Raw genomic sequence first — 57671 nt, 5'->3', positions numbered from 1 at the left:
TTGCGCACATCATCGTCTGTCAAAGGTTCTTTAGATTCTTTTTGCTGCATTTGATACATTTTCTTAATTCCCGCAATATTCAGACCATCATTCAAATAATCTTTTATCTCTAGCAAAACATCAATGTCTTGAAGTGAATACAAACGGTGATTTCCTTGATTTCGTGCCGGATGGATTAATCCTTGGTCTTCATAGTAGCGAATTTGTCTAGCGGTGAGATCAGTTAGCTTCATCACAGGCCCAATTGGAAACAGCGGCATCGATCTCCGGATTTCCTTTTCACTCACGACAATTCCCCCTCAAAACATAATTATTTTTTGATGATAGTAGCATTATAATGTACGTCAGATGTTTTGTCAAATTTATGTAAGATAATCTAACATTATCGTTAAAGCGTTGTATACCAATGTATTCCGCATAAAAAAACCGCGATTAAAACCATCGCGGTAAAAATTAAAAATATTTTTTTGCAAATAAATGTTACTTTTTTATACTATTTTTTGGATTGCTCGAGTAACTGCAATTTTGATGTGTTCATAGGTCAAACCGCCTTGAACATAGAGTTGATAAGGTTCTCTAATAGGTCCATCTGCTGTTAGTTCCAAACTAGCGCCTTGTATAAATGTCCCAGCTGCCATTATCACGTCATCTTCATAACCTGGCATATATGCACCGATTGGCAAAACATGCGCATTAACCGGCGAGGCTGCTTGAATAGCTTGCGCAAATGCAACCATCTTCTCTTTGTTATGGAAGGAAACGCTTTGAATTAAATCAGTTCTTGGCGCATCCCAAACTGGGTCAGCTTCTACACCAAACTCCGCAAGCATGGCGGCTGTGAATCGTGCTCCTTTAATTGCCTGAGCTGTCACATGAGGAGCTAAAAAGAAACCTTGATACATTTCTAATAAACTATAGAGTGATGCACCTGCTTCTCTGCCAATTCCAGGTGTAGTTAAGCGATAACCACATAAATCTACTAATGCTTCTTTTCCTGCAATATAACCGCCTGTTTTCGCTAAGCCACCACCAGGATTTTTGATTAATGAACCCGCGATAATATCTGCTCCAACTTCTGGCGGCTCCTGATATTCCACGAATTCTCCGTAACAGTTATCTACAAAAACAATTACTTCCGGATTGATATTTTTTACAAATACAATCATTTCTTTAATCTTTTCTATTGTAAAAGAAGGTCTATCCGCATAACCTCGTGAACGCTGAATTCCAATCATCTTTGTTTTTGGCGTCATTTTTTTCGCTATTCTTGGAAAGTCTACATCACCATTTTCCAGAAGCGGCACAGAGCTATAACCAATATGAAAATCTTTTAAAGAGCCCTGTCCTTGCTTTCGTATTCCTACAATTTCTTCTAACGTATCATAGGGTTGACCAGTAATATAAAGTAATTCATCATCCGGGCGAAGGATGCCAAATAATACGGTTGAAATTGCATGGGTTCCTGAAATTATTTGTGGACGAACCAGGGCCGCCTCTGTCTTAAATACAGTCGCATACACACGTTCTAATGTATCTCTACCTTCATCATCATAACCATACCCAGTGGAAGGATGAAAATGAAAATCACTCACTTTATTCTCTTGAAACGCATCTAAAACTTTCGCTTGATTAAATTCAGCAATTTCGTCTGTTTTATTTTGCAAATCATCAATTTGTGTTTCCACCTTTTTTCGTATCGCTTGAATATTATTCATTATTTAGCTCCTTTCTCGGTTTGTACCCCTCTAAGTGGTAACTCTGTTTACTTTCAATATATTCTAGTTTCGTTACCCACGCTTGTTGCTTTATTTGCGCTAATTCTTTTCCTTTTTCTTCTGAAAGTTCTAGTGTAAAGAAAGCCCAATTTTTTTCAATTAATTGGATCATTCGCTGTTTAATCGTATCAGGAGCCTCTTGATCTAAAGCTGATATAAGCAAATTTTCTGGTTGATCGGGTACAAACGTGGCTGGTGCTTGATCCATTTTATTGTAAATGACTAGTGTTGGTAGATGGTTCATTTCAAGTTCCTCTAATAAAGAAATTACCGTTGTTTCGTGTTGCAAATAGTCTGGATTTGATGCATCAACTACATGAATTAACACATCTACATTGGCAGTTTCCTCTAAAGTAGAGCGAAAAGCTGCAATTAAAGTCGTTGGCAAATCTTGAATAAAACCAACTGTATCTGTCAAAAGCGCTTGAAATCCACCCGAAAAGCGAATTTTTCGTGTGGTTGGGTCAAGCGTTGCAAATAATTTATCTTCTTGTAATGTTGTTTCATTCGTTAGACGGTTGAAAATAGTTGATTTCCCTGCATTTGTGTAACCAATTAAACCAAACCGAAAAACGGATTGTATATTTCTTCGTTCAATGATTCGCTTGCGGTGTTGTTCAACATGTGTTAATTGCGCTTTGATATCATGCATTTTTTCGCGAATATGGCGTTTGTCCATTTCTAGTTTGGATTCACCAGGCCCTCTTGAACCAATACCTCCTCCAAGTTTTGATAAGGAAACACCTTGTCCGCTAAGTCTTGGTAACAGATATTTATATTGCGCGTATGCGACTTGCAGTTTTCCTTCTTTGGATTTTGCGCGCATGGCAAATATGTCTAAGATTAACTGTGTTCGGTCAATTATTCGCGCATCAACCGCCTTAGAAATATTGCGCACTTGAGTTGCACTAAGTTCACTATTAAATATAACAACGTCCGCCTCATGCATTTCCACTAAAGTAGCAAGCTCTTCCAGTTTACCAGAACCAATGAACGATGCTTGATTTACTCGTTCTAATTTTTGAATTAATTCATCTACTACTTCACCGTTTGCCGTTTTAGCTAAGCTATGTAGTTCATTCATGGAATTCCAGAAAGCTTCTTCTGTTTTATTTGGCAAAATCACGCCTACAAGTATTATTTTTTCTCTTTCCACATGCATTTCTCCCTTTTTCAGACAAGACTAATCGTAGCATATTTTCTGCATAAAAAAAAGACATGAAACATCGCAAAAAAAGCGAGTTCCCTGCCTTTCAAGTAAAGTACTTATTCCGCATCAGGATTTAAAGCGACATTCTTCTGCGGGGAGAAAGTTGAAATTGCGTGTTTAAATACAAGCTGTTGTTTTCCTTCGACATCTAGTAGTACGGTAAAATTGTCAAAACTTACAACACGTCCTCTTAACTGAAAACCATTTGTTAAAAATACAGTTGCAAGAATTTTTTCCTTACGCAATTGATTTAAGTAATAGTCCTGTAACCCTTGTCCACCTTGTTTCATAATTTCCCTCTCCAATCTCTATCTTATACTAAAAATTTCCCAAACCCCAATGAAGTTCCATTGTGCAATTGGTTGGCTAATTTCAAATACCCTTTATTTCTTCTTACCAAACAGAAAAGCGTTATTTAGCTGTTAAAAAGGTTGTTGCTTTATTTAATGCTTCTGATTCTGTACTGCTAACACCCGCCTGAATCCAGTCAATATCCATTCTATTTCTAAACCAGGTTAACTGTCTTTTCGCGAAATGCCTTGAGTTCTTTTGAATTAATTCTTTTGCTTCTTCTAGTGAGCTCTTTCCTTCAAAATAAGGAAATAATTCTTTGTAGCCGATGCCGCGAACTGCTGGAACATCCACTAAATGTTGCTCATATAATTTTTTTGCTTCTGTCACTAAACCTTCTTCAAACATTAAATTCACTCGCTGATTAATTCTTTCGTAAAGTAACGCTCTGTCCAAATCAAGTCCTAGAAAGAGTGGTTGGTATCTATCATTAAGTACATTATTCACTTGATACTCTGAGAAAGGCTTTCCTGTTAGATGCATCACTTCTAATGCTCTAATCACTCGGCGCTTATTGTTTTCGTGTATCTGTGCTGCGCTTTCTGGATCTTTTTGTTCGAGCATTTGCCACAATACAGTTTTGTCTAGTTGTTCTAATTCCGCTCGATAAGCCTTATCTTCGCTTACGTTACCAAAATCATAATCATAGAAAACAGATTGAATATAAAGTCCTGTTCCACCAACAATAATTGGTAGCCTACCAGCTTGATGTATTGTTTCTATACATTTTCTTGTTTCTATTTGGAATTTCGCTGCAGTGAATGGTTCGGAAGGATTCGTCACATCAATAAGATAATGTTTGATTCCATCCATTTCTTCTGGTGTGATTTTTGCTGTACCGATATCTAATCCACGATAAACTTGCATAGAGTCACCACTGATGATTTCTCCGTCCAATTTTTTCGCTAGTTCAATACTTAAACTTGTCTTTCCGACAGCGGTTGGGCCAACGATGACGATGACAGGAATCTTGCTCAAAAAAAAACCTCCTTTTCACCTGTAATCAATGTACCATGAAAAAGGTTTCTTGAAAATAGTGAAAATGATTTTTTCCAGAAAAAAAGCGCAAATCCTTGAAAGATTTACGCTCTTTTCGAATTTTAATTATCTATCGTGCCAATCAGCTGGTTCTCTAGCATCATTAATTTGAATATTTAATTCCTCGATATAGGTTTGTTTTACATCGTCGCTCCAGTGGAATTGTTTAGCCATTTCATCCACAACAGCGTCTTTCCATTCAAGTAAGTATGGCATATCGAAAAGCAAGTAGCCAGTGCGACGTAATAAGAAATCGATTGGCGTTGTCACTGCTTCGTGTTGAATCGAGTAGCGTAGTTCAGCATACAAACTGTTTGGTAAAGTGGTTTCGTTTTGTTCTTTATGTTCCTGTGCATAAGTAAATAATTGATCGATATTACTACCGAAACGTTTAGCCATCTCACGACCTTCTTCTAAAGTCCAGCCGAAACGATTATTACCTTCTTTCGCTTTTTTAGATAGGAAAGCTTCTAATTGTTCTGAGCCACCAATGTCACCACCAGAAATTGGTAAATGTTTTGTTTGAACTGTTTTGTACTTTTTACCAGTTTCTTTCGCTAATGTTTTTGAAACGTCATCTAATAATTTTTCGGCCATTTTTCTGTAACCAGTGAGTTTACCACCTGCCATCGTGATTAAGCCACTTTCAGAAAACCAAACTTCATCTTTACGTGAAATTTCAGATGGATCTTTTCCTTCTTCATAGATAAGTGGACGAACCCCAGCCCAACTTGATTCAATATCTTTTTCGGTAATATGCACATCAGGGAACATATAATTAATCGCCTTAATCACATAATTATGATCAGATTCAAGTGCTTTTGGATTAATTACTGCTTCGTCGTACACTGTATCCGTCGTTCCAACATACACTTTTTTATCGCGCGGAATAGCAAAGACCATCCGGCCATCAGGTGTATCAAAGTATACTGCTTGTTCCATCGGGAATTTTTGTTTATCAATAACCAAATGAATTCCTTTTGTTAAGCGTAAATGTTTGTTGTTTGTTGCATAATCTAATTTTCTTACTTTATCTACCCAAGGACCAGCAGCATTAATAACACGATGTCCTTTAATATCGTATGCTTTGCCCGACAAACGATCTGTTACGGTTACACCAACTACTTGTTTATTGTCATCATATAAGAAATGCTCTGCTTTTGTATAGTTAATAGCATTCGCTCCGAGTTCTACTGCTTTTTTCATAACTTCTATTGTTAAACGCGCATCATCCGTGCGGTATTCCACGTAGTAACCAGAACCTTTTAAACCGTCTTTTTTCACGAATGGATTTTTGGCTAATGTTTCTTTTGCGCTTAAAATTTTACGTCGTTCATTTTTCTTTACCCCTGCTAAATAGTCATATAAACGAATACCAAATGAAGCGGTAGTTTTACCCATATTGCCGCCTTTATGGAATGGGAGCATCATCCATTCAGGAGTCGTTACGTGTGGTCCATTTTCGTAGACTATCGCACGTTCTTTTCCTAAATCTGCTACTTCTTTAATTTCAAATTGTTGTAAATATCTTAATCCACCGTGGACTAATTTTGTTGAACGGCTCGATGTTCCGCTCGCGAAATCACCCATTTCAACAAGTGCGACACTCATACCCCGTGAAGTGGCATCTAAAGCGATTCCTGCCCCTGTAATCCCGCCGCCGACGATGACTAAATCAAATTTTTCCTCTTGAAGATTTCTTTCGATTGTTTCTCTGTCAAACGCTGAAAATAATTGTACCATTTTGTTTGCCCCCTTCAAATTGTTTACCGTCTGAATTATGCCTTCTTGGTTACTTTTCCACTTTTCAATCTAACTGAAACGCTTTAAGTTTAAAAACAAAAAAAGAGACTGCAAAGTAAGACGATTGCGCTCGCCTTTTGCAGTCTCTCCGAATCTCAGACAATAATATTTATTAACTTACTATGATTATATCTTTTAACGATTTATAATGAAAGCGTTTTGCTCATGGAGGTTATTTATTATTTCTTAGTGCCACTGCCTTTTCAGGAAAATCAGTCATCATTCCTTTAACATTGGCATCTATAAAATGCGTGATAGTTTCCTCCTTATTCACCGTCCAATAGCGTGCTGCGATTTGCTTTAAAATCGGGTTTTTCATTGCTTTTACTGGTGGATGCACTGCATCAAGCTGAATTTTTTCATGTAATGGCAATACTTCATCTAAGTTTTCATGTGTAATTAAAGCTAGTCTGGCAGTAGGATCTAAATCTCTCAGCCGAATGAGAGTATCTGGGTTAAAGGAAGAATACATTCGTTTGACTTCGGGAAATTTATCCGCTAATGCTAAAACTTTTTGTTCGATTCCTTCATATTCAAAGACATCCGTTTTCAACTCAATGTTTAGTATCATATCTGTGCCACTCACCAACTTAAAAATTTCTTCCAAAGTTGGCACACGGATTTTACGGAAAAGCCGTTTACCAATCACTAATTTTTTCACTTCTGAAAGTGTGTAATCTTTTAAAAAGCCAGACCCATTTGTAGTCCTATCGACGCGTTCATCGTGCATGACGATTAATTCGCCACTTTTCAAAACATGAATGTCTAACTCGATACCATCCGCACCGGATAAAATCGCTGCTTTCATAGCTGGTAGTGTATTTTCTGGATGCGTCCCACTACTGCCTCGATGGGCAAAAATTTCCGTCAAAATGCTTCCCCCCAAACTATTTACTTATATTTACTATAACAAAAATAAGCAAATATACTCAAATTTTTAAAATCTATCAATTAATTCAGCATTTTAAATTACTTCTTGATTTATGTGTGGTATTATAGTATGGAGCTAAAAACAGATCTCTTTACTATCTCTGTCTAGGTTTACACACACATATTTACTTATCACAAATAGGAGATGTTATTTTGAAAAGGACTACTCGCTACAGTAGAAAATATGTTCCGAGTATTGATGGACTTCGAGCACTCGCAGTTATTGCTGTAATCGCCTACCACTTGAATTTTAGCTGGGCTAAAGGTGGATTCATCGGCGTAGACATATTTTTCGTCTTATCTGGTTACTTAATTACAAATATTTTATTAACACAATGGGAAAAAAATCAATCACTTCAATTAAAGCAATTTTGGATTAGACGTTTTCGGCGACTCATTCCTGCTGTTTATGTAATGATTGTAGTCGTTGTCATCTATGCCGTCTTCTTCCATCCAGAAATTTTAAAAAACTTACGCGGCGATGCAATTGCTTCTTTCTTTTATGTAAGTAACTGGTGGTTTATTTTCCACAATGTTTCTTATTTTGATTCATTTGGACTTCCATCACCACTTAAAAACTTATGGTCACTAGCCATTGAAGAACAATTTTATTTAATATGGCCCGCTTTTTTACTGGTATTTCTCAAATGGGTAAAAAATCCAAAACTATTATTAAAAATCGTCATTGGCCTTGGCCTTCTCTCCGCAGTTTGGATGACGATTTTGTACGTTCCTGGGACAGATCCAAGTCGTGTTTATTACGGTACGGATACGAGAGCATTTGATTTGCTAGCAGGTTGTGCACTTGCATTTGTCTGGCCTTTCAATCGCCTTAGTCCTGTAGTTCCAAGGAAAAGTAAGGCAGTTCTCAATATTGCAGGAACAATCAGTATTTTATGTTTTATTCTATTCACAGCTTTTGTAAGTGAATATCAACCTTTCTTATATCGCGGTGGCTTGTTATTCGTTGCAATTCTCGGCGTTATCATGATTGCAACTATCTCACACCCCGCCTCTTATCTAAGCAAGATTTTCAGTTTTAAACCACTTAGATGGATTGGAACAAGGTCTTACGGTATTTACTTATGGCATTATCCAATTATAACGTTGACAACACCTGTACTAGAAATTACTCAACCTAATATATGGCGAGCTATCCTACAAGTTGCCGCTACTTTTATTATTGCTGAGTTATCGTTCCGCTTTATTGAAACTCCCATTCGAAAAAATGGTTTTATCAATTATTTTAAAGGCTTCAAAGATAAAAACTATTTCATTTGGAAAAATAAACCTGTTGGTAAATGGTTGAGTATCGCTGGTGTTGTTGCTGTTTTAGCAATATTTACACTTGGTATGTCAAACGTTCTTTCCGTCAATACCAATGCAGAAAAACAACAAACGTCTGTTAAAACAACCACCTCTACACCAGACGAGAAGAAAGATGATAAAAAAGACAAAGAAGATAAAGCTACTAAAGAAAAAGAAGACTCCAAAGAAACGGACGCAAATAAAGCTAACGGACAAAACCAAACACAAGTGCCAGACAACAAAAATAAAACAGCCGCCACGCCAAAAACAATGATTACACAAACAGTGGCGATTGGTGATTCAGTCATGCTTGATATTGAACCATACTTGAAAGAAGCCGTTCCTAATATCACAATTGATGGTCTAGTTGGACGTCAATTAAGAGATGCTATTACAACCGCTACTGGCTATAAGAAATTCAACAGCGAAAATAGCTCCGTTATTCTTGAACTTGGTACAAATGGTCCCTTCACAGAAGAGCAATTAAATGATTTATTAGATCAATTTGACAAAGCAACGATTTATTTAGTTAATACGCGGGTTCCTCGTGGTTGGCAGTCTGATGTAAATAAAAGTATTGCCAATGCTTCATCACGACCTAATGTAACTGTTGTTGATTGGTATTCAAGATCTAGTGGTCAATCTCAGTACTTTGCTCCAGATGGTGTTCATTTAACTAAATCTGGTGCTCAAGCTTATGTCGCCATGTTAACTAGCGTCATGAATAAATAACTATCCGCCCTTAATTGGGCGGATAGTTATTTTTATTTTTTCCTAGAAACAAACCAGCTTAAGCTAATTAGTAAAAATCCTACTGTTGCACCTGCTACAGGCAAGGAATCCCCTGTTTTAGGTAAAGCCTCTTTGCTTGTTTCTGCTTTAGCTTTTTTCTCATTTACAGTTAAAGATGGAATTTTGTGACTTGGCACTTCTGGTTTATTGACGTTTGGTTTGATAACCGGATTAGGTGTTGGGCTTGGGTCCGGTGTTGGATCTGGTGTTGGTGTTGGATTTGGCGTCGGATCTGGTGTTGGATTTGGCGTTGGGTCTGGTATTGGTGTTTCTTTTTCAACAATAACCGTCACTTGCACTGGCAAAGCTTTTTGTAAATCATTTTCTGCGTTTAGTGTAACGACATATTTTCCTGGTTTGGAAAGATCAACAACAGTCGCAAAATCACTTGTAATCGCTGTTCCATCATTTGTTTTCGCTTTGATGTCTGCTAAAAATTCTGCTTCTGTTTTAGATGTATCCACCTTATAAGTGATTTTTTCATCTGCCGTAATCGCTGTCTTCTCTTTAATTGTTACGTTTACTTGAACTGGGGCTGCCTTTAATCCAGAATTATTCTCAGATTGTAAAGTAACTGTGTACGTTCCAGGAGTCTTGAAATCTACTTTATCAGCGAAATCACTTGTAACAGTTGATCCGTCATCTGTTTTTGCATGAATATCTGCTAAAAATTCTGCTTCTGTCACTGGTTGATTTTCTATATATGTTTTTCCACTGTCAGCTGAGATGTTTACAGAATGGTCGACAGTGAAGTAATGATCATAGATAGGTACAGATATATTGTACGCCCCACCATTTTTAAACTGATCAGGAATATTATAAGTTTGAGAACTCAAATCGATTTTCGCGTTGTACTCCATTTTTTCAAGATTATCAAAATCTGCTTTACTTACATCACTTACTGTTAAGCCATCACTCGTAATTGTTAGGCGATTGCCATTTACTTGTTTCTCATTCATTGCAAAGTAAGTGTCGCTGCCTGCAGTTGATTTTACGAAATCTGGTACATAGCCATCATAATTAACTGTTCGTTCCGTCATCAAGCTGAATGGGACGTATAATGTTTGCTTTTCTGCATTATAAGTTAATGCACTACCTTTAATATCGGAGTTAATTAGTTTTTTACCCCCTATAGTTTGGGAAAATGCATACAGTTGATTCAATTTAGGGAAATCTTCTATACCTCGATAATCATGTACTCCGTCAAATTGAATATTTAAGCTCTTAAGTTCTGGCAATGTTTTAAGTGGCATGATATCCGTTATTGCACCATTATAACTAAGGTCAATACTATTTACTTTAGGAAGTGTGTTTATTTTAGTTAAAATAGAATCATCATGTGCACTGTGCGAAATATCCAGTAGAGTTAAACTCGTCAGCCCACTTAAATTTGGAATTTTATCGGAAGTAACATCTGTTCCCATAATGCGTAATCGTTCAAGATTACTCAACCCGCTTATTGGATTATAGTTTGTTGCATGAATATTATTTATGGTTAAATCTTTTATATTATGGGCATATTCAATACCTGTCAAATCAGTAACATTTATATTCGCTAAAGTAATATATGTTAATGAATCCATTTGTGCTTCGGTAATATTCGCTGTACTCGATTGTCCTAATAATCCATTTAAGTACGCTTTAAATGTTGAATCTGGAATGTTCACATTATCCTGACTTGCTTTTAATCCAGTTTGCTCTGCAGCAAATACCGGGAATGTTGTTTGCGATACGGGGACAGCGAGTACTGCAAAGCATACCCCAATTTTTACGATATTTGATTTTACTGACATAAGTTATTACCATCTCCACTCTGTTATATTCGCCTAGTAAATTTTAAGAGGTATCCTTAAAAGAAACTTTATGATGTAATTATAGTCTCCTCAGCATATGAGACCAATAGACAAAATGTGTACAAAAATGGTTGAAAAAGCAAAATTTAGTATCTTTTTAGGATTTTTCTATTCACATCTCCTGATTTTATGCGGTTTTTATTTGGCATTTAAACTAGTAAAAAAAAAGGCTATTTTTGTCGAATTTTTGTCGAAATGAAATCATAATTTTTTTATAAGCTATTTTATAGATAAAAAACTATCCACTCGAGAATTTTGAGTAGATAGTTTTTTATTTATTTTTACGAATAATTATAATAACTATGAATCCTACCACTGCGATAGTTGTTGGTACTAATTTTTCTGTTTGCGTTGATTTGACTATACTAGTTTTCAAAACAGAGATGGCTGTATCTCCAGAACATTAGAATCAGATAGACTGATCTGGGCAAATCACAAAAAATACAAGTGATTGCATGGCAAGTCTCCGTTAGTATTCCATACGACATTTAAATTCGTTATTAATTTTGATAAAAATATGTTATTTATAAAAAGCATCTACCGGTATTCCGATAGATGCTTTCATTTTTATTCAGCAAATACATTTTTCCATTCGTCTCGTTTGTCTAAAAATTCTGCTGCAAGCGCTTTTGCACCTTCTAAACTATGGCTTGCTGCCCAACCGCATTGGACTTCATTGCATGCAGGAACTTCTGTCGCAGCTAAAACATCCGTTAGTGTTGTGGCGATGATTTCTAGTGCATCATCATAGTCGCTATGATTAATGAAGGAAACATAAAAGCCAGTTTGGCATCCCATTGGACTAATGTCTACTAATTTGTCAGTATGATTTCTTGCAAGTTCTGCCATCAAATGTTCTAAAGAGTGTAGCGCTGGCATTTCCATATGTTCTTTATTGGGTTGTTTGAAGCGAACATCATATTTGTATATTTCATCTCCATGGACGCCCACTTTCGTTCCCGCCAGTCTCACAAAAGGTGCTTTTACTTTCGTATGGTCCAAATTAAAACTTTCTACATTCATTTTTTCTGCCATGCGTATCCCTCCTCTTATTCTTTGTTATTATATCAAAAAAAAGAATCCTTGCATATTTCTATACAAGAACTCTTTTTCTTCCTTATTCATCTTTTGCATCTGAGGTATCTTTTATTTCGGGTATTGCTAGCCAAATAGAAGTTGGTTCGCCTTCCATTGTTTCATCGAGTACGAAGGATCCGTTAGAATAGCGATCCGTTATTCGTAGATTGGCAACGTCTATTTCAACAATTTGGTCTGTGTTTGTTTCGATAAATAGGTGGTCGTTATTATCAGCAAGAGTTATACCAATGAAGCGATGTGGATTGCTTTTCAGTTCGCGTAACATCAATAAGCCACGTTTCGCTCTTGAGATTGGTTCAAATTCGCTTGCTTTCATTTGTTTGAGTGAGCCACGTTGTGTGGCAAGAAGAATATGTTTTTGTTCGTTCGGCATAAGGACTATACCGCCAATAACTATATCATCTTGTTTTAAGTTAATCGCTTTTACACCCGCTGTTCTTGCACCTGATTCTGGAATTTCAGTAATAGAATAACGAAGGCCGTAACCATTTTTGGTTGCTAAGAAAATATCTTCTGTGCCATCAATCAAATGAACATTTAACAGCTCATCGTCACCTTTTAATTTAATTGCCATCATGGATTTAGAATAGCGTTGTGGTTTGTAATTCGTAATAGCTGATTGCTTGGTCATGCCGTTTTTAGTAACGAATAAAAAGCGTTTTTCTTCCGTAAAGGCTTGAATTGCAATAGCAGAACGGATTTCTTCACCTGCCGATAAATCACTGGCCAAGTGACTTACGTGATCTCCGAGGTTTTTCCAGCGAATATCTGGCAACTCATGTACTGGTCGATAAATGAAATTCCCTTTGCTCGTGAATAACAGGAGCGAATCAAGTGAATTCATTTTTTGGATAAAGACGGCATGGTCTGCTTCTTTCATGGCTAGTTCCGCACCGTTTGATGCTGCATAAGAACGTTGGCTTGTGCGTTTCACATAGCCTTCTTTTGTCACAGAAACAATCACATCTTCATTCGCAACAAGTACTTCTGTATCGATTTTGATTTCTGTAATTTCTGCTTGCACTTCTGTACGGCGAGCAGTTTTATATTTTTTCTTAATTTCCGCTAGCTCTTCTTTTAACACAGCGATAAGCTCTGCTTCATCACCTAGGATTTTTTCAAGAACACTAATTTGTTCTGCTAAGGATTTTGCTTCACTTTGAAGTTCATGTATATCTGTATTTGTTAAACGATAAAGTTGTAAAGATACAATTGCTTCTGCTTGTTTTTCGCTGAAATCATATTTTGTTTGAAGATTTAGTTTTGCATCGCGTTTGTCTTTTGAACCACGAATTAATTTAATGACTTCATCTAAAATAGACAAAGCTTTAATTAAACCTTCTAAAATATGTTGGCGAGCGCGCGCTTTACGAATATCGTATTCAGAGCGCTTCGTAATAATTTCTTTTTGGTGTTCAATATAAGCGTCAAGCATTGGGATAATGCCCATTAGCTCCGGACGTTTTTTATTGATAGCAACCATGTTAAAATTATAGCTTACTTGTAAATCTGTATTTTTAAACAGGTAGTTCAAAACACCTTCAGCATTGGCATCTTTTTTTAGTTCAACAGCAATACGAAGTCCTGTGCGGTCGGTTTCATCACGTACTTCTGAAATACCTTCAATTTTTTTCTCAATTCGAAGTTCATCCATGCGTTTAACTAAATTAGCTTTATTTACTTCATATGGAATTTCATGAATTGTAATTTGTTTTCTACCGCCACGAATATCTTCAATTTCTGTTTTAGAACGAACGACAACGCGTCCTTTTCCAGTTTGATAAGCTTTTCGAATACCATCAATCCCTTGAATAATCCCACCTGTTGGGAAATCTGGACCTTTGACAATTTTCATAATATCATCCGTTGTGGAAAGTGGGTTATCTAATCGTTTAATAACAGCTTCGATGATCTCTGTTAAATTATGCGGCGGAATATCTGTTGCATAACCAGCGGAGATACCGGTAGAACCATTCACTAAAAGGTTTGGAAAACGTGCTGGTAAAACAGTTGGCTCACTAGATGTATCATCAAAGTTAGGAATAAAGTCAACTGTTTCCTTTTCAATATCGCGTAAAAGTTCTGCTGATATAGGAGAAAGGCGAGCTTCTGTATAACGCATTGCTGCAGGCGGATCCCCGTCGACACTACCGTTATTACCATGCATTTCAATCAGCATATTACGTACTTTCCAGTCTTGACTCATCCGTACCATTGCTTCGTAAACTGAAGAGTCACCATGTGGATGGTAGTTACCGATAACGTTTCCGACCGTTTTAGCAGATTTACGGAAACCTTTCTCAGCAGTATTTCCTTCGACATTCATCGCGAATAAAATACGACGTTGTACAGGTTTCAGTCCGTCACGAACATCTGGAAGCGCACGTTCTTGAATAATATATTTACTATATCTACCAAAACGGTCGCCCATAACTTCTTCTAGCGCTAAGTCTTGGATATGTTGTTCTGGATTACTCAAATGTCTTTCGCCTCCTCAACCATCATGTTTTCATTTTCTAAAATATTTTGGCTATCTTCCATAGAAAACTCGACATGCTTTTCAATCCATTGTCGTCTTGGTTCTACTTTGTCGCCCATCAGTGTGGCCACGCGGCGTTCAGCGCGTGCAGAATCATCTACCCGTACACGAATTAACGTGCGCGTATCAGGATTCATCGTTGTTTCCCAAAGTTGGTCAGCATTCATCTCACCAAGACCTTTGTATCGTTGAATCATGTAGCCTTTACCAATTTTTTGGATGGCAGAGTCTAATTCTTCATCTGTCCAAGCATATTCGATTACTTCTTTTTTACCAGAACCACGGCTTACTTTGTAAAGTGGGGGTAAAGCAATAAATACTTTACCTGCTTCCACTAGTGGGCGCATATAACGATAGAAAAAGGTTAATAGTAATACTTGAATGTGCGCGCCATCGGTATCGGCATCGGTCATGATAACTACTTTGTCATAGTTACAATCCTCGACATCAAATTCGGTACCAACGCCTGCACCTACTGTATGGATAATCGTGCTAATTTCTTCATTTTTTAAGATATCTTGTAGTTTGGCTTTTTCTGTATTGATTACTTTTCCTCGAAGTGGCAAAATTGCTTGGAAACGACGGTCACGACCTTGTTTAGCTGATCCTCCCGCCGAGTCACCTTCGACTAGGTAAAGTTCATTTTTATTAGGATTTCGCGATTGTGCCGGTGTTAACTTTCCAGAAAGAAGTGTTTCGGAACGTTTCTTTTTCTTGCCGTTACGTGTTTCTTCGCGCGCTTTTCTGGCAGCTTCTCTTGCTTCGCGGGCTTTAACAGCCTTTTTAACTAGAAGAGAGCTTGTTTCTGGGTTTTCGGCAAGGAAGTAAGCTAAATGTTCTGCTACAACTGCATCAACCGCCTGACGAGCTTCTTGCGTCCCTAGTTTTTCTTTCGTTTGACCTTCGAATTGAAGGATTTTTTCTGGAACACGAATAGAAAGTACAGCTGAAAGACCTTCACGAATATCGCTACCTTCGAGATTTTTATCTTTTTCTTTCAAAAGATTCACTCGACGAGCATAGTCGTTGAAAATCCGCGTCATGGCAGCTTTCATTCCAGATTCATGCGAGCCTGCTCCGCGAGTTCGAACGTTATTAACGAAACTCAAGATATTTTCAGAATAACCATCATTGAATTGGAACGCCATTTCTACTTCAATGGTCGCATTTTCCCCTTCAAAGCTAGCTACAGGATGAAGCACATCTTTACCTTCATTAATATATTCAACAAAGTTTTTCACACCTTCTTCAAAGTGGAAAGCCTCTGCCATGCCAACTCGTTCATCAATTAATTCAATTAACATCCCTTTTAAAAGGAACGCTGATTCTCTTAGACGTTCTGATAAGGTTTCATAGTTAAATGAAGTCGTTGGAAAAATTGCTGGATCTGGCTTAAAGCGAATCGTTGTCCCAGTAGCTTTTGATTTTCCGATTTTTTTCAGTGTTCCATCTGGCTTTCCGCCGTCTTTAAATTTTTGTTGGTAGGTTGCGCCGTCACGATTAATTGTAACTACTAACCATTCAGAGAGCGCATTTACAACGGATGAACCAACACCGTGAAGCCCACCACTTGTTTTATATCCGCCTTCTTGGCCGAACTTACCGCCGGCGTGAAGAACAGTTAAAATAACTTCTACCGTAGACTTACCTGTTTTGTGCATCCCAACAGGCATCCCACGACCTTCATCGCTAACACTAACACTGCCATCCACGTGAAGTGTCACAACAATTTTCTTACCAAAACCTGCAAGGGTCTCATCGACCGAGTTGTCCACTATTTCATATACTAAATGGTGCAGCCCGCGTACATCTGTTGAACCGATATACATCGCTGGGCGTTTCCGGACCGCTTCCAGTCCTTCAAGCACCTGAATAGAATCATCATTATACTCATTCCGATTCATATTTCAAAACTCCCTTCATTCCGTCAATCTACAACTTTCACGTTGTTATTCGCTTAAAACCACCTTATCAGAATAGCATTAACTAGCTGATTAATAAAGTGATAGTTTAGTGACAAATTCCTTTTCATAAAAAAACAGGCTCTGCTATAAGAACCTGCTTCCTTCAAAAATGGTGTTTAATTAATCCATTTCTTGATAAGCAACCTTAATGCAATAATCCATGACAGTAGGATATCCTTTTTCTGTCAAAAAATCAAATGCTTCCTGATTAGCTATGCCAAGCTGTGCCCAAAATACATCTGCATCTATTTGGTCAAAAGCCTCCGCTATTTCAGGTAAAAACTCTGAGCGACGAAAGACATTCACAATATCCACATGTTCCTCGATATCCGTTAAACGCTTGACGGCTTTTTCGCCAAGAATTTCGTCTGCATTAGGGTTCACTGGTATAATTTTGTACCCAGCTTGCTGCATTATTTGACTCACTCGGTAACTTGTGCGGTCTGGTTTATCACTCAAACCAACGACTGCGATTACTTTTGCCTTCTTTAAGATTTGCTGGATTTCTTCTTTTGTTGGATTTTGCATTAGTCTAATCGCCCCCTACTATTCTTTCTAATCATAAGCTATTTTTGCGGTTTTTTCAACTTTTCATCGTGATTTGTCCTAACAATTTAGCCAATCTTCTTCATTTTGTGCTATAATTCTTTATGGAAAACATCATTTCTTCTTGAGGGGTTTAAAAATGACAATTAATTTAATTCTGCTTTCTTTATTAGCCTATGTGATTGGTTCGATACCGTCTGGTTTATGGATTGGCAAAATTTTTTACAAAAAGGATATTCGCGATTTCGGTAGTGGTAATTTAGGCGCGACGAATTCATTCCGGGTTCTCGGAATCAAAGCCGGTAGTATCGTGACAGTGATGGACATTTTAAAAGGGACTGTCGCAACGTTGCTTCCATTTTTCTTTCAATTGAATGTAGACCATCATTTTTGGTTGCTAACTGGAGCATTTGCTATTATTGGGCATAGTTTCCCGCTTTTCGCAGGATTTAGAGGCGGAAAAGCAGTTGCTACTTCGGCAGGTGTCATCCTTGCCTATGCACCATTACTCTTTGTAGCCGCACTTGTAGTCTTCTTAGTTACACTTAAACTTAGCAAATATGTATCGCTCAGCTCGATGATTGGAGCACTTGCAGCGTTAATTATTTCTCTTTTCATGGGAGACTGGATTTTAATTATTCTTGTTGCTTGTATCGCACTCTTTGTCATCTGGCGTCACCGAGCAAATATCACTCGGATTCGTAACGGCGAAGAACCCAAAATAAAATGGATGTAATAAAACCCAGAAGATGCATTTCGCTCTTCTGGGTTTTCGTTTTAACCTACTGTAATTTCATATTCGGAAGCAAAGACAGCTTCTGGCTCTAAATGCTCTATTCCCGCTTTATCTCGCAGTTCAACAGATTCTCCAGCACCATCTGCAATTCCGTACCACGGTTCAATACATAAGAAAGGGGTCCCCGGTTTTGCCGTCCAAGCACCTACAAATGGGAATTCTGGGAAAGATACTTTTACAAAATGAGGTGTTTTATCTGATTTGATGGTCATTTCTTTTTGTTTTAGTGCTTCAAAAATAAGTGCATCATTTTTAAATAAATCATAGCTCAGTGGTAAGTATTGTGCTGGTTTATCGACAACCTTCTTAATTTCGCCACTGCGGTATGGCCCTTCTAAACAAAGTGTTTCTAAATTCTCTTCTGTTCCGAAATCCAAATAATAATCTTCAAATGTCGTCCCGTCTGTTAATGGTAAATTAAAAGCTGGGTGCGCACCAATAGAGAAATAAATTCGCTTGTTATCCGTATTTTCAACTTCGTAGGAAACAGCTACCGTATTTTTTTCTATTGTATAAATAATCGATAGTTTAAATTTGTAGGGATAAACTGCTAATGAATCTTCGTCTGCATCCAACTCAAAACGTACCGATTTTTCTGTTTGCTCGATTACTTGAAAATCACGGTCACGGGCAAACCCGTGTTGCCCTAAGTGGTACGGCTTTCCATCGACTAAGTAAGTATCTTCTACAAGCCTTCCAACTGTTGGAAATAGAACAGGTGAATGACGCCCCCAAAACTTGCTATCAGCATTCCATAAATACTCAAGTCCGGTATCTTTATGGAAGATTCGCGTTAATTCTGCTCCAGCTGTTTTCATTTCTACAAGCAATACTTCATTTTCCAGTTTAATCATTGTTATTTCTCCTCCAAATGAAACCGCTCGATTTGTTCAAAGGCTTTTTCTTTTTTCAGTACAACGAGTTGCATCTCGCCAAACAAATCATAATGCGGAAAGTTTTTTCGACGGTTATCAATCCAATCTGGGGCTAAACCATATTGTTTCCCCCATTGTTGTAGTTTTTTCAAATCTACACATGCAACTTTGGTTACAGTTTTTGATTCAGGAAAGCGATCATCTAGCCAATAATGGGTGATAATTGCAATCTCTCCACGGGCTGCTTTTTCTTTCCATAACTCCATTTCATCACGTTTTACACCAAAAGCCATTTTTTATCACTACCAGTCTTATTTATTCTAAAGCTTTTAGATAGGCTTCATGCCAATTCGGAAATGTTCTTCTTAACGATACAGGGCGGAAATCTTCTTTCGTTACACATACATGCTGTGTTTCTCCTGTAATGGCTACTTCATTCGTATCTTCATAGCAAATTTCATAACCATAAGTAACACGAAGTCCATCATACCCTTTTATCCATGTTTTTACAACTGCCTTCTGTCCGTAACGCAGTGGTTTTCCGTAATGAATATGCACATCTAATACCGGAGAAAGATAACCAGCCTCTTCCATATCAAAATAACGAAAACCTAATTTTTCAATTAATCTTGTTCGGCCGATTTCCATCCATACAAGGTAATTGTTATGATAAACAACGCCCATTTGATCGGTTTCTGCATAGCGTACTTCAATGGTTGTTTCAGCGATTTCCATTCTAAATTCCTCCAGTCACACAAGTTCTACTTTCTTATTTTACCAAAGCAAACCAAAAAAAGCTCTCCCCGAATATTTTCAGAGAAAGCTTTTCTACTTTTTTTAGTTGTTTTTCAATTTTTCTAGTTCTACAAGGAATTTATCATTAAGTACACGGATAAATGTACCTTTCATTCCTAGTGAGCGAGAATCAATAACGCCTGCACTTTCTAATTTACGAAGTGCATTTACGATTACAGAACGTGTAATGCCGACACGGTCCGCGATTTTAGAGGCAACAAGAAGACCTTCTTTACCATTCAACTCATCGAAAATATGCTCAATAGCTTCTAACTCACTGTAAGAAAGAGAGCTAATCGCCATTTGCACAACGGCACGGCTACGAGCTTCTTCTTCAATTTCTTCTGCTTTTTCATGCAAGATTTCCATTCCAACAACTGTTCCACCATATTCCGCTAAAAGTAAATCATCATCAGTGAAATTGCTTTCTAAGCGAGATAGGATAAGTGTTCCAAGACGCTCACCACCACCTACGATAGGTACGATAGTTGTTAAACCTTTTGTGAATAATTCACTGTTTTCGATTGGAAAAGCAGTATATTGGCTTGATACTTCTAAGTTAGAAGAAGTTTCGCCTACATTGAAAAGGCTTTGCGTATATTCTTCTGGAAATTGGCGTTCTGTTAGCATTTGTTTCATACGATCATTTTCGATTGGAAGTGCTTCAGAATAGCCAAGTAATTTACCTTTACGGCTTACGATATATGTGTTTGCTTCAATGACATCTGTAAGTGTATCTGCCATTTCTTTGAAGTTTACTGTTTTTCCTGCAGCATTTTGTAACATAGCATTAATTTTTCTTGTTTTTTCTAATAAAGTCATTATTAGATCCTCCTAGTATTTTATAAAATAAATTGTGTTAAATCTTTATTCTGCATAATTGGTGCAAGTTTTTCATTAACATAGTTTTCTGTTACTTTAATAGATTCCATATTGATTTCTGGTGCTTCAAATAGTAAATCTTCTAGTAATTTTTCTAAAATGGTATGAAGTCTTCTTGCTCCGATATTATCTGAATCTTGATTAACTTGGAATGCAATCTCGGCAATTCTTTCTACGGCTTCTTTGGTGAAAATCAAGTCAATTCCTTCTGTTTTCAGTAAAGCTTTGTATTGTTTAATTAGTGCATTGTCTGGTTCTGTTAAGATTTTGTAGAAATCTTCTTGAGTTAATTTATCCAGCTCAATTCTAATTGGGAACCGGCCTTGAAGCTCTGGAATTAAATCGCTTGGTTTAGACATATGGAAAGCCCCTGCTGCGATAAATAAAATGTACTCCGTGTTGACTGTACCATATTTAGTAGAAATTTGCGACCCCTCCACGATTGGAAGAATGTCTCTTTGGACGCCTTCCCGCGAAACTTGTGCATTTCCGCCGCCTTCTTTACTAGCAATTTTATCAATTTCATCGATAAAAATCATACCCATTTGTTCCGCACGATGAATGCCCTCTGCTGCAAGTTCATCTGCATCAATTAATTTTGATGCTTCATCTTCAAAAAGAATTTTCTTCGCTTCACGTACGGTTACTTTGCGTTTTTTCTTTTTCGCTGGGAACATGCCCGAAAGCGCATCCTGCATACCATTCATTTGGTCCATTCCAGCGCCGCGCATCATATCAAGCATTGGATTTTGCTGTTCTTTTACTTCTACTGTTACTATTTCATCATCAAGCTCGCCGTTTTGAAGACGCCATTCAATTTGGCTACGTTTATTCTTTAATTCTTGATCTACTTCTTCCTCAGGAGATTCATCTGGTTGATTCATGCCGCCGAAAAGCGCTTCTAACGGATTTTGCGATGTTGTTTGTTTTTTCTTTTGGCTTGGCGCTAAAAGTTTAATCAGACGTTTCTCTGCATTTTTTTCTGCTTTAACACGAACTAATTGCATTTTTTCTTCTTTTACTAAACGAACAGATACCTCCACTAAGTCACGAACCATTGATTCTACATCGCGACCGACATAGCCAACTTCCGTGAATTTAGTAGCCTCTACTTTGGAAAAAGGAGCACGAACAATTTTGGCAATTCGACGTGCTATTTCTGTTTTACCAACACCTGTTGGTCCAATCATCAGAATGTTTTTCGGAATAATTTCATCACGGATTGATTCATCCATTAGTTGTCTACGGTAACGATTTCTTAGTGCTACTGCAACTGATTTCTTCGCTCCGGTTTGTCCAATAATATATTGATCCAGTTTTTCAACAATTTGCTTTGGTGTCAACTGGTTCATTAACGTTATATTTGTCAAATTAACCACTCCTTCAAAGCTCTTCTACTGTAATATGATCATTTGTAAACACACAAATTTCAGAAGCGATTTCTAGCGCATGACGAGCGATATCCTTTGCTTCCATTTGACCACCATTATGTCTTTTAAGTGCTCGCCCAGCGGCTAGCGCATAATTACCTCCAGAACCGATAGCTAAAATACCATCGTCTGGTTCAATAACTTCTCCTGTCCCTGAAACTAAAAGTAGTGTATCTTTGTCCATCACGATTAGCATAGCTTCTAATTTTCTTAAAACACTGTCACTGCGCCATTGTTGAGCAAGTTCGACTGATGCTCTTTCTAAGTTACCATTATATTCATTCAATTTCGCTTCAAATTTTTCAAATAAAGTAAAAGCATCTGCGACTGAACCTGCAAATCCAGCAATTACTTTATCATGAAAAAGACGGCGAACTTTTTTGGCGGTATGTTTCATTACGACCGATTCACCAAGCGTCACTTGACCGTCTCCAGCCATCGCTGCTTTTCCGTCATGTTGAACCGCAAATATCGTTGTAGCGTGCAATTCCATTTCTTTAACCTCCTCCAAATTTAAGCCCTAGGATGATGTTTCATATAAGTAGACTTTAAATGCTCTTTTGTCACGTGCGTATAGATCTGGGTGGATGATAAGCTAGCGTGCCCAAGTAACTCTTGTACCGTCCGCATATCCGCCCCGTTATTAAGTAAGTCTGTTGCAAACGTGTGGCGTAACATATGCGGATGAATTTTCCGAGTTAATGAAGCTTTACTAATTATTTTCGACAAGCAATACCTAATGCCCCTGGTCGTCAAAGGATCACCGTAATGATTCACAAGTAAAGCATCATGTGACTTTTTATAGCGAGACATAAGATTGGCACGTTCTGGCAAATAATCTGTAATCGCATCTTCTGCATACACCCCGAATGGCACATATCGTTCTTTATTCCCTTTTCCGCGTATGAGGATGGCTTGATAAGATGTATCTAAGTCAGGCAACAGTATTCCAGCACATTCACTCACCCGAATTCCCGTACCATATAACACCTCTAAAAGCACTCTATCTCGCAATGTAAGCGTTTCATTATCTTCATAGACCACTTGAAACAAAGCTTCCATTTCTTCTGAATAGAAAAATTTGGGAAGCCTTAACTGATTTTTCGCATGTGATACGTAAGTAAACGGATTTTCGTTAATAACATTCTCTCTTAAAAGAAAAGTGTAAAAACTCCGTAAACTTGAAATTTTTCTAGCTACGGTTGTACGAGAAAAAGATTTTTGCTTTAATTCCGTCAAATAAATACGCACATCTAGAAAAGTAACTTGCTGATATGTGGTAATAGCTTGTTCATTTAAAAAGCGGCGAAAATCAAGTAAATCATTTTCATAAGCTGTACTAGTGTTCACTGAATAATTACGTTCTGAGTGAAGATAGTCAAAGAACTGTTGCTCTAACTTCCCCTCTTGTATCATACGTATACACCTCTCAAACACTATCATGTTAACATATCAATATCCACGTTGCAATAATTTTATACATTTTTCGCAACTTTTTGAATTAATCTGCATTTACAATCAATTTAAATAAAACACTTAACTTTTGTGAAAAAACCAACATTTATTAACAAAATCTGTCTAGACCATTTATCGGAAAGAAAAACTGTCTTTCCACCACTATCAACTCTCTTGAAATACCAAAGTAGCCATCGTGATGAAAAGAACAGCAAAGAATAGTCCTCAATTATTATAGTGTTTTTATAGTTCTTCTGCAACCCTTTTTATTGCATTTAGCGCTCTTTCAGCTAATTTTTCATTACGTTCTTGTTTTGCACGAATTTTTGTTTCAAGCTCTGGGAAGAGTCCAAAATTAACATTCATTGGTTGGAACGATTTTTTACTAGCACTCGTAATGTAATGGGCTAGACTACCAATCGCCGTTTCTGCCGGGAAAACCACTAGTTCTTTTTCCTCTACAAAATTGGCCGCATTAATCCCCGCCGCAAGTCCACTAGCCGCGGATTCAACATATCCCTCTACACCTGTCATTTGTCCAGCAAAGAACAAATCATTGCGTGTTTTCAGTTGGTAAGTTGGTTCAAGTACAGTTGGTGAGTTAATAAATGTGTTACGGTGCATTACGCCATAACGTACGATTTCAGCATTTTCAAGTCCTGGAATCATTCCGAAAACACGTTTTTGCTCACCCCATTTAAGGTGCGTTTGGAAACCTACCATGTTGTAAAGTGTTCCCGCTGCGTCATCTTGTCTAAGTTGCAACACAGCATAAGGTCTTTTCCCAGTTTTTGGATCTTCCAAACCAACGGGCTTTAATGGACCAAATAACATCGTTTTAATTCCGCGTTTTGCCATTACTTCGATTGGCATACATCCTTCGAAAAACACTTCTTTTTCAAATTCTTTTAAAGCAGCCGTTTCTGCCGTTACTAATGCTTCATAAAAAGCATTGAATTCTTCTTCTGACATCGGGCAGTTTAAGTAAGCAGCTTCTCCTTTATCATAGCGGGATTTCAAATAAACTTTATCCATATCAATGCTATCTTTTTCAATTATTGGTGCTGCTGCATCATAAAAGTAAAGATACTCTTCCCCTGTTAATTGTTTAATTTCATCAGCAAGCGCAGGACTTGTAAGTGGACCGGTCGCAATAATTGTTGGACCTTCTGGAATAGTAGTTACTTCTTCCGTATGCACTGTTACGAGTGGATGATTTTTCACCTTGTCTGTAATATAACCAGAAAATTCATGTCGATCAACCGCAAGTGCCCCTCCAGCTGGTACAGATGCTTTGTCAGCGGCTTCAATGATAATAGAATCAAGTATCCGCATTTCTTCTTTAATAACTCCTACAGCATTCGTTAGACCGTTAGCTCGCAAGGAATTCGTACATACTAGCTCTGCAAATTTATCTGTATGATGTGCCGGAGTTTGTTTTACCGGTCTCATTTCGTATAAATCCACCTTTACCCCACGTTTTACTAACTGCCATGCTGCTTCACTTCCTGCTAAACCTGCTCCAATTACATTAACACTCTTTTCCATTTGTCCGCCTCCTCGCGCAACAATGGCAACACAAGAACGATCCAAGTGTTGCCATTTTCCGATTATTGTTGGGTTGATTCTTTGTAATCACAATTTGTACATTGTACTTGTACACCTTTTTTCAATTTCTTCTCGACTAATGCTCGTTTCTCACATTTCGGACAAGCCCGTTCGACCGGTTTATCCCATGACACATAGTCACAATCTGGATAACGATCACAACCGTAAAAAATACGCTTTTTCTTACTTTTTCTTTCTATTACATGTCCTTTCTCACATTTCGGACACGTAACGCCGATTTCTTTCACGATTGCTTTCGTATTACGACAATCAGGAAATCTGCTACAAGCTAGGAACTTACCGTATTTACCCATTTTGTAAACCATTGGAGCTCCACAAAGATCACAGTCAATTCCGGCTGGTTCATCTTTAATCTCGATTTTTTCCATTTCTGCATCTGCTTTTATAACATTTGGTTCAAATCGTTTATAAAATTCATCAATGACTTTCACCCATTCGACTTCTCCGTGCTCTACTTCATCGAGCTCACTTTCCATGTTGGCAGTGAATTTGACATCTAAAATTTCTGGGAAATATTCTTCAATCATTTCATTAACGATTTCACCTAATTCAGTTGGAATAAAGCGTTTATTCGTTAAAGAAACATAATTTCTGCGCTGAATTGTGTCGAGTGTCGGCGAATAAGTTGATGGTCGACCAATACCAATTTCTTCGAGCGTTTTTACTAATCTAGCTTCTGTGTAACGTGGAGGTGGCTGTGTGAAATGTTGCCGTTGTTCGAGTGATTCGGACTGTACCTTATCTCCTTTTTTCAAATCTGGTAAGATATTTTCTTTTTCTTCCGTATTATCATCGTTACTTTCTACATAGACTTTCATGAAGCCGTGAAATTTAATTTTAGAGCCATTTGCTCTGAAGTTCACGCCATTGTTGTCTAAGTCAACGCGCATTGTATCAAGAACTGCTGGCGTCATTTGGCTCGCGATAAATCTTTCCCAAATCAAACGATATAAGCGAAGTTGGTCCCGTGTTAAAAATTCTTTTACTTCTTGAGGACTTCTCATTGCACTTGTAGGTCTGATTGCTTCATGGGCATCTTGAGCACCTTTAGCATTTTTATCTGAACGTTTATGATTACGAGAAAATTCGGGTCCATAGGTTTCTTTAATGTAATTGCTTGCTTCTAGTATAGCGGAATCGGCAATACGAGTGGAGTCTGTACGCATATACGTAATTAAGCCGACTGTCCCTTGTTTACCAAGTGTAATTCCTTCATACAATTGTTGGGCAAGCATCATTGTTTTTCTTGTACGATAATTTAGTTTTCGAGCTGCTTCTTGTTGCAAACTTGAAGTAGTGAATGGTGCAGCTGGATTTCTAAGTCTTTCTTTTTTCGTTACATCTGTTACGTCAAATGATTTTCCTTTTATTGCAGACATTACTTCTTTTACATCATCTGCAGTGGAAAGCTTTTTCTTTTTACCATTTACACCATAAAAATTGGCTTGGAATTTTTTCTTCCCTTTAAGGAAGTTACCGTCAATTGTCCAGTATTCTTCAGGTTTGAAATTATTGATTTCTTTTTCTCTATCAATAATGATTCGAAGTGCGATAGACTGAACACGCCCCGCACTCAAACCTTTCTTCACTTTTTTCCATAGAATAGGACTGATATTATATCCAACTAAACGGTCCAAAATTCTGCGTGCTTGTTGCGCATTGACTAAATCCATGTCAATTTTACGTGGTGTTTTGAAAGATTCTTTTACTGCTTCCTTCGTTATTTCGTTAAATACTACACGTAGTTTGTCTGATTGATCTAACTCTAGGCTATTGGCTAAGTGCCATGCAATTGCTTCTCCTTCGCGGTCTGGATCGGCTGCGAGATAGACTTTTTTCGCTTTTTTGGCTGCTTGTTTTAATTCTTTTAAAACAGGGCCTTTTCCGCGAATCGTAATATAACGAGGTTCGTAGTCATGCTCTGTGTCTACACCCATTTGACTCTTAGGTAAGTCACGAACATGTCCCATTGAGGCTTTCACTTTAAATTTCTTACCTAAATACTTTTCAATTGTTTTTGCTTTTGCAGGTGACTCTACAATCACTAAATAATCTGCCATATCTATTATATTCCTCCCTGATTTGGGTCAATACACGGGCTTTACTCGTTGTCTTAATCCTATTACAGTCTTAGCCTCGCGTTCAATAAGTTTTCAATGCTGATTGTTCACATAATTCAGTAGTAAATATTAGCCCTTCCTACTGGGTTTGTCAATGGCTTTTATGAAAAAGTCCATTTTTTGATGTTTTATATCAGCTTTCTTTAGCAAACTTATCTCAAAAAATCAGGAAATGCAAGTCAAATCACTTAAAAAAGATAATTTCAGTATATTTATGGCTTAATTTGAATAAATTCTTCTATTATATTGTTCGAATTCATAACTAACTTGGCACCTTCTTGAATTAAATAGTTCGTCCCCTGCCATGTATCAATAAAAATATTTCCTGGAACAGCAAAAACTTGTCTGTTTTGTTCTAAAGCTATATCAGCAGTAATCAACGAACCGCTTCTTTCGGCAGCTTCTATTATTACTGTTCCTATAGCCAAGCCGCTAATAATTCGATTTCTTTCTGGAAAATGCCATCTTTTCGCTTCTTCATCGGGTAAATACTCACTTAATAACAAACCTTCTTTGACAATTTCTTTCGCTAGAAGTTCATTTTTCTTTGGATAAACTTTGTTGACACCTGAACCTAGTACTGCAATCGTTGCACCTTGTTTATTTAAAGTGGCTCTATGGGCTGTAGAGTCGATTCCGATAGCCATCCCGCTAACTATAGTCAGCTTATTCTCAGCAAGTTCACTAGCAATTTTCATACAAGCTTTCCTACCATATTCACTCATCTGCCTTGTACCAACGATGGCAATTGCTTGTTGTTGTAATAAATCAATATTTCCTTTACAAAATAAAATTGGCGGCGCTTCATAAATTTCTCTTAAAAGCGCTGGATAGGCATCATCTAAAATCCATATTAAGGTAACATCATCAAAAAAGCACGCTTCTGCTGTCTCTAGCTCCATTAGAATCTGTGCGAGTTTATCCACAGGAAAGAAAGATTCTGCAAATGTTTGTGTTGTCATTTCATACTGGTCGAATTCTGTTAATTTTTGCCAAATGCTGGCTCTTTTTTTAGCAGAAATAGACTTACAAGAAGCAATTTTGAGCCATGTATGTCGTTGTTTAAAATCCATCTGTTGCACCTCCCTAATAGTTACTCCCAGTGTACAAACATTGGGCTTTTTTGTAAAATGACCAAAACCTAGAAAACGGCATAAAAAAACGTATTTTCCATGTTGAAAATACGTTTTTCTCTATATGATTTAGTTATTTTAAACTATCAAAATGCAACTTTGCTTCTTTTACAGGCGCAAAACTTATACGATGGATAGGACATATACCAATTGTATCTAAACCAAGTAAATGTTTTTTTGTGCCGTAGCCCATATTGTTTGCAAAATCATACCCGGGATACTTTTCATCGTACATCTGCATTAATCTATCTCTTGTTACCTTTGCGATGATAGACGCTGCAGCAATCGAAATGCTTTTTGTATCCCCTTTGATAAGAGATAGTTCTGCCTCGGTATATCTTAGTGGCATTGCATCTATTAGAACAAAATCAGGTTCTGGTGTTAATTGATCTAACGCTTCACGCATAGCAAGTTTCGTTGCCTCATAAATATTTACTTGATCAATTACATCATGTTCTATAATCCCTACTCCGATAGCAATTGCTTCTTTTTTTATCGTTTCAAACAAAGCATCACGTTTTGCTTCACTCAATTGTTTAGAATCATTTATTCCGACAACAGAAAAATCAGCTGGTAAAATGACGGCTGCTGCTACAACTGGTCCTGCGAGAGGCCCACGTCCCACTTCATCCACTCCAGCGATATACTTGTATCCTTGTTGGAATAAATCTGTTTCATATTGTTTCATTTCTTCAAGCTTGTTCCGTAATTGCGCTTCTTTTTCCCATTTTCTCCTTGTAGTTTCCAGAAGTTTTTCTACACCTTTACGCTCATCTTGCATGCATTTCCGAAAAAAGGGATCATGTTCTGATGTGACTTGGTTTAGTTTTTCTCGGATAACGGATATGGAATCGCTCATTCGACTTCATCTTCCCAATTTGGGAAATCAAACGACATTCTCCCTAACTTTTGCTGACGAATTTCTCGAACTACCGTTTCGGCTGCGCGAGAATAATCTGGATCATTGTATCGATCTAGAAGCCCTCTTTTTTCAGCAATAAAAGCAAGTGTTTCGATAGGATCTTCAGAGACTGTCTCTACTTTCAGCCAGTTTTGAAGTCTGTCGGGATAATGTTTTTCTAAAAAGCGCAAACCGTAACCAGCGATTTCTTCCATTTGTAGTAAATCATCTTTAATTGCACCAGTAAGAGCTAATTTGTAGCCAATTTCTTGATCTTCAAATTTAGGCCAAAGAATCCCTGGTGTATCCAGAAGTTCTAATGTTTTTCCCACTTTAATCCATTGCTGTGCTTTAGTTACACCAGGTTTATTACCTGTCCGTGCAATATTTTTTTTCGCTAGTCGATTGATTAATGTTGATTTACCAACATTCGGAATACCTAAAATCATCGCACGAATTGCTCTTGGCTTCATACCTTTACTTCTTAAACGGTCGAATTTTTCAGCCATTAATTTTTCGGCGGCTTGTTCTATTTTGAATAGTCCTTTACCTTCTTGAGCATTCACAGCAACTGCTGGCAAGCCTTTCTCAGCAAAGTAGTCAATCCATTCTTTTGTTGTTTTTTCATCGGCAGTATCTGCTTTATTTAAAATAATCACTCGTCTTTTTTGGTGGATAATTTCTTCTAGCATGGGATTAGAGGAAGAGAGCGGGATACGCGCATCTACCAATTCAAAAATCACATCTACTAGTTTTAATTTTTCTGTTACCTCACGGCGAGCTTTGGCCATATGACCTGGAAACCACTGAATTGTCATTATATACTCCTAATCTATAAGTTTGGCATCTTCAATCGGCCAGTAACAAATCGGTGTTGTTCCTAACACCTTGCTAAATGGAATTGGCCCAATTATCCGACTGTCTTTGCTTGCTCTTCGATTGTCACCTAAAACAAAATAAGTATCTTTTGGAATTTTGCCACCATCTAGTTGATCTTTCGAACTGTAATCATCTGTTAAATAGCCATCTTTTAACTTTTCTTTGTAAGTATCCAAATATGGTTCATTATACTTTTTACCATTGATGTAAAGTTGGTCTTCTTTGTATTCTACTGTATCACCCGGCAAACCGATCACTCGCTTGATGTATTCTTTTCCATCTGATTCTCGGAAAACAATCACATCGAAACGATCTACATTTCCGAAGCGATTTATAATTACACGGTCATCGCTATGAAGTGTAGGCATCATTGATATCCCATCGACGAGAATAGGGACAAATAAATAAAAACGGATTATAACAGCTATTAACACTGCTAGAACAGCCGCCCAAATCCATGACCATAACCGTTTTAAATTCTTCTCCTTCAAAAAATCGCACCGCCCTATTTTATACTAACAGTCTTATTATAAACGAAAAAACGCTCATTTAATAGAGAAATCCGCGAAAAAGTATCTTCACGGACTTCACATTATTTTCCAAATTGTATCACTGTACCGTTTACCATGGAATCATCAATAAATCCGAAAACGCGACTATCTGAACTCCCGCCGCGATTATCTCCAAGTACAAATAGTTTCCCTTTCGGAACAGTACTTTCGCCTGTCATATCCTCCAGCGTATAATCCGCTATGTATGGTTTTTGCGTTGGATCTGGATTCCAAAGGGTTAATGTTCCTTCTGGCAAGTAATTTTCTACTTTTCGTTTTCCATTTAAATATAATTCACCGTTTTTAAATGCTATTTTATCTCCCGGCAAACCAATCACTCGCTTGATGAAATGCTCTCCTGAACCAATCATTGGAGGTTCATCAAACACGATAATGTCGAAACGATCAGGCTTGGAAATTTTTTCAATGAAAATTCTATCGCCATCTTGATATGTTGGAACCATAGATGTTCCTTCTACTTTTACTGGTGCAACTACAAAGTTACGAATCACAAGTGCAATTGCAAGCGCTGCAACGATAACTAGCACCCAGCTTAATAATTGGTGCGCCCCGCTTTTTTTCTTGGGCTTTTTGTCATATTGATCTGTCATCTATGTCTCCTCCTAGACTTCCTGTAGGGTCACATTAACGTTCTAAGGATTTTCCAAATGAAATTACTTTTCCAAGCACGGTATCCTGTGATATAAAGCCAATGTAGCGACTATCTTTACTTACTTGACGATTATCTCCTAAAACAAAAAGTTCTCCTTTAGGGACAGTGAGAGAGCCGTCAGAGTTTGGAATGTCTGCCATCGTAAAATTAGGATCGCCTTCTGCATCAGTGGTTAAATAACCGTTTTTTAGAGCTTCTTTTTCTGAATCTAAATAAGGTTCATCATATTTTTTTCCATTAATATAAAGTTGATCTTCTTTGTACTCCACTTTATCTCCTGGAAGGCCAATGACGCGTTTAATGTACTCTGCATTTTCCTCATCAGGCGCAGGAAATACAATAATGTCAAAACGCTTCGGATCTGATACCTTGTTAATAAATAAATGTTCCCCATCATGAAGTGTTGGGTCCATTGATTTCCCATTAACAGTAACTGGAGAAATTAAAAAATAGCGAATACCAAAAGCAAGTATAAGCGCGATGAGAATTATTTTTATCCATCCAAATGCCCCAGAAAAAAATTTGTTTTCACTTTTCATGTCTTTTTATCCTCTCCAATTAATATTAATAAAGTATAGCACGAAACAAGTCAGATATTACAGTAAAACAAGCTGGTTTGATAGAAAAAATGCGCGCCAATTACGACGCGCATTCTAATCATGCAGATGTTTTAATTGGAATAATAGAACCATCTTCTAATTGCAGTTGCGGTTCTTCTTCACCACGAGCTGCTTTTTCAGTAATTATACACTTCGTAATGTCATCACGAGAAGGAATTTCGAACATCACTTCAAGCATAATCTGTTCGATAATCGAACGAAGACCACGCGCTCCGGTTTTGCGTTCAATCGCTTCTTTCGCAATTTCAATTAGAGCAGTTGGTTCGAATTCAAGTTCTACATCATCAAGCTCTAACATACGTTTGTATTGTTTTACTAAAGCATTCTTCGGTTCTGTCAAAATGGAAACAAGCGCAGCTTCATCTAATTGTTCAAGCGTTGCTATAACCGGTAAACGGCCGATAAATTCAGGAATTAAACCGAATTTCAGTAAATCTTCTGGAACAACGCGAGATAAATAAGTTTCATCATCTTTTAGTTTCGCATTATCTGTGCCAAAGCCAATGACTTTTTCACCCATTCGATTTTTAACGATTTGTTCGATTCCATCAAAAGCTCCACCAACGATAAATAGAATATTTCCTGTATCAATTTGAATTAACTCTTGATGAGGATGTTTTCTACCGCCTTGAGGAGGAACGCTTGCGACAGTACCTTCCAAAATTTTCAGTAGCGCTTGTTGTACGCCTTCACCGGAAACGTCTCTAGTAATAGATGGGTTTTCGGATTTGCGAGCAACTTTGTCAATTTCGTCAATATAGATAATACCTTTTTCGGCTTTTTCCACATCGTAATCTGCTGATTGAATCAGTTTAAGAAGAATATTTTCTACATCTTCCCCAACGTAACCAGCTTCTGTAAGTGAAGTCGCATCTGCAATAGCAAATGGAACATTGAGAATTCGCGCTAATGTTTGAGCAAGAAGTGTTTTACCACTACCAGTTGGACCAATTAGACAAATGTTACTTTTCGAAAGTTCTACTTCATCTTCTTTCGTTTCATTGGAATTAATACGTTTGTAGTGATTGTAAACTGCTACAGCAAGTGCTTTTTTAGCACGTTCTTGACCAATAACATAGTCACTTAATATATGACGGATTTCTTGAGGTTTTGGGACTTCACCAAAATCAACAAATTCAGAAATACCTAGCTCTTCTTCAATAATTTCATTACAAAGCTCGATACATTCATCACAAATATAAACACCTGGACCGGCCACTAATTTACGTACTTGATCTTGAGTCTTTCCGCAAAAGGAGCATTTAAGTTGGCCTTTTTCGTCGTTAAATTTAAACAAAATATTTCACCCCTTCGCATAGGTATGTTGCTTATAGGCGATTTTTTCATCTCCTATGTGTGTTAATAATATCATTTGTTTATTAGAAATGCCAATCATCTGTATTCATATTTCTACATTCAGAAGGACACGAGTATAACTCATGCCCCCCATTTTTTAATGAAATTATTAAATCAGTCGTAGCTTATTTTTCCACTGCACTATCTAATAAAACGTCGATAGCTTTGCGGATTTTAAGATCAGATTTAAGTTCGCTCATATCGCCAAGTGCAGCACGAACTGCGTCTTTTTCCATACCATATTTTTCAGCTAATGTAGAAATTTCTTCGTCAATAGCTTCTTCCGTTGGCTCAATGTTTTCAGCTTCCGCAATTGCTTCAAGCACTAAGTTCATTTTCACGCGTTTTTCAGCGTCTTTTTCCATTTGTGCGTGCATAGCTTCTTCTGTTTGGCCAGTGAATTGGTAATATAATTCAGGAGTTAGACCTTGTGCTTGTAAATCTTGTGCAAAGTGATTCATTAAATGATCAGCTTCATGGTGAACCATTGCGTGTGGAATGTCCACTTCTGCATTTTCAACAGCTTTCGCAATAACTTCTTCTTGTTTAGCTTGAGCAACAGATTCTTCTTTTGCTTCTTGTAAACGTTTAGAGATTTTTTCTTTTAATTCATCTAAAGTTTCTACTTCTTCGTCGATGTCTTTTGCAAGCTCATCGTCAAGAGCTGGAACTTCTTTTGTTTTGATTTCGTGTAATTTCACTTTGAAAACTACAGGTTGTCCAGCTAAATCTTCCGCATGATATTCTTCCGGGAAAGTTAGCTCGATATCCGCTTCGTCGCCAGCTTTTAAGCCAACTAATTTTTCTTCAAAACCAGGAATGAATTGTCCGCTTCCAAGTTCTAGAGAATGATTTTCAGCTTGTCCACCTTCGAAAGCTACGCCGTCTTTAAATCCTTCAAAATCAAGGATAACAGTGTCACCGTTTTCAGCTGGTGCATCTTCTTTAACAACTAATTCAGCTTGACGCTCTTGTAATTGTTTTAATTCCGCTTCTAATTCTTCTGTTGTAAGTTCTGTTTCACGTTTTTCTACTTCAAGACCTTTGTAATCTCCAAGTTTCACTTCAGGTTTTACAGTAACTTCTGCTGTTAAAACCCAAGTTTCGCCTTTTTCCATAGACTCAATGTTTACTTGAGGAGTATCCACTGGATCAATACCAGCTTCGTCAATTGCTGCAGAATATACTTCTGGAAGCAAGATATCAAGCGCATCTTGGAAAAGAGCTTCTTCACCAAAACGTTGATTGAAAATTTGACGTGGAACTTTCCCTTTACGGAAGCCAGGCACATTAAGAGTTTTACGCACTTTTACGAAAGCTCTATCTAAACCTTCTTTTACTTTTTCTTGTTCAATTTCAAAAGTAAGTTTTCCAACATTACCTTCTTGTTTTTCCCATTTTACTGACATGGTATAATTCCCTCCATCATCTATTTAGTTCAATTTAATTACTCTCATGACAAGTTTCAGCCATACTCACTAATAATAACACAGATATCCCTGACTTGAAAACAAGAAATATCATTATATAAAATAATTTTGCTGCCTAATTTCTAACTCTTCAATAATGGAAATAGCTTCTTCTACTGCTAAGTGATTCACATCATCCGAAATAACACAATAATTACCGTACATTGCATTCGCCCATTTATAGTATGCGTTTATCCAAACATCTACTTCTTGAGGCTCTAATTCAAATGGATAAAGCATAAATAGATGTTGCTGAATAATACCAATCACTTGCTCTAAAAGACTTGGATTACTATGTTCGAGCATCTCAGCGAGTCCAGCAAAAATAGCTTCCGCAAATTTGTTATCAGCAAGCATTGGCACAAGACTTGGATTAAAAATACCGTGCTTATCTATTTTTTGAACTGTAATATCTTCATTTATTTCTTTTTCTTGCATTAATTCGAAAATCATCGACTGAACAAACGGGGAAAAACTATCATCCGCTAGAAAAGCTTTAAAAGCTGGCAAAAATGAATCTATTTCTAAGAAACGAGCTTCTTGTAAAAACTCCAATTGTTCCGTCGTATGCCAAGACGCAAATTCACGAATGTCTCTTCTTGGGACAAACTGTTTGGGAAAAGGAATAACATTGTCAGCTATTTCTTCCGTTGCTTCTTTTTTTTCTTCTTCCATATAATGCCTAACTAATGTGAAGTACGTATCCATATTATCTTCTTTCATAAATGTTACAGATAGCTCTCCAAGAATTTCCTTATCATAGCCATTCATCGTCAAAAAGTTTTGTCCAATTTCTTGCGCTTTCTTCGTTTTATCTGTCTGATTATAAAATTGAATTAATCTATGTACAATTTCCTCGTTGCAAGGCTCTTGATGATACGCATTCTCCAAATAATGTAGCGTACTCATTTTTTCTTCTTCGGACAACGAGGTAATCCCTTTTTCCAGAAATTTTTTAACACTCATTGGAAAAAAAGCACCACTTCCACTCATCGTTTTATCTCCTTTTAGTTGAAAAAGCTTTATTTATACTAACTGGATTTACCCTTATTGTTAAAAATCTAACCATTTCTAGCAAAAATGTTGATTTGGTTTGATTCATTCTACTTGTATAGTTTGGTTCTGTCAAGAGGCTTTTATGGTGTTTTATCACGAAAAACTGTCTAGATTAAACTTCATTTTTTATCAAATTTTTATTTCAAAAAAATTAGACCTCGATTTTTACACCGAGGTCTTACGGGCGTTTAAACTTTTTTATTCACCGAATTCTTCCAAAACTTCTTGATAGACCTCCTGATAAATTTCTTCAATGCTATCTGTTTCTTCCGTTGTTTGCCCTCCATCTAAGAACAATTCTTCTTCAGGTAATTCTTCCACTGGGAATTTACTTATAACTGCATTTGATAGTATATAATTTTCACCATCTGGATTTTTTCCTAAGAAAAGTGTATATTCTTCTCCCTTTTCCATATTTTTATAACCATCAATAGTTAAATCATATTCTTTCCCTTCTACCAAAACATTTTCTACGCTATACTCCAACACTTTAATAGTCATACTCTCGCTCAATTTTCCTGTTGTATCTTTCTCGATAGAATTTATTTGCACATCGCTCATCGTATAAAAATCGGTTGGAAATACATTTTCTTTTGTTTCTTTTGTTACAGTTGTTTTTTCAGATTTTTTGGTTGCTTTAATGATAATTGGGGCATCTTTTTCAAGGGTATCCATATTTTCAGCAAGTTTGAGGTATTTTCCGTGATAAGAGACCACCCCATTGTGCGCCTTTATTGTTTCTGCTCCGTTTTGAGCTGTTGCTGGTTCTTCTGATGTTTTTTCTTTCACATTTTCACTATTAGAACAAGCAGTTAATGTACTAAGACATACTAAACCTAGAATCATTGTTATTCTTTTCTTCATTGTCATTCCTCCTTTTTACTTATATAAAGCTTTGATGCCATTAAAATCGTCTGTTTGAGGTTTTGTTTTATTTATAAATCCTTTGTCTAACATAATTGCATTTTTAGTTTTCACGTGCCCTAAGCCAAAGCCATGACCAAACTCATGCACAATAGTTTCTATTTTATGATTCGTTGAAAGTGAACGAAAGCCTTTATACAAAGTGATCTCATTCTTGGAGATTAATTTATTTGATTTGTAGTAAGTGGTGTTGCAGACCGCCAAAACACTCCCCTTATTTGTACCCGAACTACTAACCGTAAAGTTAGGCTTGACATCATTTCCTATGCTAACCGTATTTAAGTAAGGAGAAGGATTCCAAGCTTTCGCACCGCTTATAATAATATTTTTAAACCCTTTCGCCGAACCGTTAATATAAATTTTAAAATTTTTTGCACTAGCCTTTGTCATCACATATCCAAGTTTTGTATATGCGCTTGCATTAGTTGGCGCTAATAACGCAACTAACACCGTAAAAACAAGAAACACTGCTAACGTTTTTTTCCTCATGATGTTTACTCCTTCGCTCAAATTCCACACATTTTGTGTGCGTTTGTTTTAAATTAAATCCATACATAATTTGTTAAAAAGATATTCTTTTCATCTTACATCTTTCCCCCGTGTCTAGTCTAGTTATTCATAAAAGAATTTCAAATCGCACATTAAAATTTCACTAAGAATAACAGCATTTTTGTGTGATAGTCTAACAGTTCCTTTTTCAATGTTACTGTATCCTGATGTGTACCTATAGCCCATCCGTCGCGCAATGAAAGCTTGGGTGATTCCTCGCTGCAACCGTAATTCTCGAATTTTTGTTGTATTAATTCTTCTGGTGTCTACTGTTTTCATGTCATCTTCTCCTTATCTACACAATTTGAGTTGTTAATACAATTCTAACAACACAATACGACTATGTCAATCAGAAAATAATACGTTATGTGTTAAAATGTAGCTAAACTGAGTAAGATATTGTATAATCAAACAAAAAGGAGTGAAATTATGCCAAATTTAAGTAACAGACTTACTTTATTACGGGAAAAACAAGGTTGGTCAAAAGCAGAAACAGCTAGAAGGCTTGGTTTAAAAGCACCTTCCACTTATGGCAATTGGGAATATGGTATTCGGGAACCAGATTTAGAAATGGTGACTCAAATTGCAACACTTTATGATGTTAGTGTCGATTATTTACTTGGCCAACAAAGCATCCCAACCTATGCTCCTAGTGAACTCCAAAATGAGAAAGATATTGGGAAAAGAATAACTAAAATTAGTGAAGATTTAAAATATGAGGATGATTTAAATTTAGATGGACAACCGCTAAATGAGTCCGCAGCAGCTTTTTTAGCTGATTCGATTAATTTTCTTTATGAACAAGCGAAGAAAATAAACGATTAGTTCCTTTGCTCGTTTAACTTTTAGCGTTTTTGGGAATAATTAATAGAGTCAAAATAAAAAGCTAAAGGGGGAGTTTCATTTGTCAGAATGGTACTTCAAAAAGAACGAACAGAAAATGGGGCCTTTTACAAATGTAGAGATGATTGCTCTATATAGAAAGAAAGAGATTAATAATCTTACATTGGTCCAAAAATCCCCTCATCCAGAGTGGATTGCATTTAAGCAAACAGAATTATATCAACATATTGGAAACCACGGGAATTCAGAATTAAAAATTAGCAACCTTTTCTCTGCTGTTTTCAAAAAGCACTCTAAAGAAGAAGGCGAAAAAGTCTTTATTGCTGGTACTAAGTATACTACTCCAGCAATAAGTGATATCCCTCATTCTTGGCCACATCCTTGGGTATTCTCCCGAGTTTTCTTAGTGTTAATCGTCACGTATTTTTTACTTCTAGCATGTACATATTTGTTTGATAACAGTAATACAATACCGGGCCTTATGGTAATTGGTTCATTTGCAGTTCCGTTTTCTGTTTTATTATTCTTTTTCGAAACGAATGCACCTCGTAACATCAGCGTTTTTGATGTAGTGCGAATGTTCTTTATCGGTGGTGTAGCAGCGCTTGTTGCAACACTTGTTATTTACTCCATTATTCCAGTTGGAAAATTAAATTATTTTAATGCACTTTTGGTTGGTTTTATTGAAGAAACTGGGAAAATGATTATTGTTGCTCTCTTCATTCGTTCATTAAACTCAAAGTACATTTTAAATGGTTTACTTATCGGTGCCGCTGTTGGGGCTGGATTTGCTGCATTTGAATCACTTGGGTACGCGTTTAACTATAGTGTGGATGCTGCCTTTTTATTCAAAGATATTCATATTGCCGGTGAAACGATGCTCAATGTTATCTTTAGCCGTGGTTGGCAGTCTATCGGCGGCCATGTTGCCTGGGCTGCTATTACTGGTGCCGCACTTGTTATCGCTAAAGGTGATCAAAAACTTGGAATGCACCACATTTTCACAGGAACTTTCTGGAAATGGTTTATTATTCCGATTGCTTTACATTTCATTTGGGATTGCCCGTTCAATCCGCTTCCAGCAATTGCATTCAAACAAATTGTTTTAATCATTGTTGTTTGGTTCGTTATCTTACGACTTATTAGTAAAGGTTTGAAACAAGTTTCAGTCATTTCTGCCGCGAGTAAAGCAGCTAAATAAAAAATAAGTCCTAAGAAAATTTCTTAGGACTTATTTTTATACTCAAAATTAAAAATCTGAAGCTCATAAACTTGATTCTAATATGGACATATCTGCATTTTCATGTAAAATAGAAGTATTATCTTATTAGCAGAGGGGTCATAGAAATGCGCGAATCTTTAAAAAATAGTAAGAGATTAGTCATCAAAGTTGGTACAAGTACATTAATGTATGGAAATGGCCATATAAATTTACGTACCATTGAGAAATTAGCGATGGTTTTATCTGATTTACGTAACGAAGGAAAAGAGGTCATTCTTGTTTCTTCTGGGGCAATCGGTGTTGGTTGTCATAAATTACAGCTTTCAGTAAGACCTACAAGTATCCCTGACCTTCAAGCTGTCGCGTCGGTTGGTCAAAGTGAACTAATGCATATTTATAGTAAATTTTTTGGTGAATATGGACAAGTGGTTGGACAGGTGTTGCTTACACGTGATGTAACTGACTTCCCTATTAGCCGCGAAAATGTTATGAATACTTTAGACAGTTTATTAAGCCGTGGTATTATCCCTATCGTAAATGAAAATGATACCGTTGCTGTAGAAGAACTGGAGCATGTAACGAAATACGGGGATAATGATCTTCTTTCAGCCATTGTCGCTAAACTGGTTCAAGCTGATTTGCTTATTATGCTTTCTGATATTGACGGCTTTTATGGTAGTAACCCTGCAACAGATCCAGAGGCTGTTATGTTCTCTGAAATCAACCAAATCACTCCAGAAATTGAAGCCCTTGCTGGAGGACGCGGTTCTAAATTTGGGACTGGTGGTATGTTGACCAAGCTTTCTGCTGCTTCTTATTGTATGGATTCTAACCAAAAAATGATTTTAACAAACGGTAAAAACCCTACCGTCATTTTTAATATTATGCAAGGTGAACAAATTGGTACTTTATTCGCAAGTAAAAAGGAGGAACTTTCACATGACCGAACTCATTAAAAAAGGGAGTGGCGCTAAAGAAGCTTCCCAATTTTTAGCCCAAGCAACAACAAAACACAAAAACGCAGCACTGCTTAATTTAAGTAATGATTTGCTTATCCATACGGCTACACTTTTGCAAGAAAATGAAAAGGACATTCTTCGCGCTCAGCAAAAAGGAACACCTGAAACGATGATTGATCGTCTTCGTCTTACAGAAGAAAGAATCAAAGAGATATCGGAAGCGGTTAAACAAGTGGTCGCGTTAAAAGATCCAATCGGTGAAGTAACAAATATGTGGAAAAATGAAGCCGAGTTAACTATTGGTAAAACAAGAGTTCCACTTGGTGTTATTGGTATTATTTATGAATCTAGGCCCAATGTAACTGTCGATGCTTCTGTTCTTTGTTTTAAAACTGGAAATGCGGTGATTTTGCGAGGTGGTAGTGATGCTATTGATTCCAATAAAGCCTTAATGTCCGTTATTCAGGATTCCCTTGAGGCATCTGGTTTCCCTCGTTCTAGTGTCCAATTAATTGAAGATACATCACGAGAAACTGCTAGAGACATGATGCGGTTAAATCGCTTTTTAGATGTTCTCATTCCTCGTGGCGGCGCAAGGTTAATTCAAACAGTTCTTGAAAATGCAACTGTTCCAGTCATCGAAACAGGTACTGGTAATTGTCATATTTACGTAGATAAAGCGGCAGAAAAACAAATGGCTATAGATATTTTAGTTAATGCTAAATGTTCGCGCCCTTCTGTATGCAATGCTGCAGAAACTTTGCTCATTCATCGAGATGTTGCCGAAGATTATCTTCCAGCGATGGAAACTGCATTAAAAGAATATGATGTCGAACTACGTGCGGATGAACGTGCGAAGGGAATTTTACAAGAGGCAAAAGCTGCGACAGAGTCCGACTGGGAAGATGAATTTTTAGATTTCATTTTAGCTATTAAAGTAGTCGATTCCGCTGAAGAGGCTATTGATCATATTAATAAATATGGCACCAAGCACTCAGAAGCAATTATTTCTAATGATTACGCGACTGGTCAAGCATTCCATCAAAAAGTAGACGCAGCAGCCGTTTATATCAATGCTTCTACTCGATTCACTGATGGTTTTGCCATGGGATTTGGCGCTGAAATTGGCATTAGTACACAAAAACTTCATGCACGTGGACCAATGGGCTTAACAGAACTTACATCGACTAAATATATTATTTTTGGAGACGGTCAAATCCGTAATTAAAAAGAAGGTAGCCTATGATTTTAGGCTACCTTCTTTTTTCATCCAACCAATCAATTACATCTTGAAAAACAGTTTCTTTACATAATTCATTCACCAGTTCATGACGAGCACCTTCATAAATTTTATAGGTAACATCCTCTACCCCTGCATCTTCTAGAGATAAAGCGATTTTCGGCGTATCTTTTCCAAAATGCCCCACTGGATCATCACTCCCAGAAAGCAACAATACCGGCAAATCTTTTGGCACCCTGTCTAATGTTTCTTTGTGCTGACTTACTTTTACTGCTTCAAAAAGGTTATGGAAAAACCCACTTGTTCCAACTACTGGACCGCAAAATGGATCTTGTTCATAGGCTTCATAAATCGCAACATCCCGCGAAAGCCAACTAAAACGATGATTTTCATTAAATGGTTTATTATAACCCCAAAATGCTAATTTATTTAGAAAACCACTTCTTTTTCTATCATCTTTTTTCACTCTTTGTTTTGTAATCATTTGGCCCATTTTTAAAAGAGCTATCGGTTGAAGTCCGCTACCGCTGAGAATTACTCCATCAACTTGGTGTTTTGCCATAAAGGTTCGTATAATAAAACTTCCCATGCTGTGCGCAAAAATGAAGTAAGGTAATTCAGGATAGCTTTCTTTTAAATAAGTTCTCACTACCGCCTCATCTTCTACCATATTTTGAAAACCAGTTTCTCCATCTAAATGACCTAAAGATGCCTCATCTATGGCTGATTTCCCAAAACCACGGTGATCATCGGCTACGACAATATATCCAGCCTGATTCAAACGTTCCGCAAACAAGCCGTATCTTGCCCCGTGTTCTGCCATCCCATGAACAATTTGAACTACACCAACTGGATTTTTCACTTCATCCCAAATATGTAAATGCAAATCGAGTCCATCTGTAGCTTTTAATTTCATTTGTTTGTACATCTGTCTCCCTCCCATTTCATCTTATTATTAGTATACCACCTGATAGTTATTTTCACTATTTCACAGACTTTTTTTAGGACTTTTGTATAACTAGTTAAAAAGTTACAGTTCCAACTATTCATTTCTATATTGAAGATTGTTCACATAATCACAATATGTTATAATAGTCCCATAAGGAGATGACACACATGGATAACTGTTTAGCGCAATTACAAATGTATGATTATTTACTCAAAAAATACCGTAACAAAGAGGTTTTCCCTGATACGAGAATGATTGTCGAGATCGACGGCAAACTTTGGACTGGTGATTTTCTTCAACTGGACGATTGCCATATCATCGAAATTGATTGGGAAGATACTCGGTTCACGCGTATCGAACGTACGAAAGATGCTATCAATGATGAATTTAACGAAAAAGTTACGAACTCTAATGTAAACGTAAGTGAAAATCGTATCGATTCCAAAATTGGTAGTTTAAAAAACATTGAAATATTGTATCAAGAAATTGGCAATTTTGTTCGCCAAGTAGAAAGTTCTACTACAACATTAAAACCGTTACTCTATAACGCTTATTGTTTAGATACACGGGTTAAATTACCATTCTTAGATATCAGTAAAAAAGAGATTACCTTAGTATCTTTAACTAATTAAATAAAATCCCGCGAAACGTAAAAATTTCGCGGGATTTTTTATGTTGTCTGTTCCAAATGTAGAATGTTTTTTCTCGAAAGATTTGCTAGCTCTGTTTCGAGAAATGTTGGTAAAATGGTGATATTTTTCAACTTGTCTATATCGAACCATTTAAAATGCAGTTTATATGCCTCTTCCCCGTATTGACCAAATTCTTCTATTTTTGTAAATGTAGGTTGATTAAGTAAACTGCTCTCTGGTAACAGTTTAACCGCATAATAAAACTCAATACTATCTATTTCTTCGCCGCGATATAAAAAGCGATTTTCCGCAATAATGCTCAATTCTAAAATAGCTACATCTTCCCCGAGTTCTTCTTTCATTTCACGTTTTAATCCTTCTTTTGTTGATTCTTTTTCCACTGCACCGCCCGGAAGTGTCCAGTAATCTTCTTCTTGGTTTGAGTGGAGCAAAATTTTGTTTTGATGCGTGATAATTGCTGCAGTTCTAACGTGTTTCATGGCCACCCCTCCTTCTTTTTTATTTTAGCACAAATAAAGTGGTTGCGCTTTCAAATTATTTATAGTATAGTAATGGCGAACAACTTGTATATACAAGTTAAAAAAGGAGGAAGTTTTATGGTTGACTATACAAAAGATGCAAGCGCTCTTTTAGAGTTAATTGGTGGCAAAGAAAATATTTCATCTGTCACACATTGTGCTACGAGAATGCGTTTTGTTTTGCAAAATCCAGATAATGCCGATGTTGAAGCCATCGAAGACATTCCAGCAGTAAAAGGGACATTTACACAAGCTGGTCAATTTCAAGTAATTATAGGTAATGATGTAGCTATTTTTTATAATGAATTTTCAAAAATTAGTGGTGTGGAAGGTGTCAATAAAGAAGATGCCAAAGTAGATGCGAAGAAAAATATGAGTATTCTTCAGCGTTTACTTGCTGGTTTAGCTGAAATATTCACTCCATTAATTCCAGCAATTGTTGTTGGGGGTCTTATTCTCGGTTTCCGTAACGTAATTGGAGATATTAAGTTTTTAGAAGACGGCACGAAAACGATTGTGGATGTTTATCCATTTTGGGCTGGTGTTTATAGTTTCTTATGGCTTATCGGTGAGGCTGTATTCCACTTCCTACCAGTTGGAATTACATGGTCCATCGCGAAAAAAATGGGAACCACACAAATTCTTGGGATTGTCCTTGGTTTAACGCTTGTTTCCCCGCAATTACTAAATGCTTATAGCGTTGTTGAAACAAAAGCAGGCGATATTCCAGTTTGGGACTTTGGCTTTGCTCAAGTACAGATGATTGGGTATCAAGCGCAAGTTATTCCTGCCATTATGGCCGGATTCTTACTAGCCTATCTCGAAATTTGGTTGCGTAAATTTATTCCAAATGCCATTTCGATGATTTTCGTTCCATTCTTTGCTCTCGTACCTACTGTTCTTGCAGCTCATGTTATTCTTGGACCAATTGGTTGGAAAATTGGCGACGCGATTTCGAACGTCGTTTATGCTGGCTTGACTGGTGGACTAAGTTGGTTATTCGCCGCACTATTTGGCTTCCTATATGCCCCGCTCGTTGTCACGGGACTGCATCATATGACCAACGCCATCGACTTACAATTAATGAGTCAATTTGGTGGAACGAATCTCTGGCCGATGATTGCACTTTCTAACATCGCCCAAGGGTCCGCTGTTCTAGCAATTATTTTCTTACATCGTGGCAATGAAAAAGAAGAACAAGTTTCAATTCCAGCAACTATTTCTTGTTACCTTGGTGTTACGGAACCTGCGATGTTCGGGATTAATTTAAAATACTTATATCCATTTGTAGCTGCCATGATAGGTTCGGCAATTGCGGCTGTGGTTTCTGTATCTAGTGGTGTTATGGCTAACTCAATTGGTGTCGGAGGACTACCTGGAATCTTGTCCATTAACCCTAAATATTACGCCGTTTTTGCAGTATGTATGTTAATAACGATTGTTGTTCCTTTCATTCTAACTGTATTATTCCGCAAATATAATATTTTAAACAAAGTAGATACTGCACCAATTCGTACGTTTGGTAAAAAGGAGTATCGTGAATCTGCAAAAACAACCAACTAAAAAGTGAGGCTTCCCTTTATGACAAAGTTTGCTCAAAAAACAATTTATCAAGTGTATCCGAAATCCTTTTATGATACGACTGGCGATGGTACTGGGGATATTCCCGGTATCACTGCCAAGCTTGATTATTTACAAAAACTCGGAATTGAGATGATTTGGCTGAATCCATTTTATCCTTCTCCGCAAAATGATAACGGCTATGATATCGCTGACTATACCGCGGTTGATCCTTTATTTGGTACGATGGACGATGTGACAACGCTTATCAAGGAAGCGAAAAAAAGAAATATTGGTATTATGATTGACTTAGTATTGAATCATACTTCGACAGAGCATCCTTGGTTTAAAAAAGCGCTTGCTGGTGATCCATTCTATCGTGATTTTTACTATTTCCGCCCAGCAAAAGCCGATGGTTCCCCTCCAACAAATTGGGTTTCCAAATTCGGTGGTAATGCTTGGGAAAAATTGCCTGACTCCTCTGAGTACTATTTGCATTTATACGATGTTACGCAAGCTGATTTAGACTGGGCCAATCCGAATGTACGCGAGGCACTCTTTGATGTCGTGAATTTTTGGATTGATAAAGGCGTGGAAGGTTTTCGTTTAGATGTATTAAATGTGATTGCCAAACCTAAGTTTTTAGAAGATGATTTTGAAGGCGACGGCCGCCGTTTTTATACAGATGGACCAGGAATACATGCTTACTTAAAAGAACTACATGAACGAACTTTTGGCGACAAGCCAATTATAACGGTTGGAGAAATGTCCTCTACAGATATTGACAACTGCATTCGTTATAGTAATCCAGACGAAAAAGAATTATCGATGGTTTTTCATTTCCATCATTTGAAGGTAGATTATCCTGATGGAGAAAAATGGCGTTTAGCGGATGTGAATTTCGAGAACTTAAAATCTATTTTCCATATGTGGCAAGTCGCGATGTCAGAAGAAAATGGATGGGATGCGCTTTTCTGGAACAACCATGACCAACCTCGAGCACTTGGTCGCTTTGCTTCCGACAAACCGGAACATTATTATCATTCGGCAACCCTCCTTGGCGCAACGATTCACTTTATGCGCGGGACACCGTTTGTTTATATGGGGGAAGAAATCGGGATGATGAATCCAAAATTTCCTACGATTGATGATTATGTGGATGTGGAAACGCTCAACCATTTTGATATTTTACAAAAAAACGGACTTAGTGAGCAAGAAGTTATGGCGATTATCAAAGAGCGTTCGCGAGATAATAGTCGGACACCTATGCAATGGGATGATTCGCAAAATGCTGGCTTTACAACTGGTACTCCATGGCTAAAAGTAGCGGATAATGCAAGTGAAATAAATGTTCAAGCAGCCTTATCTAATAAAACGAGCATTTTCTATTTTTACCAAAAGCTTATTGCATTACGGAAAGAATACCCTGTCATTCAGACGGGTGATTATACGCCATATTGGACGGATGAAGATTTGATTATTGCCTATAAGCGTTCAAATGAAATTACTTCGCTTCTTTCCATTCACCATTTTGGCTCGACTACGAAAAAAATTCAACTACCAAATGAGTTTTTAAATGCTAAAGTACTTCTTTCTAATTATGAACGTCAAACAATCAGTTCTGAGCTGGAATTAGCACCTTATGAAACATTAACTTTAATTCGATAAAAAAAGCCTGAGAAAAAATTCTCAGGCTTTTTAGCGTCTTCTTGCAAAATCTATAAAACGGAATTTATCCAGTCGGTGACGCGATTCTGTGTATTGAAAAAGTGTTGTATCTTTTAAAAACACGGTACTTTTTACGACAACTACATGCGTATCACCATGTAATGCTAAGTATTTTTTATCTTCGGCGTTCAGCGGTTCCACGGTTATTTCTTTTTGAGCATAACTGATTTCATAGCCTTTCTCATTTTCTAAGTATTGATACAAAGAGTCTTCTAAAATCTCATTCGCAATTGGTTCAGTTTTGTCTAATAAATAATCGTAATCCAAAATAGTTGCCTCTCCTTCTAAATAGCGCACTCTGAGGATAGCTAAGCAGTTTGAGCCGTGCGGAAGACCAGCAAAATCAGCAATTCGATCTGGTAAAGTGGTTCGTTCATTTCGGATGACTTCCGTTGTCGCATTCATATGTTCGGATTTTTGTAATTCCTTAAAACTAGTTAAACCAGAGACTGGAAAAGAATAGCGTTCTCGGTCAATGACAATCGATCCTTTTCCTTGGAGCTTTTGAATACAGCCGTTTTCAAGCAATAATACAAGTGCTTTTCTAATGGTCTCACGGGATACCGAAAAACGCTTCGCCAGGACATTTTCACTTGGAAGTAGTGTGCCTGCTGGATAAACGCCTGATGTAATGTCTTGCTCTAATTCTAAATAAATGTCAAAAAACTTATTTTTTTTATTCAAATTTACTCACCCAAGGCTATTGTAGCACATTTACCCATAATTGTAACCGAAATTTGCTAGCTCGCTTTATTACCAAAATCACGTGAAATTTGGTACACTATTAGTAGTAAGGTCTGAACATGTGTTTTGATTTAAGAGGAGGTATTTTCTATGACTAAAGTTATTTTAACTATTTTTGCAATTATCGTTCCTGCGTTTCTCGGATTTATACTTGCTTACCAAATCTATAAGAAAAAAACAGCCACTTATATGCCATTAAAAAATGAATTTGTACATTGGGCTAAATAAGCGCACATTAAGGAGGAAAACAAATTGAAAAAAACAGAAAGTGAAAAACCACTTGTCATCAAAATTGTTATTAGTGTTCTTGTAGGTTTATTTCTACTTAATTTAATGCCATTTTTAGCGATTTTCGGCTAATTATTTATACTTAAAAAGGCTTGAAGGTGCTTATTTTTTATGGTATATTGTAAATTGTGTTGAAATGAATAGCAATTTTTTATGGTGAGACAATTAATGACAAAGATGTCAGTTAATGCTTTTTTTATAAAAAGACTCCAGAGTGCCTGTTTAGTGGTATTCTTGGGTCTTTTTTTGCATGGAAAGGAGAAATGGAGATGAACAAAAATAAAACTGGTTGGAACATCGCAAAAATTATCGTGGGGGCGCTTATTTTCTCGCTAGCTGTCAACGTTTTTGCTATCCCGAATAATTTAGGAGAAGGCGGCGTTACTGGGCTAACAATGATGCTTTATTACTTGCTTGGTTGGACTCCAGCAGTCACTACTTTTATATTTAATGGTATTTTACTTATTATTGGTTACAAGTTTCTTGATCGAATGACGATTGTCTGGACAATTGTTGCTATTAGTTTCACTTCGATCTTTTTACATTTTTCTGAGCCGCTTGCTTTCGTGGCAAATCAAACGATTGTCGCAGCCATTTTTGCGGGATTAATGATGGGAATTGGTATGGGACTAATTATGAATGGTGGCGGAACTACTGCTGGTAGCGCTATTTTAGCGAAAATTGCTAATAAATATCTTGGTTGGAATACGAGTTATGCGTTGCTATTCTTTGATTTACTTGTTGTTATTCCTTCTGTTTTTGTAATCGGTTTTGAAAACATGCTATTTACCATCGTTTCGCTTTATATTTCAACCAAAGTACTTGATTTCATTCTTGAAGGTTACAATCCTAAAAAATCTGTCACGATTATATCGGATTATTATGAAGAAATTGCAACTGAAATTGATGCGAATTTAGAGCGTGGTATTACCCTTTTCAACGGTCAAGGTTTCTATATGCGTCAAGATAAAAAAATTCTTTATATCGTAATAAGTCGTGATCAATTACTGCCGCTCACCAAAATCGTCAACAAATATGATGAGAAAGCATTCTTTATTATTAATGATGTACAAAGTGTTGTGGGGGAAGGCTTTACAAAACAAATAACAAGTGAGTGATGTCGTTTCTCTCAACTTATGTTACAATAATGTGGAAATTATTTTTAATGTAAGTGAGGCGTCCTTATGAAAATTTCTAAACCGGCTTATTTGGTTTTACTTGTTGTTGGCTTGGTTTTTGTTTTTCTAGGACTATCTAATATCGGAATCTCTATTTTTGGGGATTTTAGCGACTTAGAGAATTTGATGGTTGGTAGTTTATTAATCATCATCGGGCTCATCACACTTAGGATTCGATATTCATTTAAAAAAAGAGGATAGAAAAGCACTGCAAATATTGATTGCAGTGCTTTTCTACTGTTAAAAAATAACGTTTTCTTGAATAACATCTAATTTTTTAATAATAATATAGCGGTTTTGCATCGTAATGACGCCTTCTTTTTTGAGTTGTTGGAAAATCCGGTTCACACTGCTTGCGGAGTTAATCCCGCAAAAATGACCAATTTCTTCATTACTTACTAGAAAATCAATCAAATACTGATCAGGCGCAATTTCCACTCCAAAAAGCGTATAAAGTTCATAGAGTTGCGTACAAATCGCTCCAAGTTTCCCATTCATTAGCATTTGCTGCATTTTTTTTATGGATTGTAGCAGCCTCGTACGGTAATAATCTTTCACATAAATTTGCAAATCCACATCACGATTCACGTCTTTCCAAAACCTTACCCGGTCAACTTGATATAGTTCTGCTGTGTCTGACTCCACACGAATGTTAAACGGCGCATTGGCAAACTGCGAATACTCATCTTTTAAAAGTGAGATAATGTCCATTTTATTAATGTAGTTTAAATTAAATTCCCTGCCATCCCTTGAAATAATACTCGTTTTAATAATCCCTTTTTTAAGTATGTACACATATGAATCTTCAAGTCCTTCGTAAGTTAAATATTTACGTTTTCCCCTTGTAATAACTGGAAAATCATTTGTGCTCACATAATTATTAAGAATATTTTGCTTCATGTTCTTAACCTCCTTTTTGTCATTCCAGTTAAAGCATATTAATCATACAAAATACTATTCCCTATTTTTTCAACATATGTTATACAAATTTGTATATATCATAAATAATTACCAAATTAAAAAGTATCCTCTCCGAATATCCCCTATAATACTCCTTGTCGCTGAGATAAATTACAAATTATAGGTAGGAAGGGATTTTATTCTATGAAAGAAAAATTATTTAACAAGGGTTTTGTCTTAATAACATTGATTAACTTTGTCGTTTATCTCGTTTATTATTTGCTAATGGTTATTATTGCCGTTATTGCTCAAGAAGAGTTGAACGCGTCTCTTGGTGAAGCCGGATTTGCGTCTGGGATTTATATTATCGGGACGCTCCTCGCACGACTTTACATGGGGAAAAAGCTGGAACTATTTGGTCGTAAGCGGGTTTTAAGATTTGGGATTTTATTTTTCTTAGTAACGACGATGGCTTACTTATACATGCCAACGATTGCCATTATGTTTATTATTCGTTTTTTAAATGGATTCGCATACGGAACAACTTCAACAGCTACCAATGCGATTGTCACAGCTTATATTCCTAATTCTAGAAACGGAGAAGGGATTAATTATTATGGCCTCAGCACAAGTCTCGCAGCTGCGATTGGACCGTTCATCGGAATGATTTTACTTAGCAAAACGAGCTTTTATACGATTATTATTTTCTCCACGGTTATTGTCTTATTAACTGCGCTACTTTGCTTCTATTTACCCGTGAAAAATATTGTTTTAACAACCGAACACCGGAAGGCCTTACAAACTTGGACCGTCAAAAGTTTTATTGAATATAAAGTTATTCCAATAACATTTATTGCCTTCTTAATGGGGATTTCTTATTCGAGTGTACTTACATTCCTTGCTTCCTATGCTAGAGAAATCAATTTAGTGAGTGCTGGAACGTTCTTCTTTGTTGTCTATGCATTAGTTATTACCCTAACTCGCCCAATGTCTGGAAAACTTTTCGATGCAAAAGGCGAAAAATATGTGATGTATCCGAGTTATCTCTTTTTAGCAGTTGGATTAGTGGTCCTTAGTACAGCAACATCAAGTCTCGTGCTACTTATTTCAGGCGGACTCATCGGCTTAGGTTATGGAACGTTTATGTCGAATGGCCAAGCTGTCTGTTTAAAAGTATGTGAACCTCACCGTATTGGGATTGGCCTATCTACCTACTTTATCGGGCTTGATTTAGGACTTGGTATTGGGCCTTATATTATGGGTGAAATTCATCATGTGCTTTCATTCCAAGGTATTTACATTATTGCCGGTGCTATCGCATTTATTTGCGTATTCATCTATATGTTTTTATCCAGAAAAAAAGTGTCTAGTGGTGCACAGGAACAACTAAAAGGGAGTGAAGAAGTATGAATAAATTATTACTCATTACAGCAGCGGGTTATATCGTAGGAGTTAGAAGTATAGAAAAGGAGAACAACCAATCTATTCTACTAAACGATGTCTACATTAATAATCCTTCACAACGATTAATTGATCATTTTGAGAGTCTCGAAATTGCCAAAGAGCAAGTAATCGGTCATAAAAAGTTATCCACTAATGATGCTCAAAATTTAATAAGTCGCTGGGAAGCAAGTTATTTCACGACATCATGATAGTATGGAAGCATTGCGAATAATCGCAATGCTTTTTTTATAAAGATTGATGATTAATATGCAATAATGTGTTCTCATGATATTTTGTTGAAACTTCTATTCTAGCCGGGAACACTGGAGCATGTTTGATTATATAAGGTAAATTGTTCACTACACCTGTATTTTCCGGATTAAGTATCCATTTTCTTTTTTTAAAATCAAGTATTCCTTCATCGGTTGCACGAGGCGTTGGATATACATAATTATCCGGAAGATTGGCCAGAAATAAATGCATACCTCCCAGATTTTCGCCATCCACAAACCATTTCATTTCACCGATATCACGAATTTCGTAGTCATTTGAGGAAATTCCGGTCTCTTCTGTGATTTCCCGTTGGACCGATTCAAGAAGTGTTTCCCCTTGCTCAATTTTGCCACCAACACCATTCCAACTTCCCATCCATGGGGATTTTTGTCTATTTAACAATAGAATTTCATCGGCTCTTTGGATAAAACAAAGGGTATATTTATACATATTTCCACCTATTTTCCAAGTTTTTTATTCAGTATATCATAATTTCAGGCACAAAAAGAGCAGCATCCGCGTTTTTATTGGGAGACGGATGCTGCCAGGTGAGATATTTCATTGAAAAAAAGGTTACTCTTAATATAACGAATAAATGTTAAAAAAGTATGAACAAACTAAGAAAGTTCATTCTTAATTTTTTGAAGTAGAAAATCTCCTTGTTTGGTCATGCTATAGTATTTTTGGTTATCCCCTTTTTCGTCACGAAGAATAAAGCCATGAAATTCAAGCCAGTAAGTGCAGTATAACAACTCATTTCTTGTTGAATTCCCAACGATGTCACCTTGCAGAAAATTAATTGTTAGTGATTTTATATTGTAAAGTGGATTTTTAACAACTTCTAACACCATTAAAATAAGTTGATTATCTGGCCTTTCCATTGTTTGGACCTTCTTTTCTTTAATTTATCGTTTTCTGGCCTCGTTTACTTTCAGGCGTCTACCTTTTACTTTACGAGAGCGCATCATTTCCAGTACTGCCGGACCTTTTCCATTTAAAATTTCAACAAAAGAAACATGGTCTTCAATCGTAATAATTCCGATATCTTCGGCCGTAATTCCTTCTAATTTAGAAATAGTTCCAACAAAATCTACTGCACGAATTTTTTTCTTTTTTCCACCATTAAAATACAGTTTCATAATGTTTTTATTTAATTTTTCCCCACGAGCTTTTTTGATTGTTGGGCGCTTTTGTTGTTTTTTGCGGAAAGCTTCTTCGTTAGCTTTCACTTCTATCACTGTCGGTTTACGTTTTTTTTCGATTGTAACATCGAGCATTTCTTCTATGTCACGCAAAAGTGGATTTTCATTTGTTTTCACGAAACTAATAGCTTTACCACTTTTGCCAGCGCGACCAGTACGACCGATACGATGTACATAATTTTCTTTTTCAATTGGTAAATCGTAGTTAATGACTAACGATACATTATCCACATCTATTCCGCGCCCTGCCACATCTGTCGCAATTAAGAAACGGGATTTGCCACTTTTAAAATCATCCATTGCTCGGAAACGGTCTTCTTGTCTTAAACCCCCATGAATTTTACTAACTTTTACATCAAGTAAATCGGTGAGTTCATCGACTTGATTTTTCGTATTGCAAAATATTATTGCGCTATCCGGATTTTCTGTAATCAAAACATCTTTTAGCGTTTTTTCTTTATTATCTGTTTGCATCTCCACGTGGAAGATAGGGTTTGTTTTTTCCGATGCCATTTCGATTACCATTGGATCATCTTGGTAGCGTTTAATCAAATCTTGCATTTCTTCTGGCATAGTTGCTGAGAAAAATAGATTTTGGCGCTGTTTTGGTAAACGGCTAAGAATATCTTCGACTTGATCAATAAATCCCATGCTTAACATTTCATCTACTTCATCTAAAACTAAATGGGCAACCTTGTCGACATTCAGTGATCCTTTTTCAATATGATCCAGCAGGCGACCAGGCGTCCCAACGACGATATGATTTTTTTGGCTTAGTTCTAATTTTTGTTTCGCAAATGGTGATTGTCCGTATATTGCTGCAGCTTTGACACGTTTAAATCGTCCAATATTCGTACATTCTGTCTTGACTTGCATTGCAAGTTCTCGTGTTGGAACGATGATTAGTGCTTGTGGCTTATTTTCTTCCCATTCAATCTGTTCTGCAATGGGAATAGCAAATGCTGCTGTTTTCCCACTACCAGTTTGTGATTTAGCAACAATATCTTCTCCTGTTAAGGCAACTGGAATTACCGCTTTTTGAACGGGTGTTGCTTCTGTATATCCTAGTTCATTAATCGCTCTTTTAATTTCTTCACTTAATTTTAAATTATTCATGTCAGTCCTCATTTCCTCATATCATCATACCATATTTTTTCACAAATGATGGAACGAATTGTTTGTACTTTATCCCTCCTTCCTTTAGAATGAACTCTAAGCCCCCAAAATAAGGAGGAAAAGATGAATTTAGATGATTTGAAGAATAAAGTTACCGAGTCCCTGCCCCTGGAAAACCTAGGAACACTGACAGAAGAGGCAACAAACAAAGCATCTGAGCTTGGTGAACAAGCAAGTAATGTCACAGAAAATTTACAGAATGAAGCGACGAACCTAACAGAAAATCTACAAGATAAAGCAAGTGGACTTACGGAAAACTTGCAAGATACTGCGAATGAGTTAACTGGTGGATTTTTGGATAAAATAAAGAATTTGTTTCAATGAAGCGAAAAAGCACTCATTAACGAGTGCTTTTTTATTTAGCGCTTTCCATATGCGTTCCATTCTCAAAATCATGATTAATAAAATTAACTAAAGTAAATCTACCATTTTCATATTCAAACTTTAAAATGCAGCAATTTTTCAGTCCTGTTACTTTGCCAATTTTGCTTGTTTTTTCCCAATATCTGGCAAATTGGGCACAGGCAGCTCCGTGAGAAACGGCAAGGATAGTATCATGATTATCTTGGCTCATGATACGTTCCATTGTTGCTACTAAACGATCTCTGAAATCCACTTCTCGCTCTCCCCCATACGCAGCAAAAAAATCTCCATAAGGTAGCGGTGGGTTCAGGTCTTCGCTCTCACCTTCAAAAGTACCAAAATTCCATTCTTTCAATCCTTTCAACCGTTGATAGCTTTTGTCCGTAATTAGTTCTAACGTGTCGGATGCGCGCTCTGATGTGGAACTGTAAGCTTGATCGAATGTTATATTGTTTTCTTTAAAGTAACTACCAGCGATTTTTGCTTGTTTAATCCCGAGATCGGTAAGTGGTGCATCGCAAAAACCTTGAATTTTTTTACGTTGATTAAATAATGTTTGACCGTGGCGCATTAAATACAATGTCTTTTTCATCTAAATTCCTCCGAATCTATATCTTCTCTTTAGTTTATCACCCTGGAGTAACTCCAAGTCAAGTATTTATCTTCTTAATTTTTCCTCTTTCACGCAGTATCTGCTATAATAAAAACACCAAAATGAATAGAACTTTAGCGAATAAAAATCGAGGAGGAATTCAAATGACGTTGAATGTTTACTTGAATTTTAGAACACAATCCAGAGATGCTATCGCGTTTTATGAAGAAATTTTTGGAACAAAGTGTACAGATTTGATGACATATGGGGAAATCGAGTCCAGAGAAGAACCTATAGAAGATTCGCTCAAAGATTTAGTGATGAATGCTAGTTTAGTAATGGACGGAGTAAAGGTTATGTTTTCGGATGTTCCAAAGTCTATGCCCCTCACATTCGGAGATAATATAACACTAGTAATTGATACATCTGACGAAATAAAATTAACCAAACAATTCCATCAGCTTGCAGAAGGTGGCAATATTGTCATGCCACTTGGCAAAACATTCTGGTCGGAAAAATATGGGCAAGTGACGGATAAATTCGGCGTCGGTTGGCAGCTTAATTTATCTTAAATTAAGAGAATCTGGGATAAAACTCAGGTTCTTTCTTTAAGTCCATTTTTAGTAGGCCGACCAAATTTGCAAGGCCTTTCATATTAAGTTAAAATAACACGTATCAAAGAAAAAGTGTGGAAAAGAGGAATTCTTTATGGCAAAAACCGAATTAAATCCTAAAGTAGATGCGTTTCTAAGTAAACCATCCACTTGGCAAGCTGAATTCAAAGCATTAAGAGAAATAGCAATCACGTTTGAACTAGAAGAAGAATTCAAATGGGGGAAACCTTGTTACGCTATTAATGGCAGCAACGTTTTCTTAATTCATGGTTTTAAAAACTACTGTGCACTACTCTTTATGAAAGGCGCACTACTCCGTGATCCGGAAAACATTTTAGTTCAGCAAACAGAAAATGTGCAAGCTGCCAGACAAATCCGCTTCACAAATTTACAGGAAATTCTTGATCAAAAAGAATTTCTAAAGGCGTATATTCAAAATGCAATTGAAGTAGAAAAAGCTGGGTTAGAAGTGGAACTTAAACCAAGGGAAGAAACGCCTATTCCAGAAGAATTACTCGCTAAATTTGAAGAAATGCCTGCGCTACAAACAGCTTTTGAAGCCTTAACTCCTGGTCGTCAAAAAGCTTACTTGCTCTATTTTGCGGCTCCAAAGCAATCAAAAACGCGTGTTTCGCGCATTGAAAAATACGAAGCAACGATTTTAGATGGATTAGGATTAAACGATTAATCGAAAAAAAGCGCACCCTGCGTGAAGGTTGCGCTTTTTTATTTATTTTACTTCTTCAAAATCATCTAATTGCCAACTGCTATCAAAGGCTGGTTCGGTTGGTCCGTAAATACGGAAATACGTGAACCAATTGGCATCTGGAACAGTTTGAATCCATGGAAGCGACTCATCTTCTGGAGGATTTGGCCCAAAGTAAAGTGTTGTATTACCGTCAGCATCTACTTCAAACGTATCTTTGATGGAGTTAAGCGCAGGCATAAATTGCTCTGTGACAATTTCCGAACGAGTATCCATCTCATAAACCGTTACCGACCAGAAAATACTCGTTGGCACTGGTGTTGGCACTTTTAATGTATAACTTTTGCCCCCATCCAGATAGTTTCCTTCTTTATCTTTCACTCCAAGCATATAAACGGAACCAAATCCGACTTTATGCATAAACATCATATGTGTTTCGAGTGTCGCTTGATAGAACCAACGCTCTCTTACCGGAAGATTTAAATACGTTTTTTCATAGAAGTCATTATTCTCACCATAGACAGCCCATTCCCAGTTCTTTCCTGGCCAAACAATAGCAGCTGGATCATCTGTATTAAAGGAATTCACAAACATCATTTTGTCTGCTTTCTCGGCAGCTTCTATTAATAAAGCTTTTTTATCTGGATCAGGATTAAATTCTTTATTTGGAGCTAAACCAATTGCTTTTAGTAAGCCATACATTTGGTAATATTCTGGATCTGTTTCATCATTATCCAGCGCCCATTTAATTACTTCCCAATAGTCAAATTTTCCTTCGACATAATATGGTGTCGAAATCGCTTTTCGATGCGAAAAATCATGGAATGTACTGGTTGGATTATTATCTTTTTCTTCTAATGGATAGAATTTCACTTTTTCCAGGAGTTCAAATGCTTTTTCATAATCACTTGCTTGGTGAACCATCGCTCGTAAACAAATGAGGAAACGATAGCTTGAAGGTTTGCGTACTATGTAGCCTTCTGGGATATCCCCATCATAATTAGGTGGTAAGTACAAATATTTCGCGCCTTTCCCTTGCTCGTCCCCTGTTAATCCCATATTCGTAATAAATTTAAAATTAATATCGTCAGCCACACCAACGATAGCGCCTTGTGGCAACTCGATAACAACTGGACCATTCTCGGTGTTTCCCGTTCCAAGGCAATATGGTGTATCTGAGTTTTGCGTCAATACATTTAAATCAGGCGTTGTGAGTTGAA

The 57671-nt window shown here is 36.9% G+C and carries 59 protein-coding genes (2 of these 59 running past the window's edge); 17 read left to right on the top strand and 42 right to left on the bottom strand.

Annotated features, from left to right (window positions below; translation table 11 throughout):
- The 7 genes from GL301_RS06600 to GL301_RS06570 all read right to left on the bottom strand — a co-directional run.
- On the bottom strand, window positions 1-287 hold the 5' portion of the coding sequence (locus GL301_RS06600) for a MerR family transcriptional regulator (RefSeq protein WP_003719570.1). 82 nt of this gene lie to the left of the window's left edge; 287 of the gene's 369 nt are visible here — the first part of the coding sequence; its start codon is at window positions 285-287; its stop codon lies beyond the left edge, outside the window.
- A gap of 201 nt (window positions 288-488) precedes the next feature.
- Window positions 489-1715: a methionine gamma-lyase family protein gene (locus GL301_RS06595; protein WP_003727505.1), complete on the bottom strand. Its 1227-nt coding sequence runs from the start codon at window positions 1713-1715 to the stop codon at window positions 489-491.
- Window positions 1708-2931, bottom strand: a complete 1224-nt coding sequence (hflX, locus tag GL301_RS06590; protein WP_015084731.1) for a GTPase HflX — start codon at window positions 2929-2931, stop codon at window positions 1708-1710. The genes GL301_RS06595 and hflX overlap by 8 nt, the downstream gene beginning before the upstream one ends.
- Window positions 2932-3041: 110 nt before the next feature.
- The gene (hfq, locus tag GL301_RS06585; RefSeq protein ID WP_003719566.1) at window positions 3042-3275 is read right to left on the bottom strand and encodes an RNA chaperone Hfq; all 234 of its coding nucleotides are present in this window, start codon (window positions 3273-3275) and stop codon (window positions 3042-3044) included.
- A gap of 121 nt (window positions 3276-3396) precedes the next feature.
- Window positions 3397-4314, bottom strand: a complete 918-nt coding sequence (miaA, locus tag GL301_RS06580) for a tRNA (adenosine(37)-N6)-dimethylallyltransferase MiaA (protein ID WP_003726658.1) — start codon at window positions 4312-4314, stop codon at window positions 3397-3399.
- Between the two features lie 126 nt (window positions 4315-4440).
- Window positions 4441-6117, bottom strand: a complete 1677-nt coding sequence (locus tag GL301_RS06575) for a glycerol-3-phosphate dehydrogenase/oxidase (protein ID WP_003723738.1) — start codon at window positions 6115-6117, stop codon at window positions 4441-4443.
- Between the two features lie 232 nt (window positions 6118-6349).
- Complete coding sequence (locus tag GL301_RS06570; protein ID WP_003726657.1) at window positions 6350-7048, bottom strand: glycerophosphodiester phosphodiesterase; 699 nt, start codon at window positions 7046-7048, stop codon at window positions 6350-6352.
- A gap of 212 nt (window positions 7049-7260) precedes the next feature.
- Here GL301_RS06570 and oatA point away from each other — a divergent pair, with 212 nt between their 5' ends.
- Window positions 7261-9147 carry a peptidoglycan O-acetyltransferase OatA gene (gene oatA, locus GL301_RS06565; protein WP_003727507.1) on the top strand — a complete coding sequence of 629 codons (1887 nt, stop codon included), beginning with the start codon at window positions 7261-7263 and terminating at the stop codon, window positions 9145-9147.
- Between the two features lie 32 nt (window positions 9148-9179).
- Here oatA and inlK read toward each other — a convergent pair whose 3' ends face one another.
- From inlK to GL301_RS06540, 5 genes are all read right to left on the bottom strand, one after another.
- Complete coding sequence (gene inlK, locus GL301_RS06560; protein WP_061108588.1) at window positions 9180-11000, bottom strand: class 1 internalin InlK; 1821 nt, start codon at window positions 10998-11000, stop codon at window positions 9180-9182.
- Between the two features lie 627 nt (window positions 11001-11627).
- A complete protein-coding gene (locus tag GL301_RS06555; protein ID WP_060586962.1) occupies window positions 11628-12095 on the bottom strand; it encodes an S-ribosylhomocysteine lyase in 468 nt (155 codons plus the stop codon).
- 82 nt (window positions 12096-12177) lie between these two features.
- On the bottom strand, window positions 12178-14637 hold the full coding sequence (gene parC / locus GL301_RS06550; protein ID WP_010958880.1) for a DNA topoisomerase IV subunit A: 2460 nt from the start codon (window positions 14635-14637) through the stop codon (window positions 12178-12180).
- Window positions 14634-16601: a DNA topoisomerase IV subunit B gene (parE, locus tag GL301_RS06545; protein ID WP_003727510.1), complete on the bottom strand. Its 1968-nt coding sequence runs from the start codon at window positions 16599-16601 to the stop codon at window positions 14634-14636. The genes parC and parE overlap by 4 nt, the downstream gene beginning before the upstream one ends.
- Window positions 16602-16781: 180 nt before the next feature.
- Window positions 16782-17189, bottom strand: coding sequence for a CoA-binding protein (locus GL301_RS06540; RefSeq protein WP_003727511.1), 408 nt, complete (start codon window positions 17187-17189; stop codon window positions 16782-16784).
- Window positions 17190-17346: 157 nt separating this feature from the next.
- Here GL301_RS06540 and plsY point away from each other — a divergent pair, with 157 nt between their 5' ends.
- Window positions 17347-17943, top strand: coding sequence for a glycerol-3-phosphate 1-O-acyltransferase PlsY (gene plsY, locus GL301_RS06535; RefSeq protein WP_003726698.1), 597 nt, complete (start codon window positions 17347-17349; stop codon window positions 17941-17943).
- 41 nt (window positions 17944-17984) lie between these two features.
- On the opposite strand, the gene GL301_RS06530 is transcribed toward plsY, so the two are convergent.
- The 21 genes from GL301_RS06530 to GL301_RS06430 all read right to left on the bottom strand — a co-directional run bounded on the left by GL301_RS06530 (window position 17985) and on the right by GL301_RS06430 (window position 37579).
- Entirely contained in the window at window positions 17985-18857 is an 873-nt protein-coding gene (locus GL301_RS06530; protein WP_274758856.1) for an aldose 1-epimerase family protein, read from the bottom strand.
- Window positions 18858-18859: 2 nt separating this feature from the next.
- The gene (locus tag GL301_RS06525; protein ID WP_003724130.1) at window positions 18860-19171 is read right to left on the bottom strand and encodes a hypothetical protein; all 312 of its coding nucleotides are present in this window, start codon (window positions 19169-19171) and stop codon (window positions 18860-18862) included.
- Window positions 19172-19193: 22 nt separating this feature from the next.
- A complete protein-coding gene (locus GL301_RS06520; RefSeq protein WP_003727513.1) occupies window positions 19194-19613 on the bottom strand; it encodes an acyl-CoA thioesterase in 420 nt (139 codons plus the stop codon).
- A 102-nt stretch (window positions 19614-19715) separates the two neighbouring features.
- A complete protein-coding gene (gene codY, locus GL301_RS06515) occupies window positions 19716-20495 on the bottom strand; it encodes a GTP-sensing pleiotropic transcriptional regulator CodY (protein ID WP_003726695.1) in 780 nt (259 codons plus the stop codon).
- Window positions 20496-20515: 20 nt separating this feature from the next.
- Entirely contained in the window at window positions 20516-21925 is a 1410-nt protein-coding gene (hslU, locus tag GL301_RS06510; protein ID WP_003727514.1) for an ATP-dependent protease ATPase subunit HslU, read from the bottom strand.
- Between the two features lie 13 nt (window positions 21926-21938).
- On the bottom strand, window positions 21939-22478 hold the full coding sequence (gene hslV / locus GL301_RS06505; protein ID WP_003724001.1) for an ATP-dependent protease subunit HslV: 540 nt from the start codon (window positions 22476-22478) through the stop codon (window positions 21939-21941).
- 20 nt (window positions 22479-22498) lie between these two features.
- Window positions 22499-23401, bottom strand: a complete 903-nt coding sequence (xerC, locus tag GL301_RS06500; protein WP_003731303.1) for a tyrosine recombinase XerC — start codon at window positions 23399-23401, stop codon at window positions 22499-22501.
- 282 nt (window positions 23402-23683) lie between these two features.
- Entirely contained in the window at window positions 23684-24988 is a 1305-nt protein-coding gene (gene trmFO / locus GL301_RS06495; RefSeq protein WP_003727516.1) for an FADH(2)-oxidizing methylenetetrahydrofolate--tRNA-(uracil(54)-C(5))-methyltransferase TrmFO, read from the bottom strand.
- A gap of 62 nt (window positions 24989-25050) precedes the next feature.
- A complete protein-coding gene (gene topA, locus GL301_RS06490) occupies window positions 25051-27129 on the bottom strand; it encodes a type I DNA topoisomerase (protein ID WP_003727517.1) in 2079 nt (692 codons plus the stop codon).
- A 272-nt stretch (window positions 27130-27401) separates the two neighbouring features.
- Window positions 27402-28262, bottom strand: a complete 861-nt coding sequence (gene dprA / locus GL301_RS06485) for a DNA-processing protein DprA (protein ID WP_003727518.1) — start codon at window positions 28260-28262, stop codon at window positions 27402-27404.
- A 133-nt stretch (window positions 28263-28395) separates the two neighbouring features.
- Window positions 28396-29181 carry a ribonuclease HII gene (locus GL301_RS06480; RefSeq protein WP_003727519.1) on the bottom strand — a complete coding sequence of 262 codons (786 nt, stop codon included), beginning with the start codon at window positions 29179-29181 and terminating at the stop codon, window positions 28396-28398.
- A complete protein-coding gene (gene ylqF / locus GL301_RS06475) occupies window positions 29178-30041 on the bottom strand; it encodes a ribosome biogenesis GTPase YlqF (RefSeq protein WP_003726396.1) in 864 nt (287 codons plus the stop codon). Before ylqF ends, GL301_RS06480 begins: the two co-directional genes overlap by 4 nt.
- Before the next feature lie 9 nt (window positions 30042-30050).
- Entirely contained in the window at window positions 30051-30593 is a 543-nt protein-coding gene (gene sipZ, locus GL301_RS06470) for a type I signal peptidase SipZ (protein WP_003727520.1), read from the bottom strand.
- 101 nt (window positions 30594-30694) lie between these two features.
- Window positions 30695-31264 (bottom strand): type I signal peptidase SipY, encoded by a 570-nt coding sequence (gene sipY / locus GL301_RS06465; protein ID WP_003726394.1) that lies wholly within the window; start codon window positions 31262-31264, stop codon window positions 30695-30697.
- Between the two features lie 34 nt (window positions 31265-31298).
- Complete coding sequence (gene sipX / locus GL301_RS06460) at window positions 31299-31865, bottom strand: type I signal peptidase SipX (protein WP_003726393.1); 567 nt, start codon at window positions 31863-31865, stop codon at window positions 31299-31301.
- 118 nt (window positions 31866-31983) lie between these two features.
- Window positions 31984-33243, bottom strand: a complete 1260-nt coding sequence (gene clpX, locus GL301_RS06455; protein ID WP_003723886.1) for an ATP-dependent protease ATP-binding subunit ClpX — start codon at window positions 33241-33243, stop codon at window positions 31984-31986.
- A gap of 184 nt (window positions 33244-33427) precedes the next feature.
- The gene (tig, locus tag GL301_RS06450; protein WP_003723884.1) at window positions 33428-34711 is read right to left on the bottom strand and encodes a trigger factor; all 1284 of its coding nucleotides are present in this window, start codon (window positions 34709-34711) and stop codon (window positions 33428-33430) included.
- A 114-nt stretch (window positions 34712-34825) separates the two neighbouring features.
- Window positions 34826-35764 carry a hypothetical protein gene (locus GL301_RS06445; RefSeq protein WP_003727521.1) on the bottom strand — a complete coding sequence of 313 codons (939 nt, stop codon included), beginning with the start codon at window positions 35762-35764 and terminating at the stop codon, window positions 34826-34828.
- Between the two features lie 261 nt (window positions 35765-36025).
- Window positions 36026-36691 carry a hypothetical protein gene (locus GL301_RS06440; RefSeq protein ID WP_010958879.1) on the bottom strand — a complete coding sequence of 222 codons (666 nt, stop codon included), beginning with the start codon at window positions 36689-36691 and terminating at the stop codon, window positions 36026-36028.
- Window positions 36692-36706: 15 nt separating this feature from the next.
- A complete protein-coding gene (locus GL301_RS06435) occupies window positions 36707-37240 on the bottom strand; it encodes a matrixin family metalloprotease (RefSeq protein WP_003727523.1) in 534 nt (177 codons plus the stop codon).
- A 123-nt stretch (window positions 37241-37363) separates the two neighbouring features.
- The gene (locus GL301_RS06430; protein WP_003727524.1) at window positions 37364-37579 is read right to left on the bottom strand and encodes a helix-turn-helix domain-containing protein; all 216 of its coding nucleotides are present in this window, start codon (window positions 37577-37579) and stop codon (window positions 37364-37366) included.
- 150 nt (window positions 37580-37729) lie between these two features.
- Between GL301_RS06430 and GL301_RS06425 the strand changes: the two genes are divergently transcribed.
- The 4 genes from GL301_RS06425 to GL301_RS06410 all read left to right on the top strand — a co-directional run bounded on the left by GL301_RS06425 (window position 37730) and on the right by GL301_RS06410 (window position 41552).
- Entirely contained in the window at window positions 37730-38125 is a 396-nt protein-coding gene (locus GL301_RS06425) for a helix-turn-helix domain-containing protein (protein ID WP_003723563.1), read from the top strand.
- Window positions 38126-38204: 79 nt separating this feature from the next.
- Window positions 38205-39344 (top strand): PrsW family glutamic-type intramembrane protease, encoded by a 1140-nt coding sequence (locus GL301_RS06420; RefSeq protein ID WP_003734523.1) that lies wholly within the window; start codon window positions 38205-38207, stop codon window positions 39342-39344.
- A 146-nt stretch (window positions 39345-39490) separates the two neighbouring features.
- Window positions 39491-40321, top strand: coding sequence for a glutamate 5-kinase (proB, locus tag GL301_RS06415; RefSeq protein WP_003726720.1), 831 nt, complete (start codon window positions 39491-39493; stop codon window positions 40319-40321).
- Window positions 40305-41552 (top strand): glutamate-5-semialdehyde dehydrogenase, encoded by a 1248-nt coding sequence (locus GL301_RS06410; RefSeq protein ID WP_010958878.1) that lies wholly within the window; start codon window positions 40305-40307, stop codon window positions 41550-41552. The genes proB and GL301_RS06410 overlap by 17 nt, the downstream gene beginning before the upstream one ends.
- Window positions 41553-41577: 25 nt before the next feature.
- Here GL301_RS06410 and GL301_RS06405 read toward each other — a convergent pair whose 3' ends face one another.
- Window positions 41578-42492: an alpha/beta fold hydrolase gene (locus GL301_RS06405; RefSeq protein WP_010958877.1), complete on the bottom strand. Its 915-nt coding sequence runs from the start codon at window positions 42490-42492 to the stop codon at window positions 41578-41580.
- Window positions 42493-42680: 188 nt separating this feature from the next.
- Between GL301_RS06405 and GL301_RS06400 the strand changes: the two genes are divergently transcribed.
- Window positions 42681-43145 (top strand): hypothetical protein, encoded by a 465-nt coding sequence (locus tag GL301_RS06400; RefSeq protein ID WP_003726717.1) that lies wholly within the window; start codon window positions 42681-42683, stop codon window positions 43143-43145.
- A 38-nt stretch (window positions 43146-43183) separates the two neighbouring features.
- Here the strand turns inward: GL301_RS06400 and GL301_RS06395 are convergent, their stop codons facing one another.
- Complete coding sequence (locus GL301_RS06395; RefSeq protein ID WP_003727530.1) at window positions 43184-43645, bottom strand: NUDIX hydrolase; 462 nt, start codon at window positions 43643-43645, stop codon at window positions 43184-43186.
- A 117-nt stretch (window positions 43646-43762) separates the two neighbouring features.
- On the opposite strand from GL301_RS06395, the gene treP reads away from it, so the two are divergent.
- Window positions 43763-45247 (top strand): PTS system trehalose-specific EIIBC component, encoded by a 1485-nt coding sequence (gene treP, locus GL301_RS06390; RefSeq protein ID WP_003727531.1) that lies wholly within the window; start codon window positions 43763-43765, stop codon window positions 45245-45247.
- Window positions 45248-45265: 18 nt separating this feature from the next.
- On the top strand, window positions 45266-46912 hold the full coding sequence (treC, locus tag GL301_RS06385) for an alpha,alpha-phosphotrehalase (protein WP_010958876.1): 1647 nt from the start codon (window positions 45266-45268) through the stop codon (window positions 46910-46912).
- 30 nt (window positions 46913-46942) lie between these two features.
- Here the strand turns inward: treC and treR are convergent, their stop codons facing one another.
- A complete protein-coding gene (gene treR / locus GL301_RS06380) occupies window positions 46943-47656 on the bottom strand; it encodes a trehalose operon repressor (RefSeq protein WP_003726055.1) in 714 nt (237 codons plus the stop codon).
- Window positions 47657-47806: 150 nt separating this feature from the next.
- On the opposite strand from treR, the gene GL301_RS06375 reads away from it, so the two are divergent.
- The 3 genes from GL301_RS06375 (at window position 47807) to GL301_RS06365 (ending at window position 49383) form a co-directional block, all read left to right on the top strand.
- Entirely contained in the window at window positions 47807-47944 is a 138-nt protein-coding gene (locus GL301_RS06375) for a hypothetical protein (protein WP_003723553.1), read from the top strand.
- A 329-nt stretch (window positions 47945-48273) separates the two neighbouring features.
- Complete coding sequence (locus GL301_RS06370; protein ID WP_003726054.1) at window positions 48274-49122, top strand: YitT family protein; 849 nt, start codon at window positions 48274-48276, stop codon at window positions 49120-49122.
- Window positions 49123-49188: 66 nt separating this feature from the next.
- Window positions 49189-49383, top strand: coding sequence for a hypothetical protein (locus tag GL301_RS06365; protein WP_117383302.1), 195 nt, complete (start codon window positions 49189-49191; stop codon window positions 49381-49383).
- Window positions 49384-49422: 39 nt separating this feature from the next.
- Here the strand turns inward: GL301_RS06365 and GL301_RS06360 are convergent, their stop codons facing one another.
- On the bottom strand, window positions 49423-50082 hold the full coding sequence (locus GL301_RS06360) for a Crp/Fnr family transcriptional regulator (protein WP_003726052.1): 660 nt from the start codon (window positions 50080-50082) through the stop codon (window positions 49423-49425).
- Window positions 50083-50286: 204 nt separating this feature from the next.
- Here GL301_RS06360 and GL301_RS06355 point away from each other — a divergent pair, with 204 nt between their 5' ends.
- Window positions 50287-51492 carry an MFS transporter gene (locus GL301_RS06355; RefSeq protein ID WP_003726051.1) on the top strand — a complete coding sequence of 402 codons (1206 nt, stop codon included), beginning with the start codon at window positions 50287-50289 and terminating at the stop codon, window positions 51490-51492.
- Window positions 51489-51734: a hypothetical protein gene (locus GL301_RS06350; RefSeq protein WP_003726050.1), complete on the top strand. Its 246-nt coding sequence runs from the start codon at window positions 51489-51491 to the stop codon at window positions 51732-51734. Before GL301_RS06355 ends, GL301_RS06350 begins: the two co-directional genes overlap by 4 nt.
- 37 nt (window positions 51735-51771) lie before the next feature.
- Here the strand turns inward: GL301_RS06350 and GL301_RS06345 are convergent, their stop codons facing one another.
- The 3 genes from GL301_RS06345 to dbpA form a co-directional block, all read right to left on the bottom strand.
- Window positions 51772-52248, bottom strand: coding sequence for an NUDIX hydrolase (locus tag GL301_RS06345; protein ID WP_003726049.1), 477 nt, complete (start codon window positions 52246-52248; stop codon window positions 51772-51774).
- Between the two features lie 167 nt (window positions 52249-52415).
- Entirely contained in the window at window positions 52416-52679 is a 264-nt protein-coding gene (locus tag GL301_RS06340) for a DUF3116 family protein (protein ID WP_003726048.1), read from the bottom strand.
- Between the two features lie 24 nt (window positions 52680-52703).
- Window positions 52704-54116: an ATP-dependent RNA helicase DbpA gene (gene dbpA / locus GL301_RS06335; RefSeq protein WP_003726047.1), complete on the bottom strand. Its 1413-nt coding sequence runs from the start codon at window positions 54114-54116 to the stop codon at window positions 52704-52706.
- Window positions 54117-54239: 123 nt separating this feature from the next.
- On the opposite strand from dbpA, the gene GL301_RS06330 reads away from it, so the two are divergent.
- Complete coding sequence (locus tag GL301_RS06330) at window positions 54240-54500, top strand: hypothetical protein (protein WP_003723543.1); 261 nt, start codon at window positions 54240-54242, stop codon at window positions 54498-54500.
- 31 nt (window positions 54501-54531) lie between these two features.
- On the opposite strand, the gene GL301_RS06325 is transcribed toward GL301_RS06330, so the two are convergent.
- Window positions 54532-55131: a histidine phosphatase family protein gene (locus GL301_RS06325; RefSeq protein WP_003731295.1), complete on the bottom strand. Its 600-nt coding sequence runs from the start codon at window positions 55129-55131 to the stop codon at window positions 54532-54534.
- A 164-nt stretch (window positions 55132-55295) separates the two neighbouring features.
- On the opposite strand from GL301_RS06325, the gene GL301_RS06320 reads away from it, so the two are divergent.
- Both GL301_RS06320 and GL301_RS06315 read left to right on the top strand, forming a co-directional pair.
- Window positions 55296-55703: a VOC family protein gene (locus GL301_RS06320; protein ID WP_003726044.1), complete on the top strand. Its 408-nt coding sequence runs from the start codon at window positions 55296-55298 to the stop codon at window positions 55701-55703.
- A 136-nt stretch (window positions 55704-55839) separates the two neighbouring features.
- Window positions 55840-56433, top strand: coding sequence for a YdeI/OmpD-associated family protein (locus tag GL301_RS06315; protein ID WP_003726043.1), 594 nt, complete (start codon window positions 55840-55842; stop codon window positions 56431-56433).
- A gap of 42 nt (window positions 56434-56475) precedes the next feature.
- On the opposite strand, the gene GL301_RS06310 is transcribed toward GL301_RS06315, so the two are convergent.
- Window positions 56476-57671, bottom strand: the 3' portion of a protein-coding gene (locus GL301_RS06310; RefSeq protein ID WP_117383300.1) for a DUF1254 domain-containing protein. The gene runs 163 nt beyond the window's last position; only the last 1196 of its 1359 coding nucleotides appear in the window; the start codon falls outside the window, past its right edge; the stop codon is at window positions 56476-56478.

The sequence above is a fragment of the Listeria sp. LM90SB2 genome, from assembly GCF_028867355.1.
Taxonomy (GTDB): domain Bacteria; phylum Bacillota; class Bacilli; order Lactobacillales; family Listeriaceae; genus Listeria; species Listeria monocytogenes_B.
The sequence above is the reverse complement of the archived record's forward strand: the minus strand, read 5'-3'. Positions and strand labels throughout refer to the sequence as shown.

Excerpts from the sequence above, each read along its gene's own strand:
- GL301_RS06595 (WP_003727505.1), bottom strand. The coding sequence starts at position 1,715 with ATGAATAATATTCAAGCGATACGAAAAAAGGTGGAAACACAAATTGAT.
- hfq (WP_003719566.1), bottom strand. The coding sequence starts at position 3,275 with ATGAAACAAGGTGGACAAGGGTTACAGGACTATTACTTAAATCAATTG.
- GL301_RS06575 (WP_003723738.1), bottom strand. The coding sequence starts at position 6,117 with ATGGTACAATTATTTTCAGCGTTTGACAGAGAAACAATCGAAAGAAAT.
- inlK (WP_061108588.1), bottom strand. The coding sequence starts at position 11,000 with ATGTCAGTAAAATCAAATATCGTAAAAATTGGGGTATGCTTTGCAGTA.
- GL301_RS06555 (WP_060586962.1), bottom strand. The coding sequence starts at position 12,095 with ATGGCAGAAAAAATGAATGTAGAAAGTTTTAATTTGGACCATACGAAA.
- parE (WP_003727510.1), bottom strand. The coding sequence starts at position 16,601 with ATGAATCGGAATGAGTATAATGATGATTCTATTCAGGTGCTTGAAGGA.
- GL301_RS06540 (WP_003727511.1), bottom strand. The coding sequence starts at position 17,189 with ATGCAAAATCCAACAAAAGAAGAAATCCAGCAAATCTTAAAGAAGGCA.
- plsY (WP_003726698.1), top strand. The coding sequence starts at position 17,347 with ATGACAATTAATTTAATTCTGCTTTCTTTATTAGCCTATGTGATTGGT.
- GL301_RS06530 (WP_274758856.1), bottom strand. The coding sequence starts at position 18,857 with ATGATTAAACTGGAAAATGAAGTATTGCTTGTAGAAATGAAAACAGCT.
- GL301_RS06525 (WP_003724130.1), bottom strand. The coding sequence starts at position 19,171 with ATGGCTTTTGGTGTAAAACGTGATGAAATGGAGTTATGGAAAGAAAAA.
- GL301_RS06520 (WP_003727513.1), bottom strand. The coding sequence starts at position 19,613 with ATGGAAATCGCTGAAACAACCATTGAAGTACGCTATGCAGAAACCGAT.
- codY (WP_003726695.1), bottom strand. The coding sequence starts at position 20,495 with ATGACTTTATTAGAAAAAACAAGAAAAATTAATGCTATGTTACAAAAT.
- hslV (WP_003724001.1), bottom strand. The coding sequence starts at position 22,478 with ATGGAATTGCACGCTACAACGATATTTGCGGTTCAACATGACGGAAAA.
- xerC (WP_003731303.1), bottom strand. The coding sequence starts at position 23,401 with ATGATACAAGAGGGGAAGTTAGAGCAACAGTTCTTTGACTATCTTCAC.
- trmFO (WP_003727516.1), bottom strand. The coding sequence starts at position 24,988 with ATGGAAAAGAGTGTTAATGTAATTGGAGCAGGTTTAGCAGGAAGTGAA.
- topA (WP_003727517.1), bottom strand. The coding sequence starts at position 27,129 with ATGGCAGATTATTTAGTGATTGTAGAGTCACCTGCAAAAGCAAAAACA.
- dprA (WP_003727518.1), bottom strand. The coding sequence starts at position 28,262 with ATGGATTTTAAACAACGACATACATGGCTCAAAATTGCTTCTTGTAAG.
- GL301_RS06480 (WP_003727519.1), bottom strand. The coding sequence starts at position 29,181 with ATGAGCGATTCCATATCCGTTATCCGAGAAAAACTAAACCAAGTCACA.
- ylqF (WP_003726396.1), bottom strand. The coding sequence starts at position 30,041 with ATGACAATTCAGTGGTTTCCAGGTCATATGGCCAAAGCTCGCCGTGAG.
- sipY (WP_003726394.1), bottom strand. The coding sequence starts at position 31,264 with ATGACAGATCAATATGACAAAAAGCCCAAGAAAAAAAGCGGGGCGCAC.
- sipX (WP_003726393.1), bottom strand. The coding sequence starts at position 31,865 with ATGAAAAGTGAAAACAAATTTTTTTCTGGGGCATTTGGATGGATAAAA.
- tig (WP_003723884.1), bottom strand. The coding sequence starts at position 34,711 with ATGTCAGTAAAATGGGAAAAACAAGAAGGTAATGTTGGAAAACTTACT.
- GL301_RS06445 (WP_003727521.1), bottom strand. The coding sequence starts at position 35,764 with ATGAGTGGAAGTGGTGCTTTTTTTCCAATGAGTGTTAAAAAATTTCTG.
- GL301_RS06440 (WP_010958879.1), bottom strand. The coding sequence starts at position 36,691 with ATGAAGAAAAGAATAACAATGATTCTAGGTTTAGTATGTCTTAGTACA.
- GL301_RS06435 (WP_003727523.1), bottom strand. The coding sequence starts at position 37,240 with ATGAGGAAAAAAACGTTAGCAGTGTTTCTTGTTTTTACGGTGTTAGTT.
- GL301_RS06430 (WP_003727524.1), bottom strand. The coding sequence starts at position 37,579 with ATGAAAACAGTAGACACCAGAAGAATTAATACAACAAAAATTCGAGAA.
- GL301_RS06425 (WP_003723563.1), top strand. The coding sequence starts at position 37,730 with ATGCCAAATTTAAGTAACAGACTTACTTTATTACGGGAAAAACAAGGT.
- proB (WP_003726720.1), top strand. The coding sequence starts at position 39,491 with ATGCGCGAATCTTTAAAAAATAGTAAGAGATTAGTCATCAAAGTTGGT.
- GL301_RS06410 (WP_010958878.1), top strand. The coding sequence starts at position 40,305 with ATGACCGAACTCATTAAAAAAGGGAGTGGCGCTAAAGAAGCTTCCCAA.
- GL301_RS06405 (WP_010958877.1), bottom strand. The coding sequence starts at position 42,492 with ATGTACAAACAAATGAAATTAAAAGCTACAGATGGACTCGATTTGCAT.
- GL301_RS06400 (WP_003726717.1), top strand. The coding sequence starts at position 42,681 with ATGGATAACTGTTTAGCGCAATTACAAATGTATGATTATTTACTCAAA.
- GL301_RS06395 (WP_003727530.1), bottom strand. The coding sequence starts at position 43,645 with ATGAAACACGTTAGAACTGCAGCAATTATCACGCATCAAAACAAAATT.
- treP (WP_003727531.1), top strand. The coding sequence starts at position 43,763 with ATGGTTGACTATACAAAAGATGCAAGCGCTCTTTTAGAGTTAATTGGT.
- treC (WP_010958876.1), top strand. The coding sequence starts at position 45,266 with ATGACAAAGTTTGCTCAAAAAACAATTTATCAAGTGTATCCGAAATCC.
- GL301_RS06375 (WP_003723553.1), top strand. The coding sequence starts at position 47,807 with ATGACTAAAGTTATTTTAACTATTTTTGCAATTATCGTTCCTGCGTTT.
- GL301_RS06370 (WP_003726054.1), top strand. The coding sequence starts at position 48,274 with ATGAACAAAAATAAAACTGGTTGGAACATCGCAAAAATTATCGTGGGG.
- GL301_RS06365 (WP_117383302.1), top strand. The coding sequence starts at position 49,189 with ATGAAAATTTCTAAACCGGCTTATTTGGTTTTACTTGTTGTTGGCTTG.
- GL301_RS06360 (WP_003726052.1), bottom strand. The coding sequence starts at position 50,082 with ATGAAGCAAAATATTCTTAATAATTATGTGAGCACAAATGATTTTCCA.
- GL301_RS06355 (WP_003726051.1), top strand. The coding sequence starts at position 50,287 with ATGAAAGAAAAATTATTTAACAAGGGTTTTGTCTTAATAACATTGATT.
- GL301_RS06350 (WP_003726050.1), top strand. The coding sequence starts at position 51,489 with ATGAATAAATTATTACTCATTACAGCAGCGGGTTATATCGTAGGAGTT.
- GL301_RS06345 (WP_003726049.1), bottom strand. The coding sequence starts at position 52,248 with ATGTATAAATATACCCTTTGTTTTATCCAAAGAGCCGATGAAATTCTA.
- GL301_RS06340 (WP_003726048.1), bottom strand. The coding sequence starts at position 52,679 with ATGGAAAGGCCAGATAATCAACTTATTTTAATGGTGTTAGAAGTTGTT.
- dbpA (WP_003726047.1), bottom strand. The coding sequence starts at position 54,116 with ATGAATAATTTAAAATTAAGTGAAGAAATTAAAAGAGCGATTAATGAA.
- GL301_RS06330 (WP_003723543.1), top strand. The coding sequence starts at position 54,240 with ATGAATTTAGATGATTTGAAGAATAAAGTTACCGAGTCCCTGCCCCTG.
- GL301_RS06325 (WP_003731295.1), bottom strand. The coding sequence starts at position 55,131 with ATGAAAAAGACATTGTATTTAATGCGCCACGGTCAAACATTATTTAAT.
- GL301_RS06320 (WP_003726044.1), top strand. The coding sequence starts at position 55,296 with ATGACGTTGAATGTTTACTTGAATTTTAGAACACAATCCAGAGATGCT.
- GL301_RS06315 (WP_003726043.1), top strand. The coding sequence starts at position 55,840 with ATGGCAAAAACCGAATTAAATCCTAAAGTAGATGCGTTTCTAAGTAAA.